Genomic DNA, 55,826 nt, shown 5'->3' with positions numbered 1-55,826 from the left:
GACCCGAAGGTCGTCATCATGGGCGAGGACGTCGGCAAGCTCGGCGGCGTGTTCCGGATCACCGACGGCCTCCAGAAGGACTTCGGCGACCAGCGCGTCATCGACACCCCGCTGGCCGAGTCCGGCATCATCGGCACCGCTGTCGGCCTGGCCATCCGCGGTTTCCGGCCGGTCTGCGAGATCCAGTTCGACGGCTTCGTCTACCCCGCGTACGACCAGATCGTGTCGCAGGTGGCGAAGATGCACTACCGCTCGCAGGGCAAGGTGCGGATCCCGATGGTCATCCGCATCCCGTTCGGCGGCGGCATCGGCGCGGTCGAGCACCACTCCGAGTCGCCCGAGGCGTACTTCGCGCACACCGCCGGTCTCAAGGTGGTGAGCTGCGCGAACCCGCAGGACGCGTACGTGATGATCCAGCAGGCGATCGCGTCGGACGACCCGATCGTGTTCCTGGAGCCGAAGCGGCGCTACTGGGAGAAGGGTCCGGTGGACCTGGACGCGCCGATCGCCGACGCGTACCCCCTGCACTCGGCCCGGGTCGCGCGGCCCGGCACGGACGCGACGGTCCTGGCGTACGGCCCGATGGTGCGCACCGCGCTCGACGCGGCCACCGCCGCCGCCGAGGACGGCCGCGAGCTGGAGGTCATCGACCTGCGCACGATCTCGCCGCTGGACCTGACCGTGGCGTACGAGTCGGTGCGGCGCACCGGCCGCTGCGTGGTCGTGCACGAGGCCCCGGGCAACCTGGGTCTCGGGTCGGAGATCGCGGCCCGGATCACCGAGGAGTGCTTCTACTCCCTGGAGTCCCCGGTGCTGCGGGTGACCGGCTTCGACACCCCCTACCCGGCCGCCCGGGTGGAGGAGGAGTACCTGCCCGACCTGGACCGGGTGCTCGACGCCGTCGACCGCACGTTCGGCTGGTGAGCGGCATGTCCCGGATCAAGGAGTTCAACCTTCCCGACCTGGGCGAAGGCCTGACCGAGGGCGAGATCCTCGCCTGGCTGGTCAAGGTCGGCGACGACATCGAGCTGAACCAGCCGATCGTCGAGGTGGAGACCGCGAAGGCGGCGGTCGAGATCCCGGCGAAGTGGGCCGGCCGGGTGCAGGCGATCTTCCACCCGGAGGGGTCCACTGTCGAGGTCGGCGTGCCGATCATCGCGATCGACACCGACCCGGGCGCCGGGCCGATCGAGGAGTCGACGACCGCGGCCCCCGCGTCGGACCTGCCCGCTCCGTCGGCCGCGTCGCTCGCCGCGGTCCAGGTCGCGCCCGCCGAGGGCATGGTCGAGCCGGGCCTGATCGGTGGTGTCGCCCCGGGTGGGCGTACCGCCGTGCTGGTCGGCTACGGCCCGCGCAACGCCCCGGCCAAGCGCCGCCCGCGCAAGGGTGACGCGCCGGCACCGGCTCAGGCCGCTGCCCCGGTGGCGCCCGCGCCGGTCGCGCCCGCCCCGCCCGCTCCCGCCCCGGCGGTCAACGGCAACGGCCGGGTAAGCGGTCCGGTGCTGGCCAAGCCGCCGGTCCGCAAGCTGGCGAAGGACCTCGGCATCGACCTGGCCACGCTGACCGGCTCGGGTCCGCTCGGCTCGATCACCCGTGAGGACGTACAGCGGGCGGCGACCGCGACCCCGGCGGCGGCCGAGCCGCTGACGGTCACGACGCCGGCCGCGTCGGCCGCGAGCTTCGGCGCGGACCGCGAGCAGCGCATCCCGGTCAAGGGGGTACGCAAGCTCACCGCGGAGAACATGGCCCGCTCGGCGTTCACCGCCCCGCACGTGACGGAGTTCCTGACCGTCGACGTGACCCGGGCGATGAAGGCGCTGGACCGGCTGCGTGACCGGCGGGAGTGGCGCGACGTGCGGGTCTCGCCGCTGCTGCTGGTCGCCAAGGCGGTGCTGCTGGCGGTCAAGCGGCACCCGATGGTCAACTCGACCTGGGCCGGCGACGAGATCGTGGTGAAGGAGTACGTCAACCTCGGCATCGCGGCGGCCACCGAGCGCGGCCTGATCGTGCCGAACATCAAGGACGCCGGGCGGCTCTCGCTGCGCGAGCTGGCGGACGCGATGACGGACCTGGTGCAGACCGCGAAGTCGGGGAGGACGTCCCCGGCGGACATGTCCGGCGGCACGTTCACCATCACCAACGTCGGCGTCTTCGGCGTCGACACCGGTACGCCGATCCTGCCCCCGGGCGAGTCGGCGATCCTCGCCTTCGGCGCGGTACGGGAGCAGCCGTGGGTGCACAAGGGCAAGGTGAAGCCGCGCCTGGTGACCACGCTCGGCCTCTCCTTCGACCACCGCATCATCGACGGTGAGCTGGGCTCGAAGTTCCTCCGCGACATCGGGGACTTCCTGGCCGACCCGGAGGCGGCGCTGCTCGCCTGGACCTGACGCACCACCGCTCCGGTCACGGCCGGTGTGCCACGGGTGAACGCCCGGCACACCGGCCGTAACCGTTTCGGGAACGGAATCATAGGATCTGAGGGCAGGCTGACCTACGATCCTTAGGTACGTGGTTCAGCTCACCTAATAATCGATGGCGATGGGCGGCCTGGTGCGCTTAAATAGAGACATCAAGGGGCTGACAACCGAATAGCCAGGAGGAGAGACCCAAGATGAGCATGATCGAGCGAATCCGCACCCGCCGCGACGCCAACCGCCGCGCCCGCGCCATCGAGCACGCGCTGCGTTCCGCGAACTCGCCCGCGGTCCGCGAGGAGCTTCTCGCCATCGCCCAGCGTCACATGAGCTGACGCCACAGACCTTTCTCACCTCCTCCAGTCCGAAGACCCGCCCGACACCGGGCGGGTCTTCGGCGTATCGGCATCGGTCGGCACCGGGATTCCACCTCGCCGCACCGCCCGGTACGGTTGGCACGGTCGCCAACCGGTGGTTCCGGGCCGACGCGGGCAAGTGAAACCCATCGACGTCGTCCGGTGACTTTCGGTGACGGCCGATGCTCCCCCGGGCGGCTCCGGGCAACCACCGGATACGGTGCGGGGAGCCCGCACGGCCGGTACCCGCCGGCGACGCCGGCAGCCATGCCGACGGTTCCCCGGACCGGCATCGGCGGCCGACCTGTGATGGAGGAGGCGCACCCATGACGTCCGAGGCTCCGCACCGCCCCGGCCAGGAGCCGGGCGAGGTGTCGCCGGGCACCGGCGGACCGGTGCCGTACGGCGATCAGCCGGCGCAGCAGGACAACGGGTACAACGGAGCGCCCGACCTCGGCTGGGCGCCGCCCCCGCCGGCCGGTCGGCCCGCGCAGCCGGCCCCGGCCTGGGCCGCTAACGACGAACAGCCCCCCGCCTGGGCCCCGCCCGCGGGCCAGCCGGTGACCGGCCGGGCCACCGCCCAGGTCCCACCGCCCGCCGACCGTGGGCAGCAGCCCGCCTGGGGCGGCACCGACCAGGGCGCCCCCGCCTGGGCCGGTCCCGCCCAGGGCAGTCCCGTGTGGGGCGCTCAGGAGCAGCCCGGCCCGGACCGCGCCGCCGACCCGGCGCCGCCCGCGTGGGCCGCCACGCCGCCGGGCAGCCCGGTCGAGCCGACGGCGCCGGCCTGGGCCGCCGAGCAGAACCGCCAGGGGTGGGGCTCCGGTGAGCAGCCGGCCCGGTCGCCGTCCGGCGACCCGGCCGCCCGCAGCACCGGTTACGTCCCCGCCCCGGCCACCGTGCCGAACGAGACCTGGGTCACGCCCGCCCCGCCGGACGACCCGCACCGCTCCGGCGGCTTCGCGCCCACCGGTGGGCAGCACGACGACGCCCCGGGACACGCCGGTGGCTGGTCCACCGCCGCGCCGCCGGACGATCCGAACCGCTCCGGCGGCTGGAACCCGCGTGACGAGCAGCCCGCCGCGGCCGACGACCCCGGCCGCTCCGGTGGCTGGACGCCGCGTGAGAGCCAGCCGGCCTGGGCACCTCCGGGTCAGCAGACCGGCGCCACCTGGCCGCCGGCCGACCCGCCCGCCCGTGCCGCCGCCGCGGTCTCGGTGCCCGGCGTCACCCGGCCGGACAACGCGTGGTCCACTCCGGAGCAGTCCGATCAGGACAACCGCTCCGCCGCTGGCGAGGACGACTCGCACCGCTCCGGCGGCTGGCGTCCGACCGGTGGACAGCACGACGGCGGATGGCCCGCCCCGCAGGCCGAGAACCGGCCGGGTGGCTGGGACGAGCCCGCCCGCCCCGACGACCCGGACCGCTCCGGCGGCTGGGCCGCGGGCCGCGCCGCCGGCCCCGCCGAGGCGGCACAGCCGGGCGGCTGGGGTGAGCCGGACCAGGGCCGGCAGCCCGGTGGCTGGGGCGCCCCCGCCGTACCGCAGCAGCGTGACTCCGAGGAGCAGGCCGGCGCCTGGAGCGGCGCCGCGTCCGTGCCGCAGCAGGAGAGCGGCCGGTCGGCCGAGGAGCCGGCACAGCCCAGTTGGGGTGCCGCCGCACCGGTCGATACTCCGGCCCGCGCGAGCGTCTCCGTACCGGCGCCCGACGCCGGCTGGGGCGGCAACCAGAACGACCGCCCGGCCGTACCGGCCGCCGAGCCGTGGTCGCCCGCCGAGGCGTGGGGCCGTTCCGAGGACTCCGCCCCGGCGTACCAGCCCGCTCCCGCGCCGGGCATCTCGCCCGGCAACGCGGTGCCGCTGCCGGCGCAGCAGCAGCGCGTGCCCGGAGCCGCGCTCGCCGCGTCGCCGCCCGCCGACCAGCCGCCCGCGCCGGCCGAACCCCAGGGGTACGAGCCGGAGCGCGGTGACGGCGCGTGGGGCGAGTCGCAGTCGGCCTCCGTGCCCGGCCCGCGTACCTCCCCGGAGGGCGGCCCGGTCTCGGCCAGCGCGTCGGTCCCGGTGACCAGCCGGGTCACCCCGCCGTCCGACCAGCCCCTGCCGACCGGCACCCCGGCGCCGCAGCCCCGGGTGTACGGCCGGCCCGCCCGCCCGGAGCCCGAGGACACGCCCGAGCAGGACGGTCACGGCTTCCCCGAGCAGGACGGGCCGTCCGGATTCGGCCCGGACAACGGCTTCCCCGGCCCGCAGTCCCGGACCGAGGACGCCGACGGGCCGCACGGGTACGCCGCCGTACCGCCGTCCTCGCCGGCCGCGCCGCCGCCGTTCCCGGCCGGTGTGCCGTCCTTCATGGACCCGCCCGCCAACACCCGCCCCGCCAACGGGGTGCACCCGGGCGGCGAGCAGCCCGGCGCGGTCCGGGACCCGTTCGACGGCCCGCAGAGCCCCTACGGCACCCCGGGTGGCAGCCAGGACCCGTTCGGCCCGCCCGGCGGCCATCAGGACCCGTTCGGTGGCCCTCAGGGCGGTCGCCAGGATGCGTTCGGCAGCCCGGCCGGCCGGCCCGAGCCGTTCGGCGGCCAGCCGGACCAGTTCGGCCCGCCGGCCGGTGGGCGCGCCTCCGTCGCGGTGCCCGGCCAGGGCCGGCCGGGCGAGACGAGCCCCTTCCCGGCACAGCAGGCCCCGCCGGCCTGGTCGCAGGACGCGCCGTCCGGTGAGCCGGAGCAGGGCCGGTTCGACGCGTTCAAGCCGGACGCCGCCGAGCCGCAGACCGAGGCGCCCCCGCCGAAGGTACGCAACGGACGGGTGCTGGCCGCCGTACTGATCGCGGCGGTGCTCATCCTCGCCGTACCGCTCGGTCTGCTCACGCTGCTCGGCAAGGTCGGCGACGACAAGCCGGCGGGCTTCGACCCGGCGGTCGGTTCCTGCGTCAAGCAGTCCGGCGAGACCGCCGTTCCCGCCGACTGCGGTGAGCAGGGCGCGTTCAGCGTGGTGTCGAAGGTGGACAACAAGGACAAGTGCGCCGATCTGACGCAGCCCACCGTCTCCGTCGAGAACGGCGGGACCACCCGAGTGCTCTGCCTGAAGCCGGCCGGCCAGTAACCACACGTACGCGGAGCGTCCACCCCTCACCGGGTGGGCGCTCCGCGCCGTTCCGGTGTGCCTCTGTTCACCCCGGGTTCGCCGCGAGCGCACCCGGCCGGTGCGGCACGATGGGGGCATGAGCGCGCGCGTACGGGCACCGGAACTGCGGGGTCGGGCCTGGCTGAACACCGGCGGCAAGGCCGTCACGCTGGCCGACCTGCGCGGCAAGATCGTCTTGTTGGACTTCTGGACCTTCTGCTGCATCAACTGCCTGCACGTGCTGGACGAGTTGCGCCCGCTCGAAGAGAAGTACGGCGACGTCCTGGTCGTGATCGGGGTGCACTCGCCGAAGTTCGAGCACGAGAAGGACCCGGCGGCGCTGGCGGCGGCCGTCGAGCGGTACGGCGTGCACCACCCGGTGCTCGACGACGCCGACATGGACATGTGGCAGCAGTACGCGGCCAAGGCATGGCCGACTCTGGCCGTGGTCGACCCCGAGGGGTACGTGGTCGCCACCATGGCCGGCGAGGGGCACGCCGAAGGGCTGGCGCGGCTGATCGACGAGTTGATCGCCACCCATGAGGCGAAGGGCACGCTGCACCGGGGCGAGGGCCCGTACGTGCCGCCGGCCGAGCCGGACACCGTGCTGCGGTTCCCCGGCAAGGCGCTGCCGCTCGACGGCGGGAACCTGCTGGTCAGCGACTCGGCCCGGCACTCACTGGTCGAGCTGGCCGCCGACGGCGAGACGGTGGTGCGCCGCATCGGCGCCGGTTCCCGGGGCCGTACGGACGGCCCGGCCTCCGCCGCCACGTTCGCCGAGCCGCAGGGGCTCTGCCTGCTGCCGCCGCACGTGGCCGAGGTCGCCGGTTACGACGTGGTCGTCGCGGACACCGTCAACCACCTGCTGCGCGGCGTACGGCTGTCGTCCGGCGAGGTGGTCACGATCGCGGGCACCGGGCGGCAGTGGCGCTCGACCGTCGACGACCACGCGCACGACGCCCGCGCCGTCGACCTGTCGTCCCCGTGGGACGTGGCCTGGTACGGCGATCGGGTGATCGTCGCCATGGCCGGCATCCACCAGCTCTGGTGGTTCGACCCGATCAAGCGGACCGCCGGCATGTACGCCGGGACCACAGTCGAGGCGCTGCGCGACGGCCCGCTGCCGGACGTGTGGATGGCCCAGCCGTCCGGGTTGTCCGTCTCCGTCGACGGGACACGGCTCTGGGTGGCCGACAGCGAGACCAGCGCGATCCGGTGGGTCGAAGGCGGCGTGATGCACACCGCAGTCGGTCAGGGCCTGTTCGACTTCGGGCACGTCGACGGCCCGGCCGACCAGGCGTTGCTCCAGCACCCGCTGGGCGTGTGCGCGCTGCCCGACGGTTCGGTGCTGATCGCCGACACGTACAACGGGGCGGTGCGCCGCTTCGACCCGGAGACCGGCCAGGTGGGCACCGTGGCGGACGGGCTGGCCGAGCCGAGCGACCTGGTGCTGACCGGCGAGGGCGACGTGCTCGTGGTCGAGTCGGCCGCGCACCGGCTGACCCGGCTGGCGCCGGGCGCGCTGACGTCGGCCGGGGCGAACACGGTGGACGGCCCCCGGCACCGGCTGGAGCGCAAGCCGACCGATGTGGCGGCCGGGGAGCTGACCCTGGACGTGATCTTCACGCCGGCGCCGGGGCAGAAGCTCGACGAGACGTACGGGCCGTCGACCCGGCTGGTGGTCTCGGCGTCCCCGCCGGAGCTGCTGGTCGAGGGCGCGGGCACGACCACCGACCTGTCCCGCAAGCTGGTGGTCAGCGGCGACGTGGCGCAGGGGGTGCTGCAGGTGACCGCCCAGGCGGCGACCTGCGACGCCGACGTGGAGCACGCGGCCTGTCACCTGACGCGGCAGGACTGGGGCGTGCCGGTCCGGGTGGTCACCGGCGGCGCGACCCGCGTGCCACTGGTCCTGCGTGGCATGGACGCCTGACAGCGCGTGTTAAGAAGGGGCCCTTCCTCTACCGGAGGCGTTAAGAAGGGGCCCTTCCTTTCACGCGAACGGAGTGAGCGTGACCCCCGCGTCGATGAGCGCGGCGCGGACCAGTTCCGCGCACCGCACCGCGCCGGGCGTGTCCCCGTGCAGGCAGATGGACTCGACCGGGCAGGCGATCACCGTGCCGTCGACGGCGACGAGCGTCTGCTCGACGGCCATCCGTACCGCCCGGACGGCCACCTGCTCCGGGTCGGTCACCAGCGCGTCGGGGGAGCTGCGCGGCACCAGCGTGCCGTTCGGGAGGTAGTTGCGGTCGGCGAACCCCTCGGCCACCACCCGCAGGCCGGCACCGGTGGCGAGCTGCGCGAGCACGCTGCCGGGCTGGCAGAGCACGGGCAGCTCGTGGTCGTACCCGCTGATCGCGGCCACCAGCGCGGCGGCCTGGGCCTCGTCGCGGGCCGCCGCGTGGTAGAGCGCGCCGTGCGGTTTGAGGTAGCGGACCCGGGTGCGGTACAGCCGGCAGAAGGCGTCGAGCGCGCCGAGCTGGTAGATCGTCTCGTCGCGCAGCTCGGCGAAGTCGTACGCGATGTGCCGCCGACCGAAGCCGGCGAGGTCCCGGTAGCCGACCTGCGCGCCGACCGCGACGCCGCGTTCGGCGGCGGCGGCGCAGACCTGGTGCATGGTGGCCGCGTCGCCGGCGTGGAAGCCGCAGGCGACGTTCGCGGAGCTGATCAGGTCGAGCAGCGCGTGGTCGTCGCCGAGCCGCCAGCTTCCGAATCCCTCGCCCAGGTCAGCGTTGAGGTCCATGGAACGTCACCGTAGTGCCTGGCCGGGCCTGGGCGAGCGCTGTCACGTCGTCCACCACTCCGACGACCGGGTAGCCGCCGGTGGTGGGGTGGTCGGCCAGGAAGACCAGCGGCTGGCCGTCCGGCGGGACCTGCACCGCGCCGAGCACCAGGCCCTCGCTGGGCAGTTCGCCGGCGACCGCGCGGGGCAGCGCCGCGCCGGCCAGCCGCGCGCCGACCCGGTTGCTGTCCGGGCTCACCGTGTACGCGGTGCCGCACAGCAGGTCCAGCGCCTGCGGGGTGAACCAGTCCTGCCGGGGGCCGGGGCGCACGGTCAGCCGCAGTTCGTCCGGGACCGGCCGGGTGACGGCGAGGTCGACCGGGGGCGGCGGCCGGTCCGCGGTGCCGAGTGGCAGCCGGTCCCCGTCGCGCAGCGGAGGCGGCCCGAGCCCGGAGAGCGTGTCGGTGGATCGGCTGCCGAGCACCGGTTCGACGGTGATTCCGCCGCTGACCGCCACCCAGGTGCGTACGCCGGCCCGGGCCGGCCCGACGCGCAGCACCGCGCCCGCCGGTAGTGCGAGCGGCAGTCCCACGTCTCCCGGCCGGGTGTCCCCGGCCGGCCACTCGACGACCACGTCGGCCGGGGCACCGGTGAGGGCGAGCGCGACGGCCCGGGTGAAGCGCAGCGCGCAGCCGGTCATGGTGATCTCCAGCCCGGCGGCGTGCTCGTGGTTGCCGACGAGGCGGTTGGCCAGGCGCAGGGCGGCCGGGTCGAGCGCGCCGGAGCGGGGTACGCCGAGGTGCGCCCACCCCGGTCGGCCCTGGTCCTGGACGGTGGTGAGCGCCCCGGCCCGCAGTACCTCGATCACGGCGTGCCGACCAGCCGGACCCGGGTGCCGGGGGTGAGCCGGGCCGGCGGGTCGGCGCGCACGTCGAACAGCGGCAGGTCGGTCCGGCCGACCAGCAGCCAGCCGCCGGGTGACGCGGCGGGGTAGATGCCCGCGTACGGGCCGGCGAGCGCGACCGAGCCGGCCGGCACCCGAGTACGCGGTGTGGCGAGCCGGGGCACTGCCAGCTCGGGCGGCAGCCCGGTCAGGTACGCGAACCCGGGCGCGAATCCGCAGAACGCGACCCGGAACTCGGTACGCCGCAGCCGGTCGATCACGGCGGGCACGTCGGTGTCCCAGTGGGCGGCGACGCGCGGCAGGTCCTCGCCGTCGTACACGACTGGCACCCGGACCTCGGCGGTGGTCGCGCCGGGGCCGCCGGTCCGTGGCCGCCAACCGGCGATCCGGTCGGCGGCGGCCGACGGATCCGGTACGCCGTCGAGCAGTACGGTGACCGCGCCCGGGACGATTTCGGTGGCGGTCAGCTCGCCGCTCGCGCGCCGGTGCCACAGTTCGGCCCGCCATGCCTCGACCTGCTCGGGGTCGTCGCAGTCGAGCAGCAGGGCGTGGGTCCCGACCGGCCGGATCCGCATCCGGTCATCCTCCCGTCGGCTGACGTGACGGTCCACACTACTTGCAAGTAACCTACGCTGTCGTAACCTGTTGACGTGACCACATCCGCACCGTTCCGGCTCCGGCCGGCCGACATCGGGAAGCCGCGCATGCGCGGCTGGCTGCACGCATACGCGTTCTTCGCCGCTCTCGTCTGCGGCATCGTGCTCTGTTCGATCGCCGCCGGCCGTCCCGGCTGGGCGCCGCTGGTGAGCTGCCTGATCTACAGCTTCACCGTGTGCGGGCTGTTCGGCACCAGCGCGCTCTACCACCGGCGGGTCTGGTCCGAACGCGGCTACCAGATCATGCGCCGGATGGACCACTCGATGATCTTCGTGTTCATCGCCGGCACCTACACGCCGTTCTGCGCGCTGCTGCTGGACACCCGGCAGGCCACGATCATGCTGAGCCTGGTCTGGGGCGGCGCGATCGCGGGCGTGGCGGTGAAGCTGATCTGGCCGCACGCGCCGCGCTGGGTCTCCGCCCCGCTCTATCTCGCGCTCGGCTGGGTCGCGGTGGCCATGCTGCCGCAGATCCTGCACTCCGGCGGCGTCACCGCGCTGGTGCTGCTGGCCGTGGGCGGCGCGATCTACAGCGTGGGCGCGGTGTTCTACGCGCTGCGCCGCCCGAACCCGTGGCCCACGGTCTTCGGCCACCACGAGTTCTTCCACGCCTGCACGCTCGTCGCGGCGATCTGCCACCACATCGCGATCTACTTCGCCCTGTTCGCCTGAGCCGAGCCGGCCCCGGACACGCGCGAGGGCCCCGCGCCGTTGCGGGGCCCTCGGGTTCGGGGGCGGGATCAGGCCGGGTAACCCGAGCCCGGACCACGCACCTCGCGGTACTCCTCGCGTACGACGCGGTCCTCCCGCACCGGTGCGACCGGCTCGGCGACGACCCGCTCACGCACCGGCGCGGCCACGACCCGGCGGCGGCTGTTCCAGAAGTACAGCGTGGTGAGCAGGCCGGCGACGCCGGCGAGCATGAGCACCCAGCCCACCACGTTGAGGTTCAGCCATCCCAGATTGGCGTCGACGGCGAACGCGAAGATCGCGCCGAGCGCGATGAGAAAGATGCTGGCACCGATGCCCATGACGTCGCCTCCTTGGCGTCCTGCTGGCGTTTCCTGCCCGCCGCGGCCATGGATGAGGTAGCGGCACACATCGACATACCCAGGCGCTTTGATCGTCAATCAGGCAAGCTGGGCGGTATGACGGACGGCAGGAACGGGCAGCGGACGCTGGTGCTGCTGCGGCACGCCAAGGCCGAGCCGTCCGGGGACCTCCCGGACGTGGAGCGGTCACTCACCGCGCGGGGGCACGCAGACGCGGCCACCGCCGGGGCCTGGCTGGCCCGGCACGGGCTGCTCCCCGATGTGGTGCTCTGCTCGCCCGCCCGGCGTACCCGGCAGACCTGGCACGACGCGGCGATGGGCATGAGCGGTTCGCCGACGGAGAGCGGTCCGGCGGGCTCGGCGCCCGCGGTGCGGTACGAGGCGAGCGCGTACGACGCGCTTCCGGATCAGCTGCTGGAGCTGCTGTGGACCGTCGAGCCGACCGCCGGCACCGTGCTCCTGGTCGCCCACAATCCGGGGATCTCACTGTTGTCGGCGCTGCTCGACCCGCAGCGGGCCGACCCGGACGGGCTGCGGACCAGTGACCTTGTGGTGCACCGGCCGACGACCCGCTGGGCCGACCTCGGGCCGGGAACCGCGCCGATCACCGGCCGCCACACCGCCCGCGCCTGATGCTCACCCGACGCGGGTGTCGTACGCGGCCCGGTTGGCGAGCACGTCGTCCATGTGCGCCTCCGCCCAGGACTTCAGGCCGCGGATCATCTCGTGCAGGGAGAACCCGAGGTCGGTCATCTCGTAGGTGACCGTCACCGGCACTGTCGGCTCGACGGTGCGGGTGATCAGACCGTCGCGCTCCAGGGCGCGCAGCGTCTGGGTGAGCATCTTCTGGCTGACCCCGGGCAGCGTGCGGAACAGCTCGGAGTATCGCCTCGGTCGTGGGTCGCCCGCGCAGTCCGCCCCGAACCGGTGTGAGCCGTCGCTGCGCAGCGCGGCCAGCACGAGTGCGACCCACTTGTCGGTGATCCGGTCGAGCAGTTGCCGGCTGGGGCACCCGGCCAGGAACGCGTCGTACTCGGCCTTGCTCATCTTCTGCTCCTGCCGCCCGGTGAGCTACGCACTTTCAGGTGCCTACTTCCCACGAGAAAGTAACACCCCGATAGTGGAGGGCGGCCGCCGCGACCCGGCGGCGTCGCGTAACGACGAGAGGTACACGCATGGCCCCCACCACCCTTCCCGGCGGCACCTGGACGCTGGGCGACCTGACCGTGACCCGGTTCGGCTACGGCGCGATGCAGCTCGCCGGCCAGTGGGTCATGGGACCACCGGCGGACCACGAGGGCGCCCTCGCGGTGCTGCGCGAGGCGGTCGCGCTCGGCATCACCCACATCGACACCAGCGCGGCGTACGGGCCGTACGTCACCAACCGGCTGATCCGGGAGGCGCTGCACCCGTACCCGGAGTCGCTGCACGTCGTCACCAAGGTCGGCGCGGACCGGGACGAACAGGGCGGCTGGCCCACCGCGCGCGACCCGCGCAGCCTGCGCCGGCAGGTCCGGGAGAACCTGGAGACGCTCGGCCGGGAGAGGCTCGACCTGGTCAACCTGCGGCTCGGCGACGCCACGGGCCCGCAGCCCGGCTCGCTCGCCGAGCCGCTGGAGACGCTCGTCGCGCTCCAGCGGGAGGGCCTGATCCGCCACCTCGGCCTGAGCAACGTGACGCCGGAACAGGTCACCGAGGCACAGGCCATCACGCCCATCGTCTGCGTGCAGAACCACTACAACCTGGCGCACCGCGCAGACGACGACCTGATCGACGAGCTGGCCCGGCAGGGCGTCGCCTACGTGCCGTACTTCCCGCTCGGCGGCTTCACCCCGCTGCAGTCCTCGGCGCTGTCGGCAGTGGCCGCGCGCCTCGGGGCGACACCGATGGGCGTCGCCCTGGCCTGGCTGCTGCGCCGTTCCCCGAACGTCCTGCTGATCCCCGGCACGAAGTCCGTCGCGCACCTGCGCGAGAACGTCGGCGGCGCCGGGCTGGCCCTCTCCGGCGAGGATCTCGCCGAGCTGGACCGGATCGGCCGCTGAGACGCGGCGTCAGGACGGCGGCGCCGTCGGCGGCGGCGGGTCGGGCGGCGGCGGCATCATCGCGGTCGGATGCGAGAGCCGGTTCTCCTCCACGATGAGCGTGCGGGCCCGCTTGCGGCGGTCCTGCCAGAACCACAGCGTGGTCAGCAGGACGCCCAGCCCGGCCAGGATGAAGACCCAGCCGACCGCGCGCAGGTCGATCCACCAGACGTTGGCCCGGATGGCGAAGGTCATGATCGCGCCGAGCGCGATGAGAAAGATGGCGCTACCAATGCCCATGTGCGCTGCACTCCCCCGTGCGATGGCCTTGGGCGTACTCCGGTCGTGGTCCGCGACGGTTACCCGCCACCGGGCCGCCTATCCGCCCGGAGCGCACGCACGACGACGGCCGGCGGGCTGGGGCCCGCCGGCCGTCGTCATGAGGGGGAGAGTGACGCTTCAGGGGTGAAAGCCCCCGGAAGGGCTCAGAAAGCCTCCTCCGGGAGGTCCATGATCTCCAGGTCGGTGCCCTCGATGATCCGCCGGTCCGCGCCGATGCGGGGCAGCACCTCGCGGGCGAAGAACCGGGCGGCGGCGACCTTGCCGGTGTAGAAGGACTTGTCGGCCGCGGAGACCTCGCCGGCCAGCGCCTTCAGCGCCACGTCCGCCTGCTTCTGCAGCAGCCAGCCGACCACCAGGTCGCCGATCGCGAGCAGGAACCGGCGGCTGCTCAGGCCGACCTTGTAGAGGGCGCGGGTGTCGCCACCCTGTGCCTCGCCCAGCCAGCCGGTCATCACGCCGAGGATGTTCTGGATCTCGGCGAGCGCCTTGCCGAGCGCCTGCCGCTCCTCCTTGAGCTGGCCGTTGCCGGCCTCGGAGGTGATGTGCTCCTGGATCTCGGCGGCGACAGCCATCAGGGCCTTGCCGTTGTCCCGGACGATCTTACGGAAGATCAGGTCCAGGCTCTGGATCGCCGTGGTGCCCTCGTACAGGGTGTCGATCTTGGCGTCCCGGACGTACTGCTCCAGCGGGTAGTCCTGGAGGAAGCCGGAGCCGCCGAAGGTCTGCAGCGCCTCGTGCCCGAGCAGCTCGTACGCCCGCTCCGAACCGACGCCCTTGACCAGCGGCAGGAGCAGGTCGTTGACGCGCTTGGCCAGCTTGGTGGCCTTCTCGTCACCGGCCGCCTCGGCGATCGTGACCTTGTCCTGCCAGGTCGCGGTGTAGCAGACGAGCGCGCGCAGGCCCTCGGCGTACGACTTCTGCAGCAGCAGCGAGCGGCGCACGTCCGGGTGGTTGGTGATGGTCACCCGCGGCGCGGTCTTGTCGGCCATCTGGGTGAGGTCGGCGCCCTGCACCCGGTTCTTGGCGTACTCCAGCGCGTTCAGGTAGCCGGTGGAGAGCGTGGCGATCGCCTTGGTGCCGACCAGCATCCGGGCGTACTCGATGATCATGAACATCTGGCGGATGCCGTCGTGCTTCTCACCCAGCAGCCAGCCCTTGGCCGGTACGCCGTGCTCGCCGAAGGTCACCTCGCAGGTGTTCGAGACCTTCAGGCCCATCTTGTGCTCGACGTTGGTGGCGTAGACGCCGTTGCGCTCGCCCAGCTCGCCGGTCTCGGCGTCGAAGTGGTACTTCGGCACGACGAACAGCGACAGGCCCTTGGTGCCCGGGCCACCGACGCCCTCGACGCCGACCGGGCGGGCCAGCACGTAGTGGACGATGTTGTCGCTCAGGTCGTGCTCACCGGAGGTGATGAAGCGCTTCACGCCCTCGATGTGCCACGAGCCGTCCGGCTGCTGGATCGCGCGGGTACGGCCGGCGCCCACGTCCGAGCCGGCGTCCGGCTCGGTGAGGACCATGGTCGAGCCCCACTGCTTGTCGATGAACAGCCGGGCCCACTTCTTCTGCTCCTCGGTGCCCTCGACGTGCAGCACGTGGGCGAAGGACGGGCCGGAGGCGTACATCCAGATCGGGGCGTTGGCGCCGAGCACCAGCTCGGCGAGCGACCACCAGAGGGCGCGCGGGGCGTTGGTGCCGCCCAGGACCTCCGGCAGGTCGAGGCGCCAGAACTCGGAGTCCATGAACGCCTTGTACGACTTCTTGAACGACTCCGGCAGCGGCGCGGTGAACGTCGCCGGGTCGAAGACCGGCGGGTTGCGGTCGCTGTCCGTGTAGCTGGCAGCCAGGTCCTCGCGGGCGAGGCGGTCGACCTCGCCGAGGAAGCTGCGGGCGGTGTCGACGTCCAGGTCCGTGAACGGGGCCTGGCCGAGCGTCCGGTCCGCCCCGAATACCTCGAACAGGTTGAACTCGAGGTCCCGCACGTTGCTCTTGTAGTGGGTCATGCTCGCTGGCCCCGCTTCCGGACAGGTGTTACCGATCAGTAACTCCAGACTGTATTACTCACCGGTAGGCAACGACAAGCGGATCTCGGAAGTGACAGCGATTACACACTTCCCGTTCATCCGTCGGCGGCGCCGACCTCCCAGCTCGGCACCGGCGTCGCGGTGGCGCTGTACGGGCCGGCGTACTCCATCAGGACCAGCGCGATGTCGTCGTCGAGCCGGCCGTGCACCCACTCGACCAGGGCGGTCTCCAGCGAGGCCAGCCCGTCGGCGACGGTGCCGTGGCCGAGCAGCCGCCAGGCCCGGTCGGCGGTGGGGAAGAACTCGCCGTCCCGGCGCGCCTCGCCCAGCCCGTCGGTGAACAGCAGCAGCCGGTCGCCCGGCTCCAGCCGCTCCACGCGCGGCCGGACCACCGGCATGAAGCCGAGCGGCGGCGCGGGCGCGGGCGGCTCCAGCGGGATCACCGCGCCCCGGCGCAGCAGCAACGGCGGCGGGTGCCCGCAGTTGACGATGGTGAGGGTGCCGCCGCGCTCCTCGACCAGCGCCGCGGTGACGAAGTCCTCGTCGCCGACGTTGCGGGCCACCGCGCGGTCCAGGTCGGTCACCACCGCGCGCAGGTCGGCCCGCTCGTACGCGACGTGCCGGTAGGAGCCGAGCACGATGCTGGCCAGGCGGACCGCGTCCAGCCCCTTGCCCCGGACGTCACCGATGATCATGCGGACGCCGTACGGGGTGTCCATCGCCTCGTACAGGTCGCCGCCGATCTCGGCGGTAGCGGTCGAGGAGATGTACCGGGCGGCCACCGCGAGCGTGCCGACCTGCGGTCCGAGCGGGCGCAGCACCGCCTGCTGGGCCACCGAGGCGAGCCGGGACAGCTCCGCGATCCGGTCCACCTGCCGCTGGCGTACCGCCGCCGTGGCCGCGGCGACGACAGTCCCCACCGCGATGGCTGTCACGTTCACGGCGGTCACCAGCGTGGTGCCCCGCTCGGCGAGGGCGAAGGCGACACCGACGGCGGTGGCCAGCCCGCCCATCGCGAGCACCACCCGCCAGGAGGCCAGCGCCGCCGCCAGGAACGGCGCGATGACCATCAGCGCGAGGTAGTGCGCCGGACGGCCGTCGGCCAGTTCCGCCGCGGCGACGATCGCGAGCAGCCCGAGGGCCGCGCCGAGGCCGGCGCGGGATCCGGGGCTCAGCGGGCGACGGCCCGGCTGGAAGGGTTGCGTGCGTACATCGGACAGCATGCCTGATGGACGTGAACGGGAGAATGAACCTGGCCCGTCGGCCGTGGAAGTTCTGGCCGAGTGGACGGTCAGCCGAGGACCTCGTACCGGACCTGGATGTGCCCGAGACCGGTGGCGGCGATGGACGCGAACGCGGCGCGGGACAGGTCCAGGCACCGGCCCTCGATGAACGGGCCCCGGTCGTTGATCCGCACCACCACCGACTTGCCGTTGTCCGGGTTGGTGACCCGGACCTTCGTGTTGAACGGCAGCGTCTTGTGCGCGGCGGTCAGCGCGTTCGGGTTGAACGACTCGCCGTTCGCGGTCATCTGACCCTCGGCGTAGAAGGACGCGCCGCAGGAGCCGCTGTCCACGACCTTCGGGCTGCTGGTCTTCTTCGCCGTCGGCGACGGGGAGGCGGTCCGGGCCTTGCTCCGGGAGGCCGCCTGGGTCCGGCTCGACTTCGGGCTCGCGGTGGCCTTCGGCGACGGGCTGAGGCTCGCGCTCGGCGAGGCCGAGGCGCTCGGCGAGGGGGCCGCCGAGGTGGGGGCGGGCGTGCTGGGCAGCGTCGCGACCGCGACCGGCTCGGCGGGCGGCTCGGCGGAGGTGAGCCGCACGGCGCCGACGGTACCGCCGACCGCGAGCGCCACGCCGACCGCCGCGGTCGCGGCGATGGCGGCGGGCGAGGAGAACTTGCGGGTACGAAGGTGCCTAGCAGCCACCGGCCCGGTCCTTTCGTCAACTGAACAAACCGGCCCGGACCGTAACGAGAGAAGCACTTCCGAAGTCAACGTGATCATGGTGCTATGCCCGTATTTACCCCGGTACGTGTAGCCGATCACGCCACGCTCGATCGGCCGAACGGCCCACCGATCCGCAAGGATGGAAACCGTGCTGAACCGTCGCCTGGTCGAGCTGTTCCGGTGGATCGACCCCGGCCCCGGCAGCACCCACCTGGTCAGCGACACCTCCGGCTGGTGGCGTGACCCCGAGGTGCTCGCCCAGGTCGGCCCGGCGCTGGCCGGGCTCTTTCCGGACGCCCGCCCGACCGTCGTGATCGCGCCCGAGGTGACCGGGCTGCTGCTCGGCCCGCTCGTCGCGGTCGCCGCCGGAGCCGGTTTCCTGCCCGCGTACAAGGACGGCGGCGAGCGACGCCGGGCCGGGCCGACGCGCTGGGCGCAGACACCCCCCGACTACCGGGGCCGGCGGCTGCGGGTCGGCGTGGACAGCAGGCGGCTCGGCACCGGCGACCGGGTGCTGCTCGTCGACGACTGGGTCGACACCGGCGCGCAACTGGACGCGCTGTGCCGGGTCGTCCGGGACGCCGGGGCCGACCTGGTCGGCGCCGCCGCGCTCGTCGCGACCTGCCCGCCCGAGGTCGCCGCGCGGCTGAGGCTGCGCACCCTGCTCACCGGCGCCGACCTGCCGTGAGCCGCCGGCGGTGGCGGAGCGTGCCGTAGCGTCGGCGGCATGTGGCCCCGCATCGGTGGATTGCGCGCACTCGCCCTCGGCACGCCCGGTGAGCTGCGCACCCGGCTCAACACCCTCGTGCTCTCCGGCGTGAAGACCGCCACCGCCGGCCTCGTGCAGGAGTACGACGACGAGAACGAGGAACTGGAGTACGTCGGCGAGCGACTGGTCCTGGTCGACGACAACGACCGGTTCGTCGCCGTCGTGGAGGTGACAGGCGTCGAGGTGGTGCGCTTCGCCGACGTGCCGTGGGACTTCGCCCGCGCCGAGGGCGAGGGCGACAGGTCGATCGAGGAGTGGCGCGAGGGCCACGGCGCCTACTGGGCCCGGCAGGGCACGCCGGTCACCGACGACACCCGGATCGTCTGCCTCCGGTTCCGGGTGGTCTCCACCGAGGGCAGCGTCGGCACCTAACCGGCCCGGCGCAGCTCCGGCAGCAGCGCCGCCGCCTCCACCAGCACCGCCTCGTCGCCCGCGTACCAACTGCTGGCCCGGGGCCAGTGCGTCACCACGTCGGTGAAGCCCAGCCGGGCCGCCCGGGCCACCTGCTCGGCGAAGAAGTCGGCGCTGGTCAGCGAGAACATCGGAGCGGAGTCGAGCGAGAGGTAGCGGTCCAGCGTCGCCGGGTCACGGCCGGCCTGCTCCAGCGTGCGGTCCATCCGCTCGGACAGCTCCGTGACCGTCCGCCACCAGCCCTCCACGTCGTCGCTGCCCTGCCCGATGGTCACCCAGCCCTGCCCGAACCGGGCGGCCAGCCGCATCGAGCGGGGACCGTTCGCGGCCACCACGAACGGCACCCGGGGCTGCTGGACACACCCCGGGTTGTTGCGCGCGTCGACTGCGGTGAACCAGTCCCCGTGCCAGGTCGTGCCGTCCTCCCGCAGGATCGCGTCGAGCAGCTCGATGAACTCGGCGAACCGGTCCACGCGCTGCCGGGGCGGCAGCGTCTCGCCGCCGAGCACCGCCGAGTCGAAGCCGATGCCCCCCGCGCCCAGGCCGAGCAGCACGCGGCCGTCGGACACGTCGTCGAGCGCCGTCACCTGCCGGGCGAACGCCACCGGGTGCCGGAAGTTCGGCGAGGCCACGAGCGTCCCCAGCTTGACCCGGGACGTCACGCCGGCCGCCGCGGTCAGCGTCGTCCACGAGTCGAACCACGGCCCGTCGACCAGGTCACGCCAGCCCAGGTGGTCGTAGGTCCAGGCGTGGTCGAAGCCCCACTCGTCCACCTGGGCCCACCGCCGACGTGCTTCCGACCAGCGCTGGTCAGGCAGGATCACGATGCCGATTCGCATGCCCGCCAGGGTACGACCCGGGTCGGACACTCCGACCCGGGTCGCGGTGATCACGCCGCCAGATCGGCGACCACGCAGGCGATGTTGTCCGGTGCGCCGGCCGCGTACGCCAGCTCCACCAGGCGCTCGACGGCGCTCTCCGGGTCGTCCGCCTCGGCCAGCGCGCCGTGCAGCGCGCCCGGGTCCACCACGGCGGAGAGACCGTCGGAGCAGAGCAGGTAGCGGTCGCCGGGCAGCGCGGTCCGCAGCGCCAGGTCCGCCTCGACCTCCGCGCCCGCGCCGAGCGCCCGGGCCAGCAGCGCCCGCTGCGGATGCGATCCCGCCTCGGCCGGGGTGAGCCGGCCCTGGTCGACGAGCGTCTGCACGTACGTGTGGTCCTGGGTGAGCCGGGACAGCTCACCGCCGCGCAGCAGGTACGCCCGGCTGTCCCCGACGTGCACCAGCGCGAGCCGGGTACCACGTCGCACGAGCGCGGTGAGCGTGGTGGCAGGCTGGTCGGCGTCGGTGGCGTGCGCGCGTACCGCCCGGTCGGCCCGGGTCACCGCGTCGGCCAGCGCGGCGAGCAGATCGGCCTGCGACTCGTCCGTCTGCTCCAGCGGCCGCAGCGCGTCCACCGCCGCCGCACTGGCGGTGGACCCGGCCGGGCCGCGTACGCCGTCGGCGACAGCGAGCAGCGCCGCGCTCGCGTACGCGGTGTCCTCGTTGGAGTCGCGGACCGTTCCCGTTTCGCAGCGCGTCGCGTACCGGAAGATCGTCTCGGACATGGTGGTGCCCCTCTCGCTGAGCGTGTCGACGAGGAGCGCGACGGCCCGGCCGCGCGCCGCGGTGTCCGCGCTGACCCGCCGCCACCAGGCGTCGAGCGCCTCCGCGGCGGCCGCGGGCGGCAGGCCGCAGACGGCACGGATCTCGGCCAGCGGCATCCCCGCCCGGCGCAGCCCGGCGATCAGCCGCGCCCGGTCCGCCTGCTCCGGCGCGTAGTAGCGGTAGCCCGAGTGCGGGTCCACCGCGGCCGGGGGCAGCAGCCCGCAGTCGTCGTAGATGCGCAGCGCCTTGGCGCTCAGGCCGGTCGCGCGGGCGAACGCCCCGATGGTCAGCAGTCGCACCGTGCCTCCCTCGCGCTCCTCGTGCCGGTCACCGCGACCGGCACCGATCACGCTGGGCCTTGCCGCAGGGGACGGGTCAAGGCGTCGTTGCCGCCAGTTTGGCGAGCATCCGGCCCAGATGCGGCTCGATCGTGCCGGTCGGCGCCTCGTTCACCTCGGCCGGCGTCCACCAGCGGATGCCCGCGAACTCCACCGAGTCGGGCGTGAACCGCTGGTCACGGCCCGCGGACAGCACGTACCAGAGGCTCACGTCGGTGTGCCGGTGCTCGGGCGGGCCGACCGTCTCGGTGACGGTGAGGAACGCCGGGCGCTCACCGAACGGCGGCGCGAAGACCGCCGACACGCCCAGTTCCTCCCGCAGCTCGCGGCGCACCGTGTCGGCCGGGTGCTCTCCCGGCTCGACGTGCCCGCCGCTGGGCAACCACATCGCGGCGAGGCGGTGGTCGACGAGCAGCACCGCGCCGTCGGCCGGGTCGCGGAGCAGGAAGTACGCGACCAGGTGTGGCGACGGCGTACGCGGCTTGGCCCGGCGGAAGATGTCCTCCGTGCCGGCCAGCCAGGTCAAGGCCGCCTCCCGGTGCCGCGCCTCCAGCTCGTCCCCAGGTGGCAGTTCCTCGACCAGTGCCCGGATCTCGTCCCGCATCCCGCCGATGCTGCCACCTGGGTACGACGGGATCAGTCCGGCGGCAGCGGGTTGGCGTCGGCCGCTGCGCGGACGAACTCGCGTACCCGGGATGTGGTGTTCCCGGCCGGCCACACCGGACCGCGACAGATCGGCGGCGCGTCGTGGATCGGCACGTAGGCCACGTCCGGACGGGCGTAGAACTGCCGGGCCTGCTCACCCACCGGCAGCACCCCGCGCCCGAGCGCGACGAGCGCCAGCATCTCGGAGAAGCTGCCACCCACCGGGCCCTTCGGCACCGGACGGCCGGACGGGGTGCGGTCCGGCGTGCGGTCCTGCTTGAACGCGGTCGACGTCACCGCCGGGTACTGCACCACCGGATGGTCGCCGAGCACCTCCAGCGACACCGACTCCTCGGCCGCCAGCGGATGGCCCGCGGCCACCGCGAGCACCCGGCGCTCGCGCAGCAGCACCGGGCCGTTCGCCATGCCGTCGAAGGGGTACGAGGCGATCAGGACGTCGATCGTGCCGTCCAGCAGGCTCGACCGGGTGCTGGCCAGCGGCGCCTCGTGCACGTGCACCTCGCAGTCCGGATGACGCTCGGTGAACAGCGCGACCGCCCGCAGCAGCACCGGCGCTGTCGACTCGCCGACGTACGCCACCCGCAGCTCGCCGGTGAGCCCGCGCCCGGCGTCCACGGCCCGCTGCACCGCCGCCTCGATGCCGGCCACCAGCGGGCGCATCTCCTCGGCCAGGCGGGCACCGATCGGGGTGAGCCGGACGACCCGGCTGGTGCGCTCGAACAGCGGCGCACCGATGCGGCGTTCCAGCTTGCGCACCACGTGGCTGACCCGTCCGGTGCTCACCCGCAGCCGCTCGGCGGTCCGCCCGAAGTGCAGCTCCCCGGCCAGGGTCAGGAACGTCTCGATCTCGTACCGCTCCAGCACAAGGCGCCTCCGTCGTTGCCCGTGAGTCAACGATCGTAGTGCGATCGGGGGTTGGTCCCGCCGCCGCGCCGGGCCAGAGTTGACGGCATGCGGAACGATCTCGTGACGGTGACCGGGTTCGACCATCTCGTGCTCTCGGTGAGCGACGTCGAGCGTTCCCTCGACTTCTACTGCGGCACGCTCGGGCTGGCCCCGGTGCGGGTCGACAGGTGGCGGGCCGGCGAGGTGCCGTTCCCCTCCGTACGCATCGACGCCGGCACCATCATCGACCTGATCGCGGGCGACCCGACCGGGTCCAACGTGGACCACTTCTGCCTCGTCGTGGAGCCGGTCGACTGGCAGCGGGTGGTCGACTCCGGGGTGTTCACGGTGCTGACCGGCCCGGTCCCGCGCTTCGGGGCGCGGGGCACCGCCACCTCGATCTACGTCAGCGACCCGGACGGCAACACAATCGAACTGCGTTCCTACCCGGCCGACGCCTAACCTGGCCCGATGCCGGAGCTGGAACGACTCGCCGCCCGCCACGCGCCCGCCGTGCTGCGGTTCGAGCGGGAGAACCGCGCCTACTTCGCCCGGTACGTCCCCGACCGGGGCGACGACTTCTTCACCGGCTACGCCGCCCGGCACGCGGCCCTGCTGGCCGAGCAGGACCGCGGCACCTGCCACTTCCACGTGCTGGTCGGCGACTACGGCGCCGTACTCGGGCGCTTCAACCTGGTCGACGTCGCAGGCGGCAGCGCCGAGCTGGGCTACCGCGTGGCCGAGCGCGCCGCCGGGGGCGGGCTCGCCGGCGAAGGCGTACGGCGCGTCTGCGAACTGGCCCGCGGCGAGTACGGGCTGCGCCGGCTCGTCGCCTCGGCGGCGCTGGCGAACCCGGCCTCACTGGCGGTGCTCACGCGTGCCGGCTTCGTACCGGACGGTCCGGTGGAACTGGACGGGGAGCCCGGCCTGCGGCACACGCTCGACCTCGACGTGCCCTACGCGGCCGCGTCGCCGTAGGCGGGCGCGCCGGCCGGCTCGTACGTCAACCGCAGCGTGCCGTGGGCGTGGGTGACCGACTCGGTGAGCCGCAGCGCGGTCGGCACCGTGCCGTCGCCGAACAGCCGCTTGCCGGTGCCGAGCAGCACCGGGTACACCCACAGGTTGAGCCGGTCCACGAGACCGGCGCGCAGCAGCGGCTGCGCCAGGTCGAGGCTGCCGATCACGTGCACCTCGTCGTGGCGGGCCTTGATCTCGGTGACGCGCTCGGCGAGGTCACCGTTGACCAGCGTCGAGTTCGCCCAGGTCAGCGGCTCGGTGAGGGTACGGCTGGCCACGTACTTGGGCACGCCGTTGAGCAGGCCGGTGAAGGGGATCTCCTCCGGCGCCTTCGGCCAGTAGCCGGCGAAGATGTCGTACGTCTTGCGGCCCAGCAGCAGCGCGTCCATGCTGCTCGCCTGCTGGAACATCACCGCGCCGGACTCGTCGTCCAGCAGCGGCATCTGCCAGCCGCCGTGGTTGAAACCGCCGTCACGGTCCTCGTCGGGCTCGCCGGGCGCCTGCGCCACGCCGTCGAGGGTCAGGAACTCGGTCACGATCAACGTACCCATGGGTCTGCTCCTCCGGTTTTCGCTCGTCCCCCGACAGACCCGTCAACGACCCGCAACTCATCGCCGGCTCCGAGGAACCAGTGACCTCAGGCTGCCCGTAAGATCATTCTCTTCGGCAGGCGTGCGCCTCCGGAGTCCTCGAAGGCGGATTCGCCATGATCCCCGATCGGACTGAGACAAGCGTCCTCCTGGACGAGGCACTGGCGGGTGTGGCCGTCGCGTTCCAGGGCATGACGGCCCACGAGCAGGAGTCCAACTGCGAGTGCCACTGGGGCAGCGCGGAGGAACTGGCACTGCTGAAGACGCCGGACGTGCCGCTCGATGATGACCTGTTTCGTCGCACGTACTGGACCATGGACTGGCACTACCCCGGTCTGCTGCTGCGCCGGATCCTGCCCCAGGTGACCCAGCACCTCGTGGACGGCCGAATAGTGGCGACGGACGGGCTGGACAGCCTGGCGAACTTCTTCGCCGTCTCCCCCTGGCACGAGTGGCCGAGCGAGCAACAGGCCGCCCTGCGGAGGTTTCTGAACGTCTGGTGGGTGCACGTCCTGGTCGAGCCCGACGCGAAGGTGCCCGCACATGCGGCCCTGCCGTTCCTCGCCGAGGCCACCACCAGGCTCACGCCGTGGTTGGCCGACTGGGCGGAGGCGCTGGTCGACGAGCCGGCCCGGCGACAGCTGGTCGAGGCCATGGATGAGTGGATGTACGACCTGGGGGGCGACGCACTCCCGTGGTCGAGTTGGCACGACATCGACGCGTGGGCCCCCGCGCTGCAACTGTGGGTGATACGACACGCGCCGGCCGTCCTGCGCGAGTACGACGCGTCGGCCGAGCTGCTCGAGGACATCAGCCGGCTCAGCCGGCCCGATTCCGAGCGGTACGACAAGCCGCTCTCGCGGTGGCGCGCCGGGCGCCCGTGGCCTGAGTGACGTCGGAAGCCCTGGCGGGACTCACGTCCTGGCCAGGGCCTTCATTGCGGTCACGTCCCTTGTCGCCCACATCGGGCAGCTCTCGAACGGCGATCGGCCCAAGTAGCGCTGTCCTCGATCAGCAGCCGCACCGCGCGAACATCCGGCACCACCAGGTGCCACAGAAGTTTCTTCGACTCCAGCCAGCCCAGGCCGCGCTCGCGCATCAGAGCGATGGCTGCATCCACCGGCATCCCATCAGCGAGCCGGCACTGCAGTTCTTCGAACTGCTCAGGCCAGTCCGATCGCAGTTCGGCACAGGCACCGAATCGCTCGAAGTTCTCCCGCGCCTCGGTCAGGGTCAGCCCGTTCGGCCCACTCAACTCGTCGGCGCTGAGGTCGTCTGTCCCGTCATCCTGCCAGAAACACACCAGGCAGATCCCGTGCATGCCACGCTCGTCGAGCGTGAGGCACTGGCAGCACGGACACGCATACGGCCCACCCTCCGGCCCACGACGCACGTATCTCGACGCTCGATCAGCCACGCCTTGAATCCTGCCGAACCGGAGACAACCCGTCTGGGGGCACCGGATGAAGACGGCTGCGCAGGAAGGCGACTATCTCGCGGCGCGCCGGCCGGGCGGCCGGCACCAGACCGGGAGTGCTCAGGAAGGTGTGGGTGGCTCTCGGGTAGCAGGTCAGGCGGGCGTCGGTGCCGTCCTCGCGAAGTCGTTCGACGTAGCGGCTTCCGTGGTCGGCCAGTGGATCCAGTGCGGCGGTGATCACCAGTGTCGGCGGCAGTCCGCTGAGGTCGTCGAACATGAGGGGTGACACGCTGCGCGGGTCGAGCGTGGGCGGCAGGCTCACCTTGCGGGCCGCGCGCAGCCGGGACACGGACAGCGTGGGGTTGTCGGCGTTCTCCGTGATCGAGGGGTACTCGGTCATGCTCTCCGTCCAGTCCGTGCCCGGGTAGAGCAGCGCCTGGGCGCTCAGCGGTGGGCCGTCCTTGCGGGCGCGCAGGGCGATGAGTCCGGCGATCGTGCCACCGGCGCTCTCGCCCATGACCGCGACGGCTGCGGGATCGGCGCCCCACTGGGCGGCATCTTCGACGAGCCGGACGACGGTGTCGTAGCCGTCGTCGATCGGCTGGGGCAGCGGGTGCTCCGGGGCGAGGCGGTATTCCACCGAGACGACCACCGCCGGGCACCGGGCCGCGAGGTGGCTGTTGAGCCAGTCGTTCTGGGCAGCGGTACCCGCGAAGAACCCTCCGCCGTGGAACGAGACGACCAGGGGCAGCTTCCGGCCGGTGTCCTTCGGTCGGTGTACCCGCAGGGCCAGGCGTCGACCTGGAAGGTCGATGGAGGTTGCCTCGATGCGTGCGCGGCGGTCCGGGAAGCCGGTGATGATCCGTGCGGCACGAGACGATGCCACTCGGTTGGCCTTCTCGCGCGCGGCGATCACCTGATCGTCGGTCAGAGCCTCCCAGTCCAGGGTGTCCCTCAGGATCCGGGTGCCCAGTGGAGCCTTGCCTCTCATGTCATCCTCCGGGATGCAGACGCTGTGGACTCACTGTCACAGCCGGTGCATGCCGGTGGATTGAACGAATGTCAGGACGGACTCCCCACGGTCCGGCGGCGGTCGAGGTGGTCGGCACGACCGCCAGGTCGGCGCCGTCAGGGCCGGGCGGGCCAGGCGACGTCGTCGACGGCGAGGAACGGTGCGTTCGCCACCGTCGCGGGCGTCACTCCGGTGAAGGTCATGACGTCTCGGTGGAGGTGCGACTGGTCGGCGTAACCGCTGTCTGCCGCCGCCGCTGCGGCGCTGTGGCCCGCGGCGAGGCGATGGGCGGCACGATCGAACCGGATGAGCTGGGCGGCGCGCTTGGGGGTGAGTCCGATCTGGGACCGGAACCGGGTCCACAGCCGTTTGCGGCTCCATCCGACCTCGGCCGCCAACCGCTCGACCCGCACCTGTCCCCCGTCGGCCACCATCCGCCTCCAGCAGTAGGCGACTTCCGCATCGACCACGCGGCCCGCGTCGTGACGCCGGGCCAGCGCCACCTCGGCTATCGCGAACCGGTCGTCCCAGGAGCGGGCGGCGCGCAGTCGCTCCTGGATTCGCGCCGCATCTCGCCCCCAGAGGTCGTCCAGGGCTGTCACGGTCCCGCTCAACTCCGATACGGCACCCAGGACCGCGTACGCGATCACAGGCGACAGCCGCACCTGAAGGCACGCGAAGCTTCCGGCCTGCCCTCGTCCTTGAGCGCCAGGGGGTGACGCGAGTCCGGCGGTGACGCAGCCTCGCTGTTGCCGTCCAGCACCGTCGTCGACGACGAGCGGCTGATCGCCGAGGTCGAAGATCACCATGACGGCGGGGTGCGGCACGACCTCGACCTCTACCGGGGCGTCAGCCCGATCGCTGAAACCCGCCATGGTGACCCCCGCCAACCGGCCCGGTCGTCGCGGAACCGCGATGTCCCAGGCGGGCGAACCGGAGCGCACCGGATCGGTGGGTCGCACATCACGATGGTACGTGTCACCTCAACCGACTCCGGAGATCCGCCTTGGCTAGGCGGCGGCCCGGGACACGTGAGCGGCCCAGGCGGCGAGCTGATCAGCCCTCGCTAGCGGGCTCCTCCCGGTGCGAACACGGCATAGAAGTATCGGAGGCTGTCCTCCGGACCGTTCTCCAGTCGCTTGAAGGCCTTCGCGATCGGATTGCACCAGCGCTGCCCGCCGAGTTCGACCACCATCGGCCATCCGACGACGGCCAGTTCGTCTGCCGCCGTTGCCCGCCACCGTCCACCGGCATGGCGGGTCAGCACCTCGCCGACATAGCAACCGAAGCCGAAAAGAGTCTCCGCCACCTGTCCAGCCGCGAGGCCCTCGGCTCGAAAGCCGTCGAGGATGGCGTCCACGGATGCCAGGCTGTCCGGCGTGTAGTCCAAGTGCACACCGCTGACCTGGGCCGCTGACACCACGATGTCGCCAGCGAACCGCGCTGCGTTCTCCGGGACGGGCGCGTACTTCAAACGCAGTTGCACGGTCTTCTCCGTTGATCAACAGGTGGGGATCACGCGATCGTACCGACGACGGCCGACGAGCGACGGCCTCGCGCCCGGCTCGCAGCGCGGCGGACGAGCACGACGTCATGGCCTGGTTCGCAACGTCCGACCTCGCCGGGTCAGCATCCCTACCTCGTCCGCACGTCAGGTGCGAACCGGGGGCTCGCCGAATCTGCCACCACGAACGACGGAATCGGTCTCGACTTCCTGGACCGTCCAGACGTGACCGACGAAGTCGTCCACTGCGACGCCACCGCGTCCGAGCAGCGTCCGGATCGCTGCCACTGCATCCTGCCGCCGCGACAACCGGTAGTTCACCTGGACCGCCCACGCCGGCCGCTCGCCGACAGCGCGCTCCAACTCCGCCACCATCTCGGGCTCAGTCCAGGTACAGGTCACGGTGTTCCTCCACCAGCCAGAGGAAGACCGAGCCCGGCGCGACCCACTGATCAGGCTGGGTCTCACCGAGGGAACCCAGGAGTCGCAACACGTCCGCCCTGGACAAGGCCGGGAAGACGAACGCGTTCTCACTCATGCGCAGAACCATAGGCGCCGGCTCCACGCCTGGCGTCCGACGACACCTGCGGAGCTGGACTGGACGCCGCCAAGGCGCACTTGAAGGCCGACGGCTCCGAAGATGCGGCAGAAGCACTCCGCTACCTGCTCGACTGCGAGGCCGCGGGCGGCTTCGACAACTTCTCCGTGGCCGAGCAAGCCGGGTGGAGAGCCGCCTACTACCTGGGCTGACCTTGAACCGGAGCAGGATCGTGAGGAGCGAGGTATCGGCAGCCTTCCACAGCACGTCTGAACTCGTCCGACGCGAGTATTTCCACCGCGAAACCCAGGCCGCCGCCCATGATGGCATTGAAGACACGGTGTACGTGCGAGAGCCTCTCCACCCCGATGGGTGTACCGACCGGCACCACGCCCTCGGCCCCGTAGTCCACCGCCTCGTTGAACACGTCATTCATCGACTTCATCAGCAGCGACCACCAACCCCGGGGCCCGCTCGACGCGATTCCACACGGCGAAGTTAGGCCACCGATGACACCAGCCAATGGCCGTCGGTGGCCCGGGCTGAGGTGGCGGTATCTGCTCTGACGGAGCGTGCTCCGGCAGCAGCAGCGCGATCACCGCCCACGCCTCGTGGAAGCTGGTGACCCGCGGAACGTCGAAGGCCCTGGCTGGGACTTGCGTCCTGACCAGGGCCTCTCGCGTGGAGCGGGTGACGGGAATCGAACCCGCACTGTCAGCTTGGGAAGCTGATGTTCTGCCATTGAACTACACCCGCAGCGGCACCACTCTACCTGAAGCCCCCCACCCCCGTGCACTCAGGTGCGCGCGCCACCTCGGCGAGGTGGCGGCATCGGCGGGCGGTTGACCCAGCCACCTCCCCGAACTGGAGTGGATCAAGCACTCACCGGAGTCGGCAGGCGCGAAGTTGCACGTCGGAAACGTATGGGCATTCTCAAATGCATCGATGGGATGTAACGTCTGCCCCACGTTTCCGCACCGGCGTGACACACCCCCTGGCACGCCGTCAGAAAGAGGTGGGCCCATGGGACTCCGTCCCAACCTGCTGACCCGGCGTACCGCCGGTGTCGCGACGTCGACCCTCGCGCTGCTGCTCAGCACCGCCGCCGTCGGCGTCGTCCCCGCTGCTTCGGCCTTCTCGGCCACCCCGGCCGGCGTCTGCGCCGAGCCTGCTGACGCCCACGCCGACGAGCACGCGAACGCTCGCGTCGCGAAGGGCGGCAACGCCAAGCTCGACCCCAACCACCTGACCGCCAAGCAGGTCCAGGATCGGGAGGCCGACCTCGCCGCGGCGCAGCGCGAGCGGGCCAACTTCCGGACCGGCGCGGTCACCCCGCTGGCCACCGTGACGATCCCGGTCGTCGTGCACGTCATCCAGGAGAACAGCACCCGGGCCGGCGGCAACATCACCGACTCGATGATCAACCAGCAGATCACCGTGCTGAACCAGTCGTACGCGGGCTCGACCGGCGGCGCCGCCACCGCCTTCGGCTTCCAGCTCACGAAGATCAACCGGGTGACCAACCCGTCGTGGTACCCGATCGTGCAGGGCTCCTCCGCCGAGCGCTCGATGAAGACCTCGCTGCGTGAGGGCGGCAAGAACACGCTGAACATCTACCTCGGCGAGCTGAGCGACAGCCTGCTGGGCTGGGCGACGTTCCCGAAGCGGACGCTGGACAAGATGGACGGCGTGGTCGTGCTCAACGAGTCGCTGCCCGGCGGCACCGCCACCAACTACAACCAGGGTGACACCGGCACCCACGAGGTCGGCCACTGGCTGAACCTCTACCACACCTTCCAGGGCGGCTGCTCCGGCTCGGGCGACAGCGTCTCCGACACCCCTGCCGAGGCGTCCCCGGCGTACCAGTGCCCGACCGGCCGCGACACCTGCTCGACCGCCGGCAAGGACCCGATCACCAACTTCATGGACTACACGTACGACTCCTGCATGTACCAGTTCACCGCCGGCCAGGCGAGCCGCATGCTCACCGCGTGGAACGCCTACCGCGCGGCCTGACCGCCTCGTACCGCGTACCGGTGCCGGCCCTGTCCTCGGACGGGGCCGGCACCGCTCGTTTCGGGGTCGGGGTCAGGCGGCCGGGCGGCGGGTGTCGAAGCCGTGCCGGCCGCGCCGGCCCTCCGCGCCCACCGGCTCACGCCGGGCCGGTTCGGCCCCGAGCGGGTCGAGCCACACCCGCACTTGCGGCGGAGCGGCGCCGGGCTGGGCGACAGGGTCGCGCCGGGTCAGCATCGCCGCCTCGACCGTGAACTCGAACAGCCGCCAGTCACCATGTGGCGACGCGCGGGCGATCCGGGCCAGCCGCGTCACGGTGGCCGGGTCGGTCACCGGCCGCGCGCGCCCCGCGATGTACGCCTCGTCGTCGCTCTCCTCGGGCGGGAACGAGTGCAGCGCGTAGCGGCCGTCGCGTTCGAGGTCACGGCGCTTCGGCGAGTCGATGACGAAGCACCATAGGCCGTCGTCGGTGAACACCGGGGAGACCGGGTGGACGCGGGGGCCGCCGTCGGCGCGGACCGTGGCGAGGTAGCCGAAGCCCGGCCCGTACTGCTGCATCAGGAGGCGGATCTCGCCGGCGAGGCGGGGCTCGTCGGCGGCGAATTCGGACCAGGAAGCCATGCGGACATCCTATCGAACACGTGTACGAAGAAGTAGTGCGACACGCAGGTCACCCATACCGGTCGCTATGGTGTTCCGATGCTGCTCTCCGACCGCGACCTGATCTCCGAGATCAAGGCCGGCACGCTCGCGCTGGAGCCCTTCGAGCCCACGCTGGTGCAGCCGTCGAGCATCGACGTACGCCTGGACCGGCTGTTCCGGGTCTTCAACAACCACCTCTACACACACATCGACCCGTCGGTCCAGCAGGACGACCTCACCTCGATGGTGGAGGTGCCCGAGGGCCAGCCGTTCGTGCTGCACCCGGGCGAGTTCGTGCTCGCCTCCACGCTTGAGGTGATCTCGCTGGGCGACCAGCTCGCGGGCCGGCTCGAGGGCAAGTCGAGCCTGGGGCGGCTGGGGCTGCTGACCCACTCGACAGCCGGCTTCATCGACCCCGGCTTCTCCGGTCACGTCACGCTGGAGCTGTCGAACGTGGCGAACCTGCCGATCACGCTCTGGCCCGGCATGAAGATCGGCCAGCTCTGCATCTTCCGGCTCTCCTCGCCGGCCGAGCACCCGTACGGCTCGGCCGTCTACGGCTCGCGTTACCAGGGGCAGCGCGGCCCGACGCCGAGCCGGTCCTGGCAGAGCTGGCGCACCTGGCCGACGCGCTGACGCCGCCCGCAGTTGTTAAGAAGGGCCCCCTCCTCTACCGGAGGCGTTAAGAGGGGGCCCTTCCTTACACGCGGCCGTAGCTGTTGATGTCGCCGTCGTCGACCCGCTTCATCGTGATGGGCTTGCCGGACTGGGAGGCGTGCACCACCCAGCCGTCGCCCACGTACATCGCCACGTGGTGCAGGTCGCTGTAGTAGAAGACGAGATCGCCGGCGCGCAGCTCGGCCCGGCTGATGCGCTTCGTCACGCCGTGCTGCTGGCGTGCGCTGTGCGGCAGCGAGACGCCGCCCTTGGCCCAGGCCGCCATGGTGAGGCCCGAGCAGTCGAAGTGGTCCGGGCCGGCGGCGCCCCAGACGTAGATCTTGCCGATCTGGGCGCAGGCGAACTTCACCGCCGCACCGGCCGGGCCGCCGGGATAGCCGGCCGGGCAGGGCGCCGGGCGCAGCGGGCCGCCGCCGCCCTTGCCGTACACCTTGAGCCGCAGCTTCTCCAGCTTGGCGATCTCGGCGTCGATCTGCTTCTTCTTCGCCGCGAGCTGGGCCTCGGTGCGCGCCAGGCCGGCGATCATCTCGTCCAGCGGCTTCTTCTTCGCCGCCAGCTCGTCGCGCAGCGCGGCGACCGAGCGCACCTGCTCGTGCTGGCGGTGCGCGAAGCGGTCGAGCAGCTCCAGGCCGTCGACCAGGTCACCGGGTGAGCGGCTGCCGAGCAGCGCGTTGACCGTGGAGAGGTTGTCGGCCTTGTAGGCGTCGGCGGCGAGGCCGCCGACCTGACCGAGCGCGGCGTCCACCCGCGCCTGGAGGGGTGCGATCTGGCGGCCGAGCGCGTCGGCCTGCCTGCGCCGCGCGGCGAGCTGCTCGCGTACGTCGTTGACCTGCTCGATGACCGGTTCGAGCTTGTTCCAGTCGCGGTCGATCTGGGCCTCGATCTCGGCGACCGAGGGTTCGGCGTGTGCCGCAGTGGCGCCGCCGGTCAGTACGACGGCGGTGCCGACCAGTGCGGCGAGGGCGGTGGTGAAGCGGGACCAGCGGGAACGCGGCGCGGCGCTGGACCGGTCGACCGACCGGTTCGACGACGGCCGCGGGGCATGGAGTGCCACCGGGCGTCCGTACTCCTTCTTCCGTACCGCCTACCGGGTTAGCTGACGGATTCGGGCGGGAAGGGAGCCGCCCTACCGCAGCAGCGCTGCGGATTCACCCCAGGTACCTGGTTCCCCGGCTCGCCCGGAGGCGACTCGGCGGTGTCGGACCGTCACCGACCGGGTTGGACGGTGAGACGTGCGGCCGACGATTCACCAGAGTAGGGACCACCGTTATCGATCCGCAACTTCCAGCGCCGTGACACTCCGTACGCGATCCAGCGCCACACTGCGCACGGAGGTGAAATTTTCTTTCACGACTGATTACTTACTGGAAAGGTATTGACCGTCGCGGGTGTGCGGAGTGAGGGTGGAAACGCAGTGACCCCCATCCCTGTCCAGGAGGTTCGATGCATCTCTCCGCCCCGCCGTCGGGCAGACGGATACTGCTCGCCGCCGCCGTGGCCACGGCCACCGCGCTGGCGACCACCGGCCCGGTTACCGCCGCGCCGGACACGTCCGCGCCCGCGAGCGACCGGCAACAACAATACGCCGCCGCCGCGGCCGAGTACGGCGTGCCCCAGAACGTGCTGCTCGGTGTCTCCTATCTGGAGTCCCGCTGGGACACCCACCCGGGTCAGCCCAGCACCAGCGGCGGCTACGGCCCGATGCACCTGACCGACGCCGCGCACATCCTCGCCACGCCGGGCAGCGCCCACGTCGACGAGGACGAGGACCCGCGCGGCGACGACTCCCGGCCGCTGAAGCTCGACCCGGCCACCGCCGCCGCGCCGACGCGGGAGACGCCGCTGCCGAGCGCCTCGCTCCAGACGCTCGACGCGGCCGCCGCGCTCACCGGGCTGGACGCGGGGACGCTGCGCACCGACCCGGCCGCGAACATCCGCGGCGGCGCGGCGCTGCTGTCGTCGTACCAGAAGGCTCTGGGCGGGCCGGTCGGCGCCGGCACCGACCCGGCGGCCTGGTACGCCGCGGTGGCCCGCTACTCCGGCGCGGACACCGCCGACGCGGCGGCGGCCTTCGCCGACGAGGTGTACGACCAGCTCGGCCAGGGCGCCACCCGGACCACCGACGACGGCCAGCGGGTCACGCTCGCCGCCACCGCCGCGAAGCCGGACCGCTCCCGGCTGGCCCGCCTCGGCCTGCGCACCGCGCAGCGGCCGGACGGGCTGGAGTGCCCGGTCCGGCTGGCCTGCGAGTGGATTCCCGCGCCCTACGAGCAGCTCAGCGACGACCCGGGCGACTACGGCAACCACGACCTGGCTGACCGGCCGAAGCAGCAGAAGATCGAGTACATCGTCATCCACGACACCGAGGGCTACTTCGGCCCGAGCGTCGACCTGGTGAAGCGGGCCGACTACCTGGGCTGGCACTACACGCTGCGCTCGGTGGACGGCTACATCGCCCAGCACATCAAGACCAAGGACGTCGGCTGGCACGCCGGCAACTGGTACGTCAACGCCAAGTCCATCGGCCTGGAGCACGAGGGCTTCGCCGGCCAGGGCACCTGGTACACCGAGGCGATGTACCGCACCTCCGCCAAGCTGGTCCGCCACCTGGCGCTGAAGTTCGGCATCCCGATGGACCGGCAGCACATCATCGGCCACGACAACGTGCCCGGCATCACCGCCGCCAACGTGGGCGGCATGCACTGGGACCCGGGGCCCTACTGGGACTGGTCGCACTACTTCGACCTGATGAAGGCGCCGTTCCGCGGCACCGGCACGGCGAAGACCGGCCTGGTCACCATCGACCCGGACTTCGCCACCAACCGGCCCGCGTTCACCGGCTGCAACCAGCAGCCGCCGGGCGTCCCGACGCCCACCCCGCCGGCGCAGCCGTGCCCCTCGCGCGGCTCCTCGGCGGTGATCCTGCGGACCGCGCCGAGCCCGGACGCCCCGCTCGTCAACGACCTCGGGCTGCGCCCGGACGGCACGCCGGACACCATGTACATCTCCGACCACGGCGCCCGCGCCTCGGCCGGCCAGACGTACGCGCTCGCCGGCCGGCAGGGCGACTGGACCGCGATCTGGTACCTCGGCCAGAAGGCGTGGTTCCACAACCCGGCCTCCGCGCCCACCGCCAAGTGGGCCACCGGCTTCGTGGTGACCCCGCGGCCCGGCAAGGCCACCATCCCGGTGTACGGCCGCGCCTACCCGGAGCAGTCCGCCTACCCGGACACCATCCCGTACCAGGCCATCTCTCCGCTGCAGTACACGTTCGCCGCCGGCCAGCGGTACGCGGTCGGCGGGGTGCTGCCCGGCGAGTACTACCGGGCGGTCTCGTTCGACGGTTCCGCGCCGGGTGACCGGACCGTGGTACGCGGGAAGAACCAGTACGTGCAGGTCCAGTTCGGCCACCGGATCATGTTCGTGAACCTGGACGACGTGCTGATCCTGCCGTCCCCGGTCGGCGCGCCGCGCTGACCCCTCCCCGAGAACGCGAAGGCCCCCGGTCCGTGCGGACCGGGGGCCTTTCGGTGTGACCGAGGTCAGGTGACCCGGACGAAGCCGGCGAGCGGCTGGGTGTTGATGCTCGACACCTGGACCGGTTTGCCTGTCCGGGGCGCGTGCACCATCACCCCGTTGCCGAGATAGAGCCCGACGTGATGCAGATCGGAGCCGAAGAACACCAGGTCACCCGGGCGCGCCTCGGAACGGGACACCTTGCGGCCCTCGTTCCACTGCGCGCCGGTGAAGTGGGTGAGCGAGATGCCCGCCGCCTTGTACGCGTACTGCGTGAGGCCGGAGCAGTCGAACGCGTTCGGGCCGGTGGCGCCCCACACGTACGGGTCGCCGACCTGGGCGCACGCCGTCGCGATCGCGGTACGCGCGGCGCTGCTCACCACGCCGTCGATCTTCGGGCAGCCCGCCGGGCGGATCGAGGTCACCGGCAGCATCGCGGTGAGCCGCTTGATCTCCGAGTCGATCTGCTTCTTCTTCGCCGCGAGGTCGTTCTGCTGCTTGGTCTCCAGCTCGATCAGCTCGTCGAGCTTCTCCTTCTGCCTGTTGTACTCGTCCCGCACCTTGAGCACACCGGCGATCTGACGGCGCTGGTCGTCGGCGATCCGGTCCAGCATGACCAGCTGCTCGGCCAGCGTGCCCGGCTTGGTGCTCACCAGCAGCGCGCCCAGCTCCTGCGACGGGCCCTGGATGTAGTAGCGGGCCGCGATGTCGCCGACCTTGTTCATGGCGAGCGTGGAGGCCAGCTCCAGCGGCACCATCTTGTCCTTCAGCGCCTTGGACTTCTTCTGGTTGGCGCGAAGCTGCGAGCGGACCTTGTTGAACTGCTCGATGGTGGGTTCGAGCTGCTCCCACTGCTTGTCGATCTGCGCGTCGATCTCGTCCACCGACGGCGCCGCGTGCGCCGGAGCCGTCAGCATCCCGGCGCCGACCGCGGCGGCCGCGACCAGGGTGACCAGACGGCGTGCCATCCGGTGGAACCCGGCACGTCGGCCGGGTGGAGCGCTCGGGGCGTGACGTTGAGGGGGCGTGGTTGCCACCGGCACGGACTCCTTTGCAACCGACCGCCGGGCGCCTCGCGAGAGGGAAGATCGAGGCAGACGACCCACAGCGGTCGGTGCCCCACATTAGGGAAGGCGTCCGGTGGAATCAAGGCGACCGTTTGTTCAATCACGTATCCGCAATCGATTGCACACCAAGGGTATTCATTTCATCTTCCGACGATGGCTGTCAATACGTCGTCGAGCGTCACCACGCCCATCGGCCGCCGTCCGTCGCTGACCAGCACCATGTGGCGGCGTTCGCGGCGCATCGCGAGCAGCAGGTCGGCGAGCGTACGGTCCGGCGGCACCACCGCCAGCGGCCGGTAGACAGCGGCCGGCACGGGGGCCCGGCGACTCGCGCCGGCGTACCCGAGCACGTCCTTCACGTGCACGAAACCGAGCACCCGGCGGGTGGACCGCTGCACCACCGGGAAGCGGGACCGACCGGTGCGGGTCGCCAGCACCTCCAGCGACGCCGGTGAGACGTCCTCGGCCACTGTGGTGACAGTGGACCACTGTTGCAGCGCGTCCGCCGCCGTACGGCTGTGCAGGGCCAGCGCGCCGGTGATCCGGGCGTGCTCCTCGGCGTCCAGCAACCCCTCGGTACGCGCCTGCGAGACCAGCCCGGCCAGTTCCTCGGCGGTGAACACGGTTTTCACCGCGTCTGTCGCCTCCACCCGCCACCACCGCAGGACCTGCCGGGACGCCCACTTCATCGCCAGCAGCAGCGGCTTGGTGACCAGGCAGAACGCCAGCATGGCCGGGCCGAGCCAGAGCGCCGAGGGCTCCGGACCGGCCAGCGTGATGTTCTTCGGCACCATCTCGCCGACCACCGTGTGCAGGAACACCACCACCGCCAGCGCGATGACGAAGGTCACCGGGTGCACCGCCGAGGCGGGCATCCCCAGCGCGGCGAACGGCCCCTCCAGCAGGTGGGCCAGCGCCGGCTCGGCGATCGCGCCGAGGCCGAGCGAACAGACGGTGATGCCGAGCTGCGCTCCGGCGATCATCAGCGGAATCTGGTTCATCGCGGCCAGCGCCCACCGGGCCCGCTTCGACGTCGCCGCAAGCGGTTCGATCACGGTACGGCGGGAGGCGATCAGCGCGAACTCGCTGCCCACGAAGAACGCGTTGCCGAGCAGCAACACCACCGCCACGAGTAGTTCAGGCACCGTCGTCGGGCTCCTCGGGGCGCACCACCCGCACCTGCTCGATCCGGTGCCGGTCGACCTCCACCACCGTGAACTCGTACCCGGCCTCGTCGACCGTCTCGCCCGGCACCGGGATGTGGCCCAGCCGCGCCATCAGGAAGCCGCCCAGCGTCTCGTACGGCCCGTCGGGCAGCCGGAACCCGGTCTGCTCGACCAGTTCGTCGGCGCGCAGCACGCCGTCGGCCAGGACGGTCCGCTCGCCGCCCGGCACGGTGAGCTCCACCGGCCCGGCGTCGTCGACCGCGTCCGGGTCGAACTCGTCGGCGATCTCCCCGACCAGTTCCTCGACCAGGTCCTCCACCGTCACCACGCCGTCGGTGCCCCCGTACTCGTCCACCACGATCGCCAGGTCCGCCCCGGCGGCCTTCAGCGCGGCCAGCACCCCGTTCAGGTTGAGGCTCTCCGGCACGTACACCGGTTCCCGGGCCACCGCGGCCACCGAGGTGACGGCCCGGCGGGCCAGCGGCACCCCCAGCGCGTCGGGCACCCCGGCGACGCCGGTGACCAGGTCGAGCGTCTCCTCGTAGACCGGGAACCGGGTCCGGCCGGTCTGCCGGGAGAGGTCCAGCAGGTCGGCGACGGACGCGGTGGCGCGCAGCGCTGTCACGTCCACCCGGGGCGTCATCGCCTCGGCGGCCCGCTTGTCACCGAAGCGGATCGTGCGCCGCAGCAGCATCGCGGTGTCCGGCGGCAGCGCGCCGGCCCGCGCCGAGATGGCCGCGAGCAGGCCCAGCTCCTCCGGGGAGCGGGCGCTGGCCAGCTCCTCCTGCGGCTCCACGCCGAGGCGGCGCACCAGCCGGTTGGCTGACTCGTTCAGCAGCCGGATCAGCCAGCCGAACATGCGGGAGAACGCGCGCATCGGCGCGGCGGTGGCGAGCGCCGCCGGCATCGGGCGGGCCAGCGCCAGGTTCTTCGGCACCAGCTCGCCGAAGAGCATCGAGATGAGCGTGGCGAGGGCCAGCGCGAGCAGGCCGGAGAAGCGTTCCGCGCCGCCGAGCGGATGCAGCAGCGGGGCGAAGATCCGGGCCAGCGCGGGTTCGGCGAGGTAGCCGGTGAGCAGCGCGGTGAGGGTGATGCCGAGTTGCGCGCCGGAGAGCTGGAAGGACAGTTCGCGCAGCGCGCGGCGTACCGTGGCGGCCCGGCCGTCGCCCTCGCCGGCCCGCCTGTCGATCTCCGCCCGGTCCACGGTGACGAGGGCGAACTCGGCCGCGACGAAGAAGGCGTTGCCGGCGGTCAGCAGCACGAAACCGACCAGGGGCAACAGCGTCAGAAGAAGAAGGCCGTCGATGGGCGTGATTGTGGCACGCGAGCGCCGACGGTGGGCCCCCGTGGCGCGCTACGGCGGCGGCACCGCACGGGTGCCGCCGCCGTCGTGGTCCGGCTTCTGCCGGGGTACGCCTCAGCTCGCGCTCGGCGCGACCTCCGGCTCGCCGGCCGGGGCCTCCGGCTTGACCGAGCGCAGCAGCACGCTGGCCACGTCGACCACCTCGACCTGCTCGCCCGCGCCCTTGCCGTTCACGCCGTCGTTCAGCATCGTCGAGCAGAACGGGCAGCCGACCGCGATGGTCTTCGCCCCGGTGGACATGGCCTCCTCGACCCGGTCCACGTTGATCCGCTTGCCGATCTTCTCCTCCATCCACATCCGGGCGCCGCCGGCGCCGCAGCAGAAGGAGCGCTCGCTGTTACGCGGCATCTCGGTCAGCTCGCCCTGGATCGAATCGCCGAGCACCTCACGCGGCGCGGCGAAGATCCGGTTGTGGCGGCCCAGGTAGCACGGGTCGTGGTAGGTGACGCCGCCGTCCACCGGCTGCACCGGGGTGAGCTTGCCGGCGCTGACCAGGTGGGCCAGCAACTGGGTGTGGTGCACGACCTCGAACTCGCCGCCGAGCTGGCCGTACTCGTTGCCGAGCGTGTTGAAGCAGTGCGGGCAGGTGGCGACGATCTTGCGCTTGGTCTTCTCCCGGCCCTCGAACGCCTCGTTCAGCGTCTCGACGTTCTGCTGGGCGAGCATCTGGAAGACGAACTCGTTGCCGATGCGGCGGGCCGGGTCACCGGAGCAGGTCTCGCCCTCGCCGAGGATGGCGAAGGAGACGCCCGCCTCGTTGAGCAGCGTGGCGACCGCACGAGTGGTCTTCTTGGCCCGGTCCTCGAACGCGCCGGCGCAGCCGACCCAGAACAGGTACTCGAAGTCGTCGACCTCGCCGACCCGCGGCACCTCGAACCCGAGGCCCTTGGTCCAGTCCTCGCGGGTGTTCTGCGGGGCGCCCCACGGGTTGCCCTTGTTCTCCAGGTTGCGCAGCATGACGCCGGCCTCGGACGGGAAGCTCGACTCGATGAGCACCTGGTAGCGGCGCATGTCGACGATGTGGTCCACGTGCTCGATGTCCACCGGGCACTGCTCGACGCACGCGCCACAGGTGGTGCAGGACCAGAGCACGTCCGGGTCGATGACGCCGCCCTCTTCGGCGGTGCCGATAAGCGGCCGCTCGGCCTCGGCCATGGCGAGCACGTCGACGCCGGCCAGCTGCTCCTGCGTCGCCTTCTCCTCGCCGGTGAGGTCCTTGCCGCCGCCGGCCAGGAGGTAAGGCGCCTTGGCGTACGCGTGGTCGCGCAGGCTCAGCACCAGCAGCTTCGGCGACAGCGGCTTGCCGGTGTTCCAGGCCGGGCACTGCGACTGGCAGCGGCCGCACTCGGTGCAGGTGCTGAAGTCGAGCAGGCCCTTCCAGCTGAACTGCTCGACCTGGGCGACGCCGAACTGGTCCTTCTCCGGGTCGGCCTCCTCGAAGTCCAGCGGCTTGCCCTCGCTGGTCATCGGGCGCAGCGGGCCGAGGCCCGAGCCGGCCGGCTTCTCCGGGTCGCGCTTGAAGAAGATGTTCGGGAAGGCCAGGAAGCGGTGCCAGGCCACGCCCATGGTGACGTTCAGCGAGATCACGATGAGCCAGGTCATCGAGATGCAGATCTTGATGAGCGCGGCGACGCTGACGCCGGCCTCCCAGTTCGGGAGGACCGAGCCGATCGCGTGGCTGAGCGGGGCGGCCCAGACCGGGTACTCGAAGTGGTCGGTGGCGACCTTGAAGCCCCGGATCACGAACCCGAAGATCAGGACCAGCAGGACGACCCACTCGACGAAGTAGCCCTGCCACATGCTCGAACCGGTGAACCGGGAGCGGTTCTCCGCGCGGCCCGGCCGGTTGCGCAGGCGGATCGCCATCAGTACCAGGATGCCGACCAGGCCGAGGATGCCGATCCACTCGGTGACCAGGCCGAAGATCGTCCAGTGCCCGATGATCGGCAACCCGCCACCGGTCGAGACGACCTCGAAGTAGGCCTCCAGCACCAGCAGCGACAGCACGATGAAGCCGACCATCACGAACCAGTGGGCGGCGCCGACCACGCTCCACTTCAGCATGCGGGTGTGACCTGCGGTCTCCACCAGCATCTTCTTGGTACGCGCGCCCTTGTCGCCGAAGCGCTCCGGCGCGGGCTGACCGAGCCGGATGACGGCGGTCATCTTCATGACCGCGCGCACCGCAAGCCACACCGCGACAGCGGTGATGGCGGCCGCGAGGATCGTGGTGACGATCTGGACGCTGCCCATCGAGTTGGCCTCCCGGTCTGCTGCTTGTCCGTGCAGCCTACGCGCAAGGTTACCCAGCAGTAACGTGAGTCTTCTCGCACCAGGCCACGCCGCCCTGCGCACACCTTAGGTGTAGCGGCGACGAAGCGCCTGGCAGGGGCGGCGTGGCGTGACCTACGCCGGGTCGACGGGCGGCCGGCTCAGCGCCAGCGGGAGAGCAGGATCAGCGAGGAGACCATCGCGCCGAAGCCGACAGCGAGGTTCCAGTAACCCCAGGTGGCGACCGGGTACGCCTGCTCGGACAGGTAGTAGAGCACCAGCCAGCCGATGCCGACCACGATCAGCGCGACCGCCGTGACCGGCAGCCAGACCGGGCTAGGCTTGCGCGTCGACGCCGTCGCCGTCGGACGAACGTCCGTGGGCGGGGTGTACACCTTCTTCTTGCGGACCTGAGACTTGGGCACGACGCTCTCCAGAGGGGGGTACGACCTCGTCCGGCCTGACAACCGGGCGCGAGGGCGACGGTCCATGGCCAATAATGTTCGACAGCTAGCGTAGTCCCGACGGACCGTCCAGGCCACGAATGGGGCCAGGCCGGTGCACTCAGTAACCGGAAAGAGCGGACTTTCCGGGTCGATCAGGTCGGTTCGCATCGGCGCGAGCCGGAACGAGACGACGGGAAAGGGAACGCCCGGTGGAGTACACGTCCGGCGCCGCCTCCTGGCAGAAGGTCCTCCGCCGCGCGGCAGCCGCCCTGCTGCCCCGGCGCGCCCGCCAGCGCCGCCCGGGCTGGTCGATCGGCGTACCCCTGATCGCCGCCGCGGCCGGGCTGCTGTTCACCACCACCGCCACCACCGCGGGCGGCACGCCGCTGCGCGAGGACCGCCGGCCCCAGCTCACCCAGCTGATCGAGGACCGCCGGGAGCAGGTGGCGGCGAGCGAGGCGAAGGCCGCCCGGCTCCGCACCGAGGTGGAGGAGCAGACCGCCGCGCTGGCCGGCGCCGACGGGCCGATCAAGACCGAACGGGACCGGGCCGCCGCGAGCCGGCAGGCCGCCGGGTTCACCGCGCTCACCGGCAGCGGCGTGACGGTCGAGCTGAACGACGCCGACCGCCGGCCCGACCAGCCGCTGCCCAAGGGCGCCAGCAACGACGACCTGGTCGTGCACCAGGGCGACGTCCAGGCGGTGGTCAACGCGCTCTGGGCCGGCGGCGCGGAGGCCATGTCAATCATGAACGTCCGCGTGCTCAGCACCAGCGCGGTACGCTGCGTCGGTAACACCCTGCTGCTGCACGGCCGGGTGTACTCCCCTCCTTTCAAGATCGTGGCAATCGGCGACCCCGCGGAACTCCAGCGGGCGCTCGCCGCCTCTGAGGGAGTGCGGGTGTTCAAGGAAGTGGCTGAGCACTACCAACTCGGCTACGTCGAGCGCGTCTCCACAGTCACCGTGCCGGCGTTCGAGGACTCCACCGCGTTGCAGTCGGCGACGGTGCCCCGGTGAGCGGCGGCGACCCCCGGGACCGCCGCGGCCACGACCGCCAGGAGGAGCCCACCGCGTTCCTCCCCAAGGTCGAGCGCCCGGCCCCCGCCCCGGCGTCGCCGCCCCCGCTCGACCTGCCCTGGCCCGACGCCGGACCGTCGCACACCTCTCCGGCGCGACGGGGCCCGTTCCCACCGACGCCCGCCCCACCACGGAGCGCCCCGCCACGGACCGCCCCGCCGTCGACCGCCCCACCGTCGACCGCCCCACCACCGCCCGGCCCGCCACGGTCCGCTCCGCCGCCCTGGCCGGGCAACCAGGCCCATCCGCCGGCCGGCCCGCACCACGTCGAGGCCGACAGGCGGTTCCGCCCCTCCGCCGGCGGGATTCCCGAATCCGGGTTCCAGCCCTCCGGTGGCAGAGTTCCCGAGTCCGGGTTCCAGCCTTCCGGTGACGGGATCCCCGAGTCGGCGCACCGATCGCCCGGCCGTCCGGGCGCGGGCGGGTCCGGCCCGGCGCGTTTCGCCGGGCCGGCCGGACCCGGCACCGGCCAGCCGGGCGGTCCACCGCAGCACACGGCCGCGCCCCAGCGCGGGCCCGGGATGCGTCCCGCCACGCCGGCCGACGTGCCGCCCCGGACGGGCGAACGCACGACGCGACCGGGCGACGTCCCACCCCCGGCGGGTGAACGCCGGACGCGACCCGGCGATGCCCCGCCCGGGACGGGTGAGCGGCAGATGCGGCCGGGCGCGTACGGACCGGCAGCGCACCAGAATCCCACCCGCCCGGCCGGCGGCGCGCTCCCGCCGGAACGCGGTGTGCGCGGGGCCCAGCCGCCGCGCACCGGCCCGCAGCCGTGGGAGAACGGAGGACGTACGCCGGGGGGCGAGGGACGGCAGGCGGCCGGTGCACCCGGCGTACCCCGGTTCGGCGGCCCGGCCGACGCGGACCGGACCCCGCCGGCCGACCCGGGAGCGACGGCGGTGCTGCCCGCCGTCACCCGGCCGCCCGCGGACCCCCGGATGGACGCCACCGGGCTGATGGGCGCGGTGCCTCCGGCGCCGGACGCGGCGGACAGCGGCGACGAGCCACCGGCCGAGCCGCCCCGCCCCCGGCGCGGCGAGCGGGTGGTGCAGTTGCGGCCCGAGCAGACCGGCGAGGGCTACCGGAGCGTCTACTCCGAGCTGACCCGCCCCAGCGCCGGCTCCCGGCTGCGCACCGTCGTACGCGGCGCCGGCGAACTGCTCATCACGTTCGGCCTGGTGGTGCTCCTCTTCGCCGGCTACGAGATCTGGGGCAAGGCGGTCATCGTCGACGCCCACCAGAGCGACCTGAACAGCCAGCTCGCCCAGGAGTGGGGCGCGGACCCGACGGTCGCCCCGACCACCGGGCCGACCGTGAAGCCGAAGCCGCCGGCCAACGGAAAACCGGTCGCCGGCCTCTACATCCCCAAGTTCGACAAGCACTGGGTGGTGGTCGAGGGGGTCACCCCCAACGACATCCGGTACGCCCCGGGCCGATACCCGGACAGCGCCATGCCCGGCGAGGTGGGCAACTTCGCCGTGGCGGGCCACCGGATCCGCTCCACGTTCTGGCGGCTGGACGAGCTGAAGACCGGCGACGCCATAGTGGTCGAGACCCGCACCGACTGGCTCGTCTACCGCGTGTACGAGCAGCGCATCGTCAAGCCGTCCCAGGTCGAGGTGGTCGCGCCGGTGCCGGGCAAGCCGGGCCAGAAGCCCACCGAGAAGCTGCTCACGCTCACCACCTGCAACCCGAAGTTCGACAACTACCAGCGGCTGATCATCCACGCCCGGCTGGACACCGTCCAGGCCAAGTCGGCGGGCCGCCCGGCCGAACTGGAGACGTGAGCCGTGTACTCCTGGATCTGGCGGAAACTTCCCTTCGGGCTGCCCGGAAAGCTGATCGGCTCGCTGCTGCTGGCCACCGCCACCGTCGCGCTGCTCTGGTTCGTGGTGTTCCCGTGGGCCGAGCCGCTGCTGCCCTTCGACGACGTGCAGGTCACCCAGGACTCCGGCGTACCGGGTGACGGCGGGCTCACCGAGCCGACCGGGCTGCCCGGCGACGAGGAGCTGCCGTACAGCACCGAGACGAACAACGCCCCGCCCCCCACCCCGAACAGGTGACCCCGATGCGTGTCCTGGTGATCGACAACTACGACTCGTTCGTCTTCAACCTCGTGCAGTACCTCGGACAGCTCGGGGCCGACTGCGACGTACGGCGCAACGACGAGATCGACGTCGCCGAGGTGGGCCGGGCGGGCGCCGGTGGCATCCTGCTGTCGCCCGGTCCGGGCAGCCCGGACCGGGCCGGCATCTGCCTGGACGTCATCCGCGAGTACGCCGGCAAGCTCCCGATCTTCGGCGTCTGCCTCGGTCACCAGGCGATCGGCGAGGCGTTCGGCGCCACAGTGGCGCGCGCGCCGGAACTGCTGCACGGCAAGACCTCCGAGGTACGCCACGACGGCGTGGGCGTGCTCGCCGGCCTGCCCGACCCGTTCACCGCCACCCGTTACCACTCGCTCGCCGTACTGCCCGAGACGCTGCCGGACGAGCTGGAGGTCACCGGCCGGACCGGCTCCGGCGTGGTGATGGCGATGCGGCACCGGACGCTGCCCATCGAGGGCGTGCAGTTCCACCCGGAGTCGGTGCTGACCGAGGGCGGTCACCTCATGCTGGCGAACTGGCTGGCCGCCTGCGGCTTCCCGGCGGCGCTGGAACGTGCCCCGGAGCTGGCCGCCGAGGTCGACGCCCGCCGCCGGGCCGCCTTCGCCGCAGCCTGACCGCTCGCCCGCTCCTCCCCTCCCCCCGCCCGCCCGCCCGCCCCGTCGATCATGAAGTTGACGGCGTTCGACGCCCGATTTGTCGCCGTCAAGTTCATGATCGACGGGGAAGGGGCGGGCGCTGGGACGGGCGCGGCGGCGGCCCCGGGATCGGGGACACCGCCGCGTCGTCGGTCAGGTGATGCTCAGCGTTCGGTACGGCTGGGCGCGATGGTCGGGAACGGGAAGCCACTGCCGCCGCCGTTGCCGCCACCGCCCGGCGTGGTCGGCGTCGTGCTGGGGCTGCCGCTCGGCGTCGGGCTGGTCGGCTCCTCGTCCTCGCGCGGCACGTCGACCTCGATGGTCACCCGCTCGCCCTTGGCCAGCTTCGTCTTGCCGGCCGGCGACTGTTTGCTGACCTTGCCCGCCTGGGACGGATCGACCTCGTTGCCCTCCCGGACCCGGACCGTGTAGCCGGCCTCCTTGAGCTGTTGTGTCGCCTGCTCCTCGGTGTAGCCGATGACGGTCGGCACCTCGCCGACGTTGCCCTTGGAGACCTTGAGCGTCACCTTGCTGCCCTCGGCGACCGAGCTGCCCTCGGTGGGCGAGACGGAGATGACCTGACCCTCCGGCGCGCTGTCGTTGACATCCTCGCGAACGGGAATCAGCTCAAGTTCCGTCAGTCGGTCCTTCGCGGCGTTGTAGGTACTGCCCTTCAGCCCGGTGGGGACGGTCACCTGGCCCGGACCGGTGCAGACCTTGACGGTGACCTCGGTGTCCTTGTCCACCCGCTGGCCGAACGTCGGGCTCTGCTCGACCACCGAGCCCTTCTCGCAGGTGGTGTTCTGCACCGGATCGCCTGTGCCGTACCGCAGCCCGGCCTGGGTGAGCGCGGCCTTCGCGTCGTCCGCCGACCGGCCCACCAGCTGGGGCACCGACACCTTCTCGTTGCCGGCCTGGTTGAGCCAGAGCGCTGTCCCCAGCGCGATCACCGCGAGCACGCCGAGCGCGGCGAACGCCGCGATGACCCAGGACGAGCTCTTGCGCTTGCCCGGGTCACCGACCCGCGCCACCGGCTGCGGGCGGGTCTGCGGGCCCATCATCTGGGTCTGCTGCGCCTGCTGGTAGCCGCCCGCGGCGGCGCCCATCGGCATGGTCTCCTCGGCCGGCATCACCGGGGTGGCCAGCACCGGCCGGCCGGCGGCGGCGCGGAGCAGGTCCGCCCGCATCTCACCGGCGCTCTGGTAGCGGTTGAGCGGGTTCTTCGACAGCGCCTTGAGCACGATGGCGTCGACCGCCGGGTTGACGTCCGGGTTGATCGTGCTCGGCGTCGGCGGCTGCTCCCGCACGTGCTGGTAGGCGACGCTGACCGGGCTGTCGCCGACGAACGGCGGGTGGCCGCAGAGCAGCTCGAACAGCACGCAGCCGGCCGCGTAGACGTCGGAGCGGGCGTCGACCGCCTCGCCGCGCGCCTGCTCGGGAGAGAGGTATTGTGCGGTGCCGATGACCGCGCTGGTCTGCGTCATCGTGGTGGCGCCGCTGGCCAGCGCCCGGGCGATGCCGAAGTCCATCACCTTGACCTGGCCGGTCTGGGTGAGCATCACGTTGCCGGGCTTGATGTCCCGGTGGATGATCCCGTGCCGGTGGCTGAACTCCAGCGCCGCGCACATGTCGGCGCAGATCTCCAGCGCCCGGCGCGGCTGGAGCCGCCCCTCGACGCCGAGGACCTCCTTGAGCGTCCTGCCGTTCACGAACTCCATCACGATGAACGGCAGGGTTTCGCCCGTCGGGCCGGTTTCCTCACCGGTGTCGTAGACGGCGACGATGGCCGGGTGGTTCAGCGAGGCGGCGTTCTGGGCCTCGCGGCGGAACCGCATCTGGAAGGTGGCATCCCGGGCCAGGTCGGCACGGAGCATCTTGATCGCGACATCCCGCCCGAGCCGGAGGTCGCGGCCGCGGTGCACCTCGGCCATGCCGCCGTAGCCCAGCAGCTCGCCGACCTGATACCTGCCACCGAGCAGGCGGGCCTGCGCTGTCATCGCGTGTCTCGTCCTTCGCTCGTCGTCGTACCGCCGTCGGCCGGCAGGAGGCGTACCTCACGACGGTACGACGTGCGGACCGGATAGTCGCCTCCGTGCGGCCGCACCGCGCCGGAGGTCACGCTCACACTCGCCGGAGCGGATGCGGTAGCACCGTATTTCCGGTACAGGAACGAAATCACGCCCGAGCAGAGGATGACCAGCACGGCCACCACGATCGCCGTCGTCCAGAGCCCGGACCGGGAGCGCCGGGGTGGGGGCGGGGCGGCCGGGCGCGCGTACGGCATGGGGTTGTGCTGGGGCACGGGCCGCTGCGGTACGGGTGCCGCGCCACGCGGCGCCACCGGCGGGCGGGGCATCGGGGCCGGGTGGGCGATCACGGCCGGGCGCTGCGTCACCGGCGGGCGGGCCGGCGAAACGGGCGGACGGGCCGGGGAGACCGGCGGACGGGGCTGCGGATGCGCGGCGGCGGCCGGTGGCTGCGGCCGGGGAGCGGTCGGCACCTGAGCGCGTGCGACGGGTGCGGCCGGTGAGGCGGGCGCGGCCGAGATGGGCCGTCCGGCGCGGGCCGCCTGGGAGAGCGCGAGCTTGGCCTGCCGGGCGATGCTCGCCAGCGCGGCGGCGCTGGGCCAGCGGGCGGAAGGGTCCTTCGCCATGGCCCGCTCCACGATGGCCCGGACCTGCGGCGGGATGTCGGCCGGAAGCGCCCGGGGCGTCTCCCGTACGTGCTTCATGGCGATTTCGAGCGGGTTGTCCCCCTCGAAGGGGCGCCGGCCGGCGAGGCACTGGTACGCGACCACGCCGAGCGCGTAGACGTCCGAGGCGGGCGTGGCCACCGCACCGGTGGCCTGCTCCGGCGAGATGTACGAGGCGGTGCCGAGCACCGAGCCGGCGGCGGTGAGCTGGCCGACCAGCTCGGAGCGGGCGATGCCGAAGTCGGTGAGCACGAGCGTGCCGTTCGGCCGGACCAGCAGGTTGCCGGGCTTCACGTCACGGTGCACGATGCCCTTCTCGTGCGCGGCGTGCAGCGCGTCGGCGGCCTGGGCCAGCAGCGCCATGGTCCGCGCCGGGGTCAGCCGGCCGACCCGGCTGAGCGTGGCCGACAGCGCGTCGCCCTCGACGTACTCCATCACCAGGAACGCGATGTGCTGGTCGCTGCCGAAGTCGTAGACGTCGACCACGCCCGGGTGGTTGATGGTCGCCATGGTCCGCGCCTCGCCCCGGAACCGCTCGGCGAAGCCCGGCTCGTCGAGCAGCGCGGGGAGCAGGCTCTTGACCGCGACGGTACGGCCCAGCACCTGGTCGGTGCCGCGCCACACGTCGCCCATGCCACCGCTGGCGATCCGCTCGTCGAGGCGGTAGCGGTTGCCGAGCTTCACCCCCGGGCTCAGCACGTCAGCGCCTCCCGGAGTCCGCGATGGCCGCCGCCATGATCCGGCCGGCGATGCGGGCCGCCTCGGCGCTGCCGCCGTTGCCCGCCTGCTCCAGCTCGACGCAGACGGCGGACAGCGGCGTGCCGTCCTTGTCCAGCGCGAAGCCGATGAACCAGCCGTGGTCCGGCGTGTTCGGGCCGGACTGCGCGGTACCGGTCTTGCCGCCCACCAGGTAGCCGTCGATGGCGGCCCGGCGGCCGGTGCCCTCCTTCACCACGTTCTGCATCATGTCGCGCAGGTCGGCCGCGACCTGACCGCTGATCGGGCGGCGCAGCTCGCGCGGCTGGGCGGGGTCGTAGACGGTGGTGCGGTCCGGCCCGAGCAACTGCTTGACCAGGTACGGACGCATCTGCTTGCCGTCCTTGTTCGCCACCGCGGCCGCGATCAGCGCGCCCTGCAACGGCGTCATCCGCACGTTGTTCTGGCCGATCGACGACTGGGCGAGCGCCGCCGGGTCGGTGCTGCCGTCCGGGTTCTGCATGTCGCCGGTGCGGCTGGCCGCCACCGGGAGGCCACCCTCGCCGAGCTGGCCGACGGTGAGGTCGTCCTGCTCGAAGCCGAACTGCTTGGCCTTCTCCTTCACCTTGTCCGCGCCGAGCCGCACGCCGAGCTGGGCGAAGCCGGTGTTGCAGGACTCGGTGACCGCCTCGCGCAGCGTCACCTGCGACTCGGGGCAGATCGACGGCGCGGCGTTGCGGATCGGCTGTCCGGCGCCGGGCGCGGTGTAGCTGGAGCCGGCCGGGATGCGGGTCTGCTGGCCGACGCCGTTCTCCAGCGCGGCCGCCGCCATGATGATTTTGAAGGTGGAGCCGGGCGGCAGCGTCTCGGACAGCGCCCGGTTCGCCAGCGGCCGATCCTTGTCCTTCTCCAGCGTGTTGTACGCCCGGTCCGCCTCGGTGCTGTTGTGGCTGGCCAGCGGGTTCGGGTCGAAGCTCGGCATGGAGACCAGCGCCTGCACCGCGCCGGTACGCGGGTCGATCGCGATCGCCGCGCCCTTCGTCGCGCCCACCTGGTTGTCGTTCAGCTGCTTGTACGCCGTCTCCTGGGCCCGCTTCGACAGCGTCAGCACCACGTTCCCGCCACCGGTCTCGTCACCGGTGAACATGTCCTTGATCCGGTTGGCGATCAGCGCGTCGCTGGTGCCGGCGAGGAAGTCGTTCTCCACCCGCTCGATACCGCTCGCGCTGCCGTTTACCGGCTTCCAGCCGAGCACGTGCGCGTACATCTCGCCGCCCGGGTAGGTGCGCTGGTACTTCAGCTCACCGCCGGTCTCCTTGCTGAGCGCGTACGCGGTGCCGCCGACCTCGATGTTGCCGCGCTTGCGGTCGTACTCGGCGACCTGGACCCGGCCGTTGTAGTCGCTGTTGCGGTATTCGTCGGCCTTGTAGGCCTGGATCCAGTTCAGGTTCGCGAAGAGGAGCCCGAACAGGACCATCACGACCACGCCGACGCGGCGCAGGGGGGCGTTCACGGTCGGATCACCTCCGTCGGGGCGCCGTGCAACTGCTCGGGTGGACCACCGGACGGCCGGGCCGCCGGGCCGCCACCACCGGTCACCGGTCGGCGGGCACCGTCGGAGACGCGCAGCAGCACCGCGATCAGCAGCCAGTTCGCCATCAGCGAGGAGCCACCGGCGGACAGGAACGGGGTGGTCTGGCCGGTCAGCGGGATGAGCTTGCTGATGCCGCCGACGATGACGAAGACCTGCAGGCCCAGCGTGAACGCCAGGCCACCGGCGAGCAGCTTGCCGAACGAGTCCCGCACCGCCAGCGCGGCGCGCAGGCCCCGCTCCACGATCAGCAGGTAGATCACCAGCAGCGCGGAGAGACCGAACAGGCCGATCTCCTCACCGATGCCGGCGAAGATGAAGTCGGTCTGCACCTCGGGCAGCAGCGTCGGCTGGCCGCCACCCGGACCGGCCCCGAACAGACCGCCGGTGCCGAGCGTGAGCAGGCCCTGCACCAACTGGTAACCCCGGTCGTACGGCTCGGCGAACGGGTCGAGCCAGATCTGCGCCCGGTCGTAGAAGTTCGCGAACGGGCCGCCCACGGTGCTGCCCAGCACGTACGCCAGGTAGGCGCCGCCGAAGAACAGGATCAGACCGATGAGCAGCCAGCTGACCCGCTCGGTGGCGATGTAGAGCGTCACCACGAACATGCCGAAGTAGAGCAGCGAGGTGCCCAGGTCCTTCTCGAAGATCAGGACCAGGAGGCTGACCAGCCACACCACCAGCACCGGGCCGAGGTCGCGCCCGCGCGGGAAGTCGATGCCGAGCACCCGCCGGCTGGCAAGCGAGAGCACCTCACGCTTGCGCACCAGGTAGTAGGCGAAGAACGTGAGCAGGGCCAGCTTGGCGAACTCGCCCGGCTGGATGGAGAACCCGCCGAACTTGATCCACAGCTTGGCGCCGTTGATCTCGGAGAAGCGGCTGGGCAGCACCGCCGGGATCATCACCAGCACGATGCCGGCGAGGCCCAGCGTGTACGCGTACCGGGACAGCGACCGGTGGTCGCGCAGGATCGCCAGCAGCCCGGCGGCAAGCACCACGGCGGCCAGCGTCCAGGCGAGCTGCCGGCCACCGGTGCCGGCGAAGATGGCCAGGTCCTCCCGCTCCGCGGGCGCGGCCTTGGCCAGGTCGTACCGGCGCAGGAAGCCCACGCCGATGCCGTTGAGCAGGGCCACCGCCGGCAGCAGCGCCGGATCGGCGTACGGCGCCAGCCAGCGGATCACCAGGTGCAGGCCGAGGAAGACCAGCCCCAGCGCGGCGGCCGGGATCCAGAAGTCGGACGTGATCGTGTCCAGCGCCTTCGCCTCGACCATCGCCGCGTACGCCGCCACGAGCACCATGGCGAGCAGGAGCAGGGACAGCTCGGCGTTACGCCGGGACCGGGCCAGGCGTACGCCGGACTGCTCGCCCGTCGAAGCGGGCGAGGCGGCCGGTACGGCGGCTGCGGTCACGGATACGTCCTCGGGATCGAGCCGGCACTCACTGCGGCGACCGGCAACCCGCCGGATCGGCCGGCGGAACGGTGTCGGAGGGAACGGCGTCGGGCGTGGTGGTGAACGTCGGCGTCGGCGCGTCGGGGGTGGGCGTCGACGCGCCCGCGGGCGGCGTGGACGGGAGCGGGCTGCCGCTCGGCGGGGGCAGCGGGTCGGTGGTGGCCACCGGCGTCGGACTGGTCACACCGGGCGTCGGGTCGGGCGGGCAGAGCGGCTTGAGGTTCGGGTTGCCCGGGTCGTCGCTGGTCAGCTCCGCCAGCCGGCGCTCGGCGTCCGGCTCGTTGCGGGCCTGGATGCCCTGCTTCACCCGCTCCTGGGCGGCCAGCGTCAGGTCGTCGAGCCGGGCGTCACTGCGCTCGTGCACGTTCGACAGGTCCAGCCCGGCGACCTGGCCGGGCACGCCGCGGAAGACCGCGAGCTGGCCGTCGTCGGTGGCGCCGACGTAGTACTGCCGCTGGGTGTACGTCCAGCCGCCGAACACGCCGCCGCCGACGATGACCGCGAGCGCCAGCACCATCGCGACGGTGCGCAGCGGCCGGCGGCGCCGGCCTTCGGGCTCGTCGTCGCGGTTGTCCGCCGGCTCCTCGGGGGCGGGTGGCCGGGGCGCGGACAGCGCCGAGGCGCGGGCCGCCGGGGTGGAGTCGTCGGCCGAGGTCGCCATGCCGCGATCCCGGGCGGCGGCGCCGCCCACGATCGGGGACGCCTCGACGATGTCCTGGTCGGTGGCGTCGGCGATGATCACGGTGATGTTGTCCGGGCCGCCGCCGCGCAGCGCGAGCTGCACCAGGCGTTCCACGCACCGCTGCGGGTCGGGGTACTCCCGCATGGTGTCGGCGATGGTGTCCGCGCTGACCACGCCGGAGAGCCCGTCGGAGCAGATCAGGTAGCGGTCGCCGGGCAGCACCTGCCGGACGCTGTACTCCGGGTCGATGTCGCGGCCGTCGAGCGCCCGGGTGAGCAGCGAGCGCTGGGGGTGGCTGCTCGCCTCCTCCGCGCTGATCCGGCCCTCGTCGACGAGCATCTGGACGTACGTGTCGTCCTTGGTGATCTGCGCGAACTCACCGTTGCGCAGGAGATAGGCCCGCGAGTCACCGATGTGGACCATCCCGAGCTTGCTGCCGGAGAAGAGGGTCGCGGTGAGCGTGGTGCCCATCCCCTCCAGCTGCGGGTTGGCGTCCACAGTGTCGCGGAGCTGCTGGTTGGCGGTGCCCACGGCGGAGCGGAGCGCGTCGACCAGGGCGTCACCGGGGACGTCCTCGTCGAGCGGCGCCATGGCACCGATGACGATGTTGCTGGCGACGTCACCGGCGGCCATGCCGCCCATGCCGTCGGCCACGGCGAGCAGCCGCGGTCCGGCGTAGACGGAATCCTGATTGCCGTCTCGGATCAGACCGCGGTCGCTGTGGGCCGCGTAGCGCAGGGTCAGAGTCATGGCCGTAATTCGAGGGAAGTGCGGCCGATCCGGATCGGCACGCCGAGGGGGACGGGGGTTGGTCCGGTGACCTTAGCGCGATCGAGATAGGTGCCGTTAGTCGATCCGAGGTCCTCGACGTACCACTGCCCCTCACGGGGCACCAGCCGGGCGTGTCGCGCCGAGGCGTAGTCGTCGGTGATCACCAGCGTCGAGTCCTCCGCGCGGCCGATGGTGATCTGGGCCTCGCCGAGCGTGATCCGGGTGCCGGCCAGCTGGCCGGCGGTGACCACGAGCTGGTGGGCGGCCCGGCCGCGCTTGGCCTTCGCCGGCTTCCCCGCCTGCCCGGTCGACGCGCCGATCCCCCGCGGCGCGGCCACCAGGCGGCCCGACCGGGCGCCCGCGAACAGGTCCCGGCGGATCACACCGACGACCGTGAACACGAAGATCCACAGCAGGATGAGGAACCCGAACCGGGCGACGGTGATGACGAGCTCCGGCAACGGGGATCAGCCGTCCACGCGGAAGGTCAGCGTCGTGGTGCCGAGCTGGATCATGTCGCCGGGGTTGAGGGCGACCGCCGAGACCCGCTGGCCGTTGACCATCGTGCCGTTCGTGGAGCCCAGGTCGGTCAGCACGACCTGCCCGCCGTCGAAGTCCAGCCGGGCGTGGCGTCGCGAGATGCCGACGTCGGGCAGGCGCAGGTTGGCCTGGTCGCCGCGGCCGATCACGGTCGAGCCCATCTGGAGGGGGTAGGTGCGGCCGTCGCCGGAGACCAGGCGGACGTTGCGGCCCCCGCCGTGACCGGGCGGAGGGCCGTAGCCGCCGCCCTGGTCGTACGCCGGGTACGCCGGGCCGGCGTCGTAGCCACCGGGCGCGGAGACCGGGGCGACGTCCCCGCCGGTGTAGACCTCGGCGGTGACCCGGAACATGCCGGTGTCCAGGCCCTCACCGCGCTCGACCTCGACGATCACGTCGCCGTAGACCGTCCACGCCTGCTCGCCGATGAACTCGGCCTGCGACTGCGCCAGCTCCTGGGCCAGCGCGGCAGCGTACGGCGCCAGCCGACTGTGGTCGTAGGGCGAGAGATCGATCACGTAGCGGTTGGGCACAAGGGTGCGCCCACCGGCCAGGATCGCCTTGTGCGCCTCGGCCTCCCGCTGCATGGCGTTGAGGATCTCCACGGGGTGGACCACCCCTTTGAAGACCTTGGCGAAGGCCCCCTCGACCAGGCCTTCCAGACGCTTCTCGAAGCGTTGCAGCACGCTCACCGGCTCCTCCTCGGGTCCCGAGGCAATGATGGTATCCGGACACCGCCTCCGCAGCTCACACGCCGCTCGGCCGGCTGCCGTCGGCCCGTTCGTGACCAGGCCCGCGGACGTGCTAAAGTTTCGCCCGCCACGAGCGGTGATCGTTCGTGGCGTGGCCAGTGGACAGCGTAATATGTCCCGGCACCCGTCGCAGATGGCGGGCGCGGGATGCGATATGGTGTTCCGGGTCGTGCCACGGGGATGTGGCGGAATGGCAGACGCGCACGGTTCAGGTCCGTGTGTCCGAAAGGACGTGGGGGTTCAACTCCCCCCATCCCCACCAGAACAAGGGCTCCGCACACAGCGGGGCCCTTGCTTCGTATCGGGGCGTTTCGGACGTCACGCTATGCTCCGATGGTTTCCCTGCCTCCCACGGACCAGGAGTGGCGTGTGACTGTCGCGTTGGTGACCGGTTCCGGCGGTCTGATCGGCTCCGAGGCGGCCCGGCACTTCGCCGGACTGGGTCTCGACGTGGTCGGCATCGACAACGACATGCGGCGGTACTTCTTCGGCGAGGACGGCTCGACCGCCTGGAGCCTGGACCGGCTCGCCGCCGACCTCGGCTCCGCGTACACCCACCACGCCGTCGACATCCGCGACCGGGACGGCCTGGAGCAGGTCTTCAAGCGGTACGGCAAGGACATCGCCGTGGTGATCCACAGCGCCGCCCAGCCGAGCCACGACTGGGCCGCCAAGGAGCCGTTCACCGACTTCGACGTGAACGCCGGCGGCACGCTCAACGTGCTGGAGTACACCCGGCGGCACGCGATCGACGCGCCGTTCATCCACTGCTCCACGAACAAGGTGTACGGCGACCGGCCCAACTCGCTGCCGCTGATCGAGCTGGAGACCCGCTACGAGCTGCCCGAGGACCACCGCTGGTACGACGGCATCACCGAGGACATGTCGATCGACGAGTCGCTGCACTCGATCTTCGGCGCCTCGAAGGTCGCCTCGGACGTGATGGTCCAGGAGTACGGCCGCTACTTCGACATGAAGACCGCCTGCTTCCGGGGCGGCACACTGACCGGCCCGGCGCACTCCGCCGCCGAGCTGCACGGCTTCCTGGCGTACCTGATGCGCTGCGTGATGGAGGGCCGGACGTACAACCTCTTCGGCTACAAAGGGAAGATGGTCCGGGACGCGATCCACTCGCACGACGTGCTCACCGCGTTCGAGGCGTTCTTCCGCGAGCCGCGCTCGGCCCAGGTCTACAACCTCGGCGGCGGCCGGCACTCGAACACCTCGCACATCGAGGCGTTCCGGATCGCCCAGGAGATCACCGGCCGCGAGGCCCGGATCAACTACGTCGAGCAGGCCCGCACCGGCGACCACCAGTGGTACGTCAGCAGCAT

General features: G+C 72.1%; 55 protein-coding genes, 2 tRNA genes, 1 pseudogene and 1 riboswitch (2 of these 59 cut by a window edge). Of the genes and pseudogenes, 22 read left to right on the top strand and 36 right to left on the bottom strand.

Annotated elements, in window-relative coordinates; all coding sequences use genetic code 11:
* The 5 genes from PVK74_RS21760 to PVK74_RS21740 form a co-directional block, all read left to right on the top strand.
* Positions 1 to 924: the 3' portion of an alpha-ketoacid dehydrogenase subunit beta gene (locus tag PVK74_RS21760; protein WP_274477097.1), read on the top strand. The gene continues 66 nt to the left of window position 1, outside the view; 924 of the gene's 990 nt are visible here — the last part of the coding sequence; the start codon falls outside the window, past its left edge; the stop codon is at positions 922 to 924.
* 5 nt (positions 925 to 929) lie between these two features.
* On the top strand, positions 930 to 2,387 hold the full coding sequence (locus tag PVK74_RS21755) for a dihydrolipoamide acetyltransferase family protein (RefSeq protein ID WP_274479304.1): 1,458 nt from the start codon (positions 930 to 932) through the stop codon (positions 2,385 to 2,387).
* Between the two features lie 224 nt (positions 2,388 to 2,611).
* Positions 2,612 to 2,749 (top strand): hypothetical protein, encoded by a 138-nt coding sequence (locus tag PVK74_RS21750; protein ID WP_013283356.1) that lies wholly within the window; start codon positions 2,612 to 2,614, stop codon positions 2,747 to 2,749.
* A 347-nt stretch (positions 2,750 to 3,096) separates the two neighbouring features.
* Positions 3,097 to 5,868: an LppU/SCO3897 family protein gene (locus PVK74_RS21745; RefSeq protein ID WP_274477096.1), complete on the top strand. Its 2,772-nt coding sequence runs from the start codon at positions 3,097 to 3,099 to the stop codon at positions 5,866 to 5,868.
* Positions 5,869 to 5,986: 118 nt separating this feature from the next.
* Positions 5,987 to 7,819 carry an NHL domain-containing thioredoxin family protein gene (locus PVK74_RS21740; RefSeq protein WP_166457381.1) on the top strand — a complete coding sequence of 611 codons (1,833 nt, stop codon included), beginning with the start codon at positions 5,987 to 5,989 and terminating at the stop codon, positions 7,817 to 7,819.
* A gap of 60 nt (positions 7,820 to 7,879) precedes the next feature.
* On the opposite strand, the gene PVK74_RS21735 is transcribed toward PVK74_RS21740, so the two are convergent.
* The 3 genes from PVK74_RS21735 to PVK74_RS21725 are packed head-to-tail and all read right to left on the bottom strand — an operon-like array spanning position 7,880 to position 10,087.
* Positions 7,880 to 8,629 (bottom strand): LamB/YcsF family protein, encoded by a 750-nt coding sequence (locus PVK74_RS21735; protein ID WP_043327589.1) that lies wholly within the window; start codon positions 8,627 to 8,629, stop codon positions 7,880 to 7,882.
* A complete protein-coding gene (locus PVK74_RS21730) occupies positions 8,613 to 9,476 on the bottom strand; it encodes a 5-oxoprolinase subunit C family protein (RefSeq protein WP_274477095.1) in 864 nt (287 codons plus the stop codon). The genes PVK74_RS21735 and PVK74_RS21730 overlap by 17 nt, the downstream gene beginning before the upstream one ends.
* On the bottom strand, positions 9,473 to 10,087 hold the full coding sequence (locus PVK74_RS21725) for a 5-oxoprolinase subunit B family protein (RefSeq protein WP_274477094.1): 615 nt from the start codon (positions 10,085 to 10,087) through the stop codon (positions 9,473 to 9,475). The genes PVK74_RS21730 and PVK74_RS21725 overlap by 4 nt, the downstream gene beginning before the upstream one ends.
* A gap of 75 nt (positions 10,088 to 10,162) precedes the next feature.
* Here PVK74_RS21725 and trhA point away from each other — a divergent pair, with 75 nt between their 5' ends.
* Complete coding sequence (gene trhA, locus PVK74_RS21720) at positions 10,163 to 10,840, top strand: PAQR family membrane homeostasis protein TrhA (protein ID WP_030500524.1); 678 nt, start codon at positions 10,163 to 10,165, stop codon at positions 10,838 to 10,840.
* 68 nt (positions 10,841 to 10,908) lie between these two features.
* Here trhA and PVK74_RS21715 read toward each other — a convergent pair whose 3' ends face one another.
* Positions 10,909 to 11,199: a DUF6458 family protein gene (locus PVK74_RS21715; protein ID WP_030500523.1), complete on the bottom strand. Its 291-nt coding sequence runs from the start codon at positions 11,197 to 11,199 to the stop codon at positions 10,909 to 10,911.
* A 117-nt stretch (positions 11,200 to 11,316) separates the two neighbouring features.
* On the opposite strand from PVK74_RS21715, the gene PVK74_RS21710 reads away from it, so the two are divergent.
* A complete protein-coding gene (locus PVK74_RS21710) occupies positions 11,317 to 11,853 on the top strand; it encodes a SixA phosphatase family protein (protein ID WP_043327592.1) in 537 nt (178 codons plus the stop codon).
* Between the two features lie 3 nt (positions 11,854 to 11,856).
* Here PVK74_RS21710 and PVK74_RS21705 read toward each other — a convergent pair whose 3' ends face one another.
* A complete protein-coding gene (locus tag PVK74_RS21705; RefSeq protein ID WP_043327593.1) occupies positions 11,857 to 12,267 on the bottom strand; it encodes a winged helix-turn-helix transcriptional regulator in 411 nt (136 codons plus the stop codon).
* Positions 12,268 to 12,395: 128 nt separating this feature from the next.
* Between PVK74_RS21705 and PVK74_RS21700 the strand changes: the two genes are divergently transcribed.
* The gene (locus PVK74_RS21700) at positions 12,396 to 13,262 is read left to right on the top strand and encodes an aldo/keto reductase family oxidoreductase (protein ID WP_209963915.1); all 867 of its coding nucleotides are present in this window, start codon (positions 12,396 to 12,398) and stop codon (positions 13,260 to 13,262) included.
* A gap of 9 nt (positions 13,263 to 13,271) precedes the next feature.
* Here PVK74_RS21700 and PVK74_RS21695 read toward each other — a convergent pair whose 3' ends face one another.
* The 4 genes from PVK74_RS21695 to PVK74_RS21680 all read right to left on the bottom strand — a co-directional run bounded on the left by PVK74_RS21695 (position 13,272) and on the right by PVK74_RS21680 (position 17,528).
* Complete coding sequence (locus PVK74_RS21695; protein ID WP_013283345.1) at positions 13,272 to 13,541, bottom strand: DUF6458 family protein; 270 nt, start codon at positions 13,539 to 13,541, stop codon at positions 13,272 to 13,274.
* A 185-nt stretch (positions 13,542 to 13,726) separates the two neighbouring features.
* Complete coding sequence (locus PVK74_RS21690) at positions 13,727 to 15,583, bottom strand: acyl-CoA dehydrogenase (RefSeq protein ID WP_274477093.1); 1,857 nt, start codon at positions 15,581 to 15,583, stop codon at positions 13,727 to 13,729.
* Between the two features lie 116 nt (positions 15,584 to 15,699).
* A complete protein-coding gene (locus tag PVK74_RS21685) occupies positions 15,700 to 16,827 on the bottom strand; it encodes a PP2C family protein-serine/threonine phosphatase (RefSeq protein WP_043327596.1) in 1,128 nt (375 codons plus the stop codon).
* A gap of 68 nt (positions 16,828 to 16,895) precedes the next feature.
* The gene (locus PVK74_RS21680) at positions 16,896 to 17,528 is read right to left on the bottom strand and encodes a septal ring lytic transglycosylase RlpA family protein (protein ID WP_069089158.1); all 633 of its coding nucleotides are present in this window, start codon (positions 17,526 to 17,528) and stop codon (positions 16,896 to 16,898) included.
* A gap of 160 nt (positions 17,529 to 17,688) precedes the next feature.
* Between PVK74_RS21680 and PVK74_RS21675 the strand changes: the two genes are divergently transcribed.
* Both PVK74_RS21675 and PVK74_RS21670 read left to right on the top strand, forming a co-directional pair.
* On the top strand, positions 17,689 to 18,237 hold the full coding sequence (locus PVK74_RS21675; RefSeq protein WP_274477092.1) for a phosphoribosyltransferase family protein: 549 nt from the start codon (positions 17,689 to 17,691) through the stop codon (positions 18,235 to 18,237).
* Positions 18,238 to 18,276: 39 nt separating this feature from the next.
* Positions 18,277 to 18,690: an ASCH domain-containing protein gene (locus PVK74_RS21670; protein WP_187693518.1), complete on the top strand. Its 414-nt coding sequence runs from the start codon at positions 18,277 to 18,279 to the stop codon at positions 18,688 to 18,690.
* Here the strand turns inward: PVK74_RS21670 and PVK74_RS21665 are convergent.
* The 4 genes from PVK74_RS21665 to PVK74_RS21650 form a co-directional block, all read right to left on the bottom strand.
* Entirely contained in the window at positions 18,687 to 19,568 is an 882-nt protein-coding gene (locus PVK74_RS21665) for an LLM class flavin-dependent oxidoreductase (RefSeq protein WP_274477091.1), read from the bottom strand. The two genes, PVK74_RS21670 and PVK74_RS21665, sit on opposite strands and share 4 nt — an antisense overlap.
* A gap of 50 nt (positions 19,569 to 19,618) precedes the next feature.
* Complete coding sequence (locus PVK74_RS21660; protein ID WP_274477089.1) at positions 19,619 to 20,671, bottom strand: MerR family transcriptional regulator; 1,053 nt, start codon at positions 20,669 to 20,671, stop codon at positions 19,619 to 19,621.
* 76 nt (positions 20,672 to 20,747) lie between these two features.
* Positions 20,748 to 21,314, bottom strand: a complete 567-nt coding sequence (locus tag PVK74_RS21655; RefSeq protein ID WP_104113407.1) for an NUDIX hydrolase — start codon at positions 21,312 to 21,314, stop codon at positions 20,748 to 20,750.
* A gap of 32 nt (positions 21,315 to 21,346) precedes the next feature.
* Positions 21,347 to 22,240, bottom strand: a complete 894-nt coding sequence (locus PVK74_RS21650) for a LysR family transcriptional regulator (protein ID WP_209963909.1) — start codon at positions 22,238 to 22,240, stop codon at positions 21,347 to 21,349.
* A gap of 87 nt (positions 22,241 to 22,327) precedes the next feature.
* On the opposite strand from PVK74_RS21650, the gene PVK74_RS21645 reads away from it, so the two are divergent.
* Both PVK74_RS21645 and PVK74_RS21640 read left to right on the top strand, forming a co-directional pair.
* Positions 22,328 to 22,723 carry a VOC family protein gene (locus PVK74_RS21645; protein ID WP_064447975.1) on the top strand — a complete coding sequence of 132 codons (396 nt, stop codon included), beginning with the start codon at positions 22,328 to 22,330 and terminating at the stop codon, positions 22,721 to 22,723.
* Between the two features lie 9 nt (positions 22,724 to 22,732).
* The gene (locus PVK74_RS21640; protein WP_113972293.1) at positions 22,733 to 23,239 is read left to right on the top strand and encodes a GNAT family N-acetyltransferase; all 507 of its coding nucleotides are present in this window, start codon (positions 22,733 to 22,735) and stop codon (positions 23,237 to 23,239) included.
* On the opposite strand, the gene PVK74_RS21635 is transcribed toward PVK74_RS21640, so the two are convergent.
* Entirely contained in the window at positions 23,218 to 23,829 is a 612-nt protein-coding gene (locus PVK74_RS21635) for a dihydrofolate reductase family protein (RefSeq protein WP_274477087.1), read from the bottom strand. The two genes, PVK74_RS21640 and PVK74_RS21635, sit on opposite strands and share 22 nt — an antisense overlap.
* 155 nt (positions 23,830 to 23,984) lie before the next feature.
* Between PVK74_RS21635 and PVK74_RS21630 the strand changes: the two genes are divergently transcribed.
* Positions 23,985 to 24,761 (top strand): hypothetical protein, encoded by a 777-nt coding sequence (locus tag PVK74_RS21630; RefSeq protein ID WP_187693512.1) that lies wholly within the window; start codon positions 23,985 to 23,987, stop codon positions 24,759 to 24,761.
* Positions 24,762 to 24,811: 50 nt separating this feature from the next.
* Here the strand turns inward: PVK74_RS21630 and PVK74_RS21625 are convergent, their stop codons facing one another.
* The 8 genes from PVK74_RS21625 to PVK74_RS21590 form a co-directional block, all read right to left on the bottom strand.
* A complete protein-coding gene (locus PVK74_RS21625) occupies positions 24,812 to 25,261 on the bottom strand; it encodes a CPCC family cysteine-rich protein (RefSeq protein ID WP_274479303.1) in 450 nt (149 codons plus the stop codon).
* 16 nt (positions 25,262 to 25,277) lie between these two features.
* Positions 25,278 to 26,276, bottom strand: coding sequence for an alpha/beta hydrolase (locus PVK74_RS21620; protein WP_187693510.1), 999 nt, complete (start codon positions 26,274 to 26,276; stop codon positions 25,278 to 25,280).
* 137 nt (positions 26,277 to 26,413) lie between these two features.
* A complete protein-coding gene (locus PVK74_RS21615; protein ID WP_187693509.1) occupies positions 26,414 to 27,259 on the bottom strand; it encodes a helix-turn-helix domain-containing protein in 846 nt (281 codons plus the stop codon).
* Between the two features lie 104 nt (positions 27,260 to 27,363).
* On the bottom strand, positions 27,364 to 27,783 hold the full coding sequence (locus tag PVK74_RS21610; RefSeq protein WP_120572412.1) for a hypothetical protein: 420 nt from the start codon (positions 27,781 to 27,783) through the stop codon (positions 27,364 to 27,366).
* 165 nt (positions 27,784 to 27,948) lie between these two features.
* Positions 27,949 to 28,203: a hypothetical protein gene (locus tag PVK74_RS21605; RefSeq protein ID WP_274477086.1), complete on the bottom strand. Its 255-nt coding sequence runs from the start codon at positions 28,201 to 28,203 to the stop codon at positions 27,949 to 27,951.
* Complete coding sequence (locus PVK74_RS21600) at positions 28,184 to 28,339, bottom strand: hypothetical protein (RefSeq protein ID WP_262419368.1); 156 nt, start codon at positions 28,337 to 28,339, stop codon at positions 28,184 to 28,186. Before PVK74_RS21600 ends, PVK74_RS21605 begins: the two co-directional genes overlap by 20 nt.
* Before the next feature lie 199 nt (positions 28,340 to 28,538).
* A complete protein-coding gene (locus PVK74_RS21595) occupies positions 28,539 to 28,775 on the bottom strand; it encodes a hypothetical protein (RefSeq protein ID WP_187693508.1) in 237 nt (78 codons plus the stop codon).
* A 246-nt stretch (positions 28,776 to 29,021) separates the two neighbouring features.
* Positions 29,022 to 29,095: transfer RNA gene (locus PVK74_RS21590), tRNA-Gly, on the bottom strand.
* Positions 29,096 to 29,362: 267 nt separating this feature from the next.
* Here PVK74_RS21590 and PVK74_RS21585 point away from each other — a divergent pair.
* Positions 29,363 to 30,355 carry a zinc metalloprotease gene (locus PVK74_RS21585; RefSeq protein WP_274477084.1) on the top strand — a complete coding sequence of 331 codons (993 nt, stop codon included), beginning with the start codon at positions 29,363 to 29,365 and terminating at the stop codon, positions 30,353 to 30,355.
* Between the two features lie 72 nt (positions 30,356 to 30,427).
* Here the strand turns inward: PVK74_RS21585 and PVK74_RS21580 are convergent, their stop codons facing one another.
* The gene (locus PVK74_RS21580) at positions 30,428 to 30,973 is read right to left on the bottom strand and encodes a pyridoxamine 5'-phosphate oxidase family protein (RefSeq protein WP_043327609.1); all 546 of its coding nucleotides are present in this window, start codon (positions 30,971 to 30,973) and stop codon (positions 30,428 to 30,430) included.
* Between the two features lie 78 nt (positions 30,974 to 31,051).
* Here PVK74_RS21580 and dcd point away from each other — a divergent pair, with 78 nt between their 5' ends.
* On the top strand, positions 31,052 to 31,630 hold the full coding sequence (gene dcd / locus PVK74_RS21575; RefSeq protein WP_043327610.1) for a dCTP deaminase: 579 nt from the start codon (positions 31,052 to 31,054) through the stop codon (positions 31,628 to 31,630).
* A 64-nt stretch (positions 31,631 to 31,694) separates the two neighbouring features.
* Here dcd and PVK74_RS21570 read toward each other — a convergent pair whose 3' ends face one another.
* Entirely contained in the window at positions 31,695 to 32,726 is a 1,032-nt protein-coding gene (locus tag PVK74_RS21570) for a C40 family peptidase (RefSeq protein WP_043327611.1), read from the bottom strand.
* A gap of 13 nt (positions 32,727 to 32,739) precedes the next feature.
* Positions 32,740 to 32,877: riboswitch (cyclic di-AMP (ydaO/yuaA leader) on the bottom strand.
* A gap of 238 nt (positions 32,878 to 33,115) precedes the next feature.
* On the opposite strand from PVK74_RS21570, the gene PVK74_RS21565 reads away from it, so the two are divergent.
* Positions 33,116 to 35,149 (top strand): N-acetylmuramoyl-L-alanine amidase, encoded by a 2,034-nt coding sequence (locus PVK74_RS21565; protein WP_064447991.1) that lies wholly within the window; start codon positions 33,116 to 33,118, stop codon positions 35,147 to 35,149.
* Positions 35,150 to 35,214: 65 nt separating this feature from the next.
* Here PVK74_RS21565 and PVK74_RS21560 read toward each other — a convergent pair whose 3' ends face one another.
* From PVK74_RS21560 to PVK74_RS21540, 5 genes are all read right to left on the bottom strand, one after another.
* The gene (locus PVK74_RS21560) at positions 35,215 to 36,225 is read right to left on the bottom strand and encodes a C40 family peptidase (RefSeq protein WP_064448126.1); all 1,011 of its coding nucleotides are present in this window, start codon (positions 36,223 to 36,225) and stop codon (positions 35,215 to 35,217) included.
* A 170-nt stretch (positions 36,226 to 36,395) separates the two neighbouring features.
* Positions 36,396 to 37,400 (bottom strand): hemolysin family protein, encoded by a 1,005-nt coding sequence (locus PVK74_RS21555; RefSeq protein WP_064447992.1) that lies wholly within the window; start codon positions 37,398 to 37,400, stop codon positions 36,396 to 36,398.
* On the bottom strand, positions 37,393 to 38,700 hold the full coding sequence (locus tag PVK74_RS21550) for a hemolysin family protein (protein ID WP_043327614.1): 1,308 nt from the start codon (positions 38,698 to 38,700) through the stop codon (positions 37,393 to 37,395). The genes PVK74_RS21555 and PVK74_RS21550 overlap by 8 nt, the downstream gene beginning before the upstream one ends.
* 138 nt (positions 38,701 to 38,838) lie before the next feature.
* A complete protein-coding gene (locus PVK74_RS21545; RefSeq protein WP_274477083.1) occupies positions 38,839 to 41,037 on the bottom strand; it encodes a (Fe-S)-binding protein in 2,199 nt (732 codons plus the stop codon).
* Between the two features lie 179 nt (positions 41,038 to 41,216).
* Positions 41,217 to 41,480 (bottom strand): cell division protein CrgA, encoded by a 264-nt coding sequence (locus PVK74_RS21540; RefSeq protein ID WP_043327616.1) that lies wholly within the window; start codon positions 41,478 to 41,480, stop codon positions 41,217 to 41,219.
* 230 nt (positions 41,481 to 41,710) lie between these two features.
* Here PVK74_RS21540 and PVK74_RS21535 point away from each other — a divergent pair, with 230 nt between their 5' ends.
* From PVK74_RS21535 to PVK74_RS21520, 4 genes and pseudogenes are all read left to right on the top strand, one after another.
* A complete protein-coding gene (locus PVK74_RS21535; RefSeq protein WP_043327617.1) occupies positions 41,711 to 42,517 on the top strand; it encodes a DUF881 domain-containing protein in 807 nt (268 codons plus the stop codon).
* 776 nt (positions 42,518 to 43,293) lie between these two features.
* A pseudogene (locus tag PVK74_RS21530) lies at positions 43,294 to 44,367 on the top strand (class E sortase); the annotation flags it as partial.
* A 3-nt stretch (positions 44,368 to 44,370) separates the two neighbouring features.
* Positions 44,371 to 44,643 carry a hypothetical protein gene (locus tag PVK74_RS21525; protein ID WP_030500496.1) on the top strand — a complete coding sequence of 91 codons (273 nt, stop codon included), beginning with the start codon at positions 44,371 to 44,373 and terminating at the stop codon, positions 44,641 to 44,643.
* A gap of 5 nt (positions 44,644 to 44,648) precedes the next feature.
* Positions 44,649 to 45,299, top strand: a complete 651-nt coding sequence (locus tag PVK74_RS21520; RefSeq protein ID WP_073827087.1) for an aminodeoxychorismate/anthranilate synthase component II — start codon at positions 44,649 to 44,651, stop codon at positions 45,297 to 45,299.
* 185 nt (positions 45,300 to 45,484) lie between these two features.
* Here PVK74_RS21520 and pknB read toward each other — a convergent pair whose 3' ends face one another.
* Genes pknB through PVK74_RS21485 form a run of 7 tightly spaced genes read right to left on the bottom strand, consistent with a single transcriptional unit; the run spans position 45,485 to position 54,459 of the window.
* On the bottom strand, positions 45,485 to 47,317 hold the full coding sequence (pknB, locus tag PVK74_RS21515; protein WP_069089172.1) for a Stk1 family PASTA domain-containing Ser/Thr kinase: 1,833 nt from the start codon (positions 47,315 to 47,317) through the stop codon (positions 45,485 to 45,487).
* Positions 47,314 to 48,711: a serine/threonine-protein kinase gene (locus tag PVK74_RS21510; RefSeq protein ID WP_043327620.1), complete on the bottom strand. Its 1,398-nt coding sequence runs from the start codon at positions 48,709 to 48,711 to the stop codon at positions 47,314 to 47,316. The genes pknB and PVK74_RS21510 overlap by 4 nt, the downstream gene beginning before the upstream one ends.
* A gap of 1 nt (position 48,712) precedes the next feature.
* Positions 48,713 to 50,221, bottom strand: a complete 1,509-nt coding sequence (locus tag PVK74_RS21505) for a peptidoglycan D,D-transpeptidase FtsI family protein (RefSeq protein ID WP_043327621.1) — start codon at positions 50,219 to 50,221, stop codon at positions 48,713 to 48,715.
* On the bottom strand, positions 50,218 to 51,708 hold the full coding sequence (locus PVK74_RS21500; protein ID WP_043327622.1) for an FtsW/RodA/SpoVE family cell cycle protein: 1,491 nt from the start codon (positions 51,706 to 51,708) through the stop codon (positions 50,218 to 50,220). Before PVK74_RS21500 ends, PVK74_RS21505 begins: the two co-directional genes overlap by 4 nt.
* Positions 51,709 to 51,736: 28 nt before the next feature.
* Positions 51,737 to 53,182 carry a PP2C family protein-serine/threonine phosphatase gene (locus PVK74_RS21495; protein WP_274477080.1) on the bottom strand — a complete coding sequence of 482 codons (1,446 nt, stop codon included), beginning with the start codon at positions 53,180 to 53,182 and terminating at the stop codon, positions 51,737 to 51,739.
* Complete coding sequence (locus PVK74_RS21490; RefSeq protein ID WP_030500489.1) at positions 53,179 to 53,664, bottom strand: FHA domain-containing protein FhaB/FipA; 486 nt, start codon at positions 53,662 to 53,664, stop codon at positions 53,179 to 53,181. Before PVK74_RS21490 ends, PVK74_RS21495 begins: the two co-directional genes overlap by 4 nt.
* A 6-nt stretch (positions 53,665 to 53,670) precedes the next feature.
* Positions 53,671 to 54,459, bottom strand: coding sequence for an FhaA domain-containing protein (locus PVK74_RS21485; RefSeq protein WP_026267912.1), 789 nt, complete (start codon positions 54,457 to 54,459; stop codon positions 53,671 to 53,673).
* A gap of 209 nt (positions 54,460 to 54,668) precedes the next feature.
* On the opposite strand from PVK74_RS21485, the gene PVK74_RS21480 reads away from it, so the two are divergent.
* A tRNA-Leu gene (locus PVK74_RS21480) sits at positions 54,669 to 54,754 on the top strand.
* A gap of 71 nt (positions 54,755 to 54,825) precedes the next feature.
* Positions 54,826 to 55,826 carry the 5' portion of an NAD-dependent epimerase/dehydratase family protein gene (locus PVK74_RS21475; protein WP_051611303.1) on the top strand. 109 nt of this gene lie beyond the right edge of the window, so 1,001 of the gene's 1,110 nt are visible here — the first part of the coding sequence; the start codon lies at positions 54,826 to 54,828; the stop codon falls past the right edge of the window.

Origin of the sequence: Micromonospora chalcea, assembly GCF_028768405.1 — a bacterium.
GTDB lineage: Bacteria > Actinomycetota > Actinomycetes > Mycobacteriales > Micromonosporaceae > Micromonospora > Micromonospora chalcea.
Note: the sequence above shows the minus strand (reverse complement) of the source record. Positions and strands in the feature narration are given on the sequence as shown.

Bases quoted from the DNA above. Each gene is read 5' to 3' on its own strand.
- PVK74_RS21755 (WP_274479304.1), top strand. From the start codon at position 930: ATGTCCCGGATCAAGGAGTTCAACCTTCCCGACCTGGGCGAAGGCCTG.
- PVK74_RS21750 (WP_013283356.1), top strand. From the start codon at position 2,612: ATGAGCATGATCGAGCGAATCCGCACCCGCCGCGACGCCAACCGCCGC.
- PVK74_RS21745 (WP_274477096.1), top strand. From the start codon at position 3,097: ATGACGTCCGAGGCTCCGCACCGCCCCGGCCAGGAGCCGGGCGAGGTG.
- PVK74_RS21740 (WP_166457381.1), top strand. From the start codon at position 5,987: ATGAGCGCGCGCGTACGGGCACCGGAACTGCGGGGTCGGGCCTGGCTG.
- PVK74_RS21735 (WP_043327589.1), bottom strand. From the start codon at position 8,629: ATGGACCTCAACGCTGACCTGGGCGAGGGATTCGGAAGCTGGCGGCTC.
- PVK74_RS21725 (WP_274477094.1), bottom strand. From the start codon at position 10,087: ATGCGGATCCGGCCGGTCGGGACCCACGCCCTGCTGCTCGACTGCGAC.
- PVK74_RS21715 (WP_030500523.1), bottom strand. From the start codon at position 11,199: ATGGGCATCGGTGCCAGCATCTTTCTCATCGCGCTCGGCGCGATCTTC.
- PVK74_RS21710 (WP_043327592.1), top strand. From the start codon at position 11,317: ATGACGGACGGCAGGAACGGGCAGCGGACGCTGGTGCTGCTGCGGCAC.
- PVK74_RS21705 (WP_043327593.1), bottom strand. From the start codon at position 12,267: ATGAGCAAGGCCGAGTACGACGCGTTCCTGGCCGGGTGCCCCAGCCGG.
- PVK74_RS21700 (WP_209963915.1), top strand. From the start codon at position 12,396: ATGGCCCCCACCACCCTTCCCGGCGGCACCTGGACGCTGGGCGACCTG.
- PVK74_RS21695 (WP_013283345.1), bottom strand. From the start codon at position 13,541: ATGGGCATTGGTAGCGCCATCTTTCTCATCGCGCTCGGCGCGATCATG.
- PVK74_RS21690 (WP_274477093.1), bottom strand. From the start codon at position 15,583: ATGACCCACTACAAGAGCAACGTGCGGGACCTCGAGTTCAACCTGTTC.
- PVK74_RS21685 (WP_043327596.1), bottom strand. From the start codon at position 16,827: ATGCTGTCCGATGTACGCACGCAACCCTTCCAGCCGGGCCGTCGCCCG.
- PVK74_RS21675 (WP_274477092.1), top strand. From the start codon at position 17,689: ATGGAAACCGTGCTGAACCGTCGCCTGGTCGAGCTGTTCCGGTGGATC.
- PVK74_RS21670 (WP_187693518.1), top strand. From the start codon at position 18,277: ATGTGGCCCCGCATCGGTGGATTGCGCGCACTCGCCCTCGGCACGCCC.
- PVK74_RS21665 (WP_274477091.1), bottom strand. From the start codon at position 19,568: ATGCGAATCGGCATCGTGATCCTGCCTGACCAGCGCTGGTCGGAAGCA.
- PVK74_RS21655 (WP_104113407.1), bottom strand. From the start codon at position 21,314: ATGCGGGACGAGATCCGGGCACTGGTCGAGGAACTGCCACCTGGGGAC.
- PVK74_RS21645 (WP_064447975.1), top strand. From the start codon at position 22,328: ATGCGGAACGATCTCGTGACGGTGACCGGGTTCGACCATCTCGTGCTC.
- PVK74_RS21640 (WP_113972293.1), top strand. From the start codon at position 22,733: ATGCCGGAGCTGGAACGACTCGCCGCCCGCCACGCGCCCGCCGTGCTG.
- PVK74_RS21635 (WP_274477087.1), bottom strand. From the start codon at position 23,829: ATGGGTACGTTGATCGTGACCGAGTTCCTGACCCTCGACGGCGTGGCG.
- PVK74_RS21630 (WP_187693512.1), top strand. From the start codon at position 23,985: ATGATCCCCGATCGGACTGAGACAAGCGTCCTCCTGGACGAGGCACTG.
- PVK74_RS21620 (WP_187693510.1), bottom strand. From the start codon at position 26,276: ATGAGAGGCAAGGCTCCACTGGGCACCCGGATCCTGAGGGACACCCTG.
- PVK74_RS21600 (WP_262419368.1), bottom strand. From the start codon at position 28,339: ATGAGTGAGAACGCGTTCGTCTTCCCGGCCTTGTCCAGGGCGGACGTG.
- PVK74_RS21595 (WP_187693508.1), bottom strand. From the start codon at position 28,775: ATGAATGACGTGTTCAACGAGGCGGTGGACTACGGGGCCGAGGGCGTG.
- PVK74_RS21585 (WP_274477084.1), top strand. From the start codon at position 29,363: ATGGGACTCCGTCCCAACCTGCTGACCCGGCGTACCGCCGGTGTCGCG.
- PVK74_RS21580 (WP_043327609.1), bottom strand. From the start codon at position 30,973: ATGGCTTCCTGGTCCGAATTCGCCGCCGACGAGCCCCGCCTCGCCGGC.
- dcd (WP_043327610.1), top strand. From the start codon at position 31,052: ATGCTGCTCTCCGACCGCGACCTGATCTCCGAGATCAAGGCCGGCACG.
- PVK74_RS21565 (WP_064447991.1), top strand. From the start codon at position 33,116: ATGCATCTCTCCGCCCCGCCGTCGGGCAGACGGATACTGCTCGCCGCC.
- PVK74_RS21545 (WP_274477083.1), bottom strand. From the start codon at position 41,037: ATGGGCAGCGTCCAGATCGTCACCACGATCCTCGCGGCCGCCATCACC.
- PVK74_RS21520 (WP_073827087.1), top strand. From the start codon at position 44,649: ATGCGTGTCCTGGTGATCGACAACTACGACTCGTTCGTCTTCAACCTC.
- pknB (WP_069089172.1), bottom strand. From the start codon at position 47,317: ATGACAGCGCAGGCCCGCCTGCTCGGTGGCAGGTATCAGGTCGGCGAG.
- PVK74_RS21495 (WP_274477080.1), bottom strand. From the start codon at position 53,182: ATGACTCTGACCCTGCGCTACGCGGCCCACAGCGACCGCGGTCTGATC.